Annotated in this window: 62 protein-coding genes (2 of these 62 only partly in view); 45 read left to right on the top strand and 17 right to left on the bottom strand. The window is 53.9% G+C overall.

The window, feature by feature from the left end; translation table 11 throughout:
• Both DU000_RS11060 and DU000_RS11055 read right to left on the bottom strand, forming a co-directional pair.
• A protein-coding gene (locus DU000_RS11060; RefSeq protein WP_114403469.1) for an efflux RND transporter permease subunit crosses the window boundary here: on the bottom strand, window positions 1-2563 show its 5' portion. 626 nt of this gene lie to the left of the window's left edge; 2563 of the gene's 3189 nt are visible here — the first part of the coding sequence; the start codon lies at window positions 2561-2563; the stop codon falls past the left edge of the window.
• Window positions 2564-2670: 107 nt separating this feature from the next.
• A complete protein-coding gene (locus tag DU000_RS11055) occupies window positions 2671-3903 on the bottom strand; it encodes an efflux RND transporter periplasmic adaptor subunit (protein ID WP_158529698.1) in 1233 nt (410 codons plus the stop codon).
• A gap of 151 nt (window positions 3904-4054) precedes the next feature.
• Here DU000_RS11055 and DU000_RS11050 point away from each other — a divergent pair, with 151 nt between their 5' ends.
• Window positions 4055-4693, top strand: a complete 639-nt coding sequence (locus tag DU000_RS11050; RefSeq protein WP_114403467.1) for a TetR family transcriptional regulator — start codon at window positions 4055-4057, stop codon at window positions 4691-4693.
• 61 nt (window positions 4694-4754) lie between these two features.
• Here the strand turns inward: DU000_RS11050 and rpoH are convergent, their stop codons facing one another.
• From rpoH to can, 5 genes are all read right to left on the bottom strand, one after another.
• Window positions 4755-5660: an RNA polymerase sigma factor RpoH gene (rpoH, locus tag DU000_RS11045; protein WP_114403466.1), complete on the bottom strand. Its 906-nt coding sequence runs from the start codon at window positions 5658-5660 to the stop codon at window positions 4755-4757.
• Window positions 5661-6493: 833 nt separating this feature from the next.
• Window positions 6494-6748 (bottom strand): Txe/YoeB family addiction module toxin, encoded by a 255-nt coding sequence (locus DU000_RS11035; RefSeq protein ID WP_114403464.1) that lies wholly within the window; start codon window positions 6746-6748, stop codon window positions 6494-6496.
• Entirely contained in the window at window positions 6745-6996 is a 252-nt protein-coding gene (locus DU000_RS11030) for a type II toxin-antitoxin system Phd/YefM family antitoxin (protein ID WP_114403463.1), read from the bottom strand. Before DU000_RS11030 ends, DU000_RS11035 begins: the two co-directional genes overlap by 4 nt.
• A 95-nt stretch (window positions 6997-7091) precedes the next feature.
• On the bottom strand, window positions 7092-7739 hold the full coding sequence (locus DU000_RS13090; protein WP_205074062.1) for an FKBP-type peptidyl-prolyl cis-trans isomerase: 648 nt from the start codon (window positions 7737-7739) through the stop codon (window positions 7092-7094).
• Window positions 7740-7875: 136 nt separating this feature from the next.
• Complete coding sequence (gene can, locus DU000_RS11020; protein WP_114403462.1) at window positions 7876-8523, bottom strand: carbonate dehydratase; 648 nt, start codon at window positions 8521-8523, stop codon at window positions 7876-7878.
• A 130-nt stretch (window positions 8524-8653) separates the two neighbouring features.
• Here can and htpX point away from each other — a divergent pair, with 130 nt between their 5' ends.
• The 13 genes from htpX (at window position 8654) to DU000_RS10955 (ending at window position 21620) form a co-directional block, all read left to right on the top strand.
• Window positions 8654-9511: a zinc metalloprotease HtpX gene (gene htpX, locus DU000_RS11015; protein ID WP_114403461.1), complete on the top strand. Its 858-nt coding sequence runs from the start codon at window positions 8654-8656 to the stop codon at window positions 9509-9511.
• 55 nt (window positions 9512-9566) lie between these two features.
• On the top strand, window positions 9567-10565 hold the full coding sequence (locus DU000_RS11010; RefSeq protein ID WP_158529697.1) for a MipA/OmpV family protein: 999 nt from the start codon (window positions 9567-9569) through the stop codon (window positions 10563-10565).
• Window positions 10566-10662: 97 nt separating this feature from the next.
• Window positions 10663-12039 (top strand): 16S rRNA (cytosine(967)-C(5))-methyltransferase RsmB, encoded by a 1377-nt coding sequence (rsmB, locus tag DU000_RS11005; protein WP_420812145.1) that lies wholly within the window; start codon window positions 10663-10665, stop codon window positions 12037-12039.
• Between the two features lie 55 nt (window positions 12040-12094).
• Window positions 12095-12784, top strand: coding sequence for a DUF4390 domain-containing protein (locus DU000_RS11000; protein WP_158529696.1), 690 nt, complete (start codon window positions 12095-12097; stop codon window positions 12782-12784).
• Window positions 12781-15186 carry a sensor histidine kinase gene (locus DU000_RS10995; RefSeq protein ID WP_114403457.1) on the top strand — a complete coding sequence of 802 codons (2406 nt, stop codon included), beginning with the start codon at window positions 12781-12783 and terminating at the stop codon, window positions 15184-15186. The genes DU000_RS11000 and DU000_RS10995 overlap by 4 nt, the downstream gene beginning before the upstream one ends.
• A 199-nt stretch (window positions 15187-15385) precedes the next feature.
• Entirely contained in the window at window positions 15386-16135 is a 750-nt protein-coding gene (locus tag DU000_RS10990) for a response regulator (RefSeq protein WP_114403456.1), read from the top strand.
• 217 nt (window positions 16136-16352) lie between these two features.
• Complete coding sequence (locus DU000_RS10985) at window positions 16353-16595, top strand: BTH_I0359 family protein (protein WP_114403455.1); 243 nt, start codon at window positions 16353-16355, stop codon at window positions 16593-16595.
• A 241-nt stretch (window positions 16596-16836) separates the two neighbouring features.
• The gene (coxB, locus tag DU000_RS10975) at window positions 16837-18024 is read left to right on the top strand and encodes a cytochrome c oxidase subunit II (protein WP_114403453.1); all 1188 of its coding nucleotides are present in this window, start codon (window positions 16837-16839) and stop codon (window positions 18022-18024) included.
• Window positions 18025-18043: 19 nt separating this feature from the next.
• Window positions 18044-19636 (top strand): cytochrome c oxidase subunit I, encoded by a 1593-nt coding sequence (gene ctaD, locus DU000_RS10970; RefSeq protein WP_114403452.1) that lies wholly within the window; start codon window positions 18044-18046, stop codon window positions 19634-19636.
• Window positions 19637-19652: 16 nt separating this feature from the next.
• Window positions 19653-19766, top strand: a complete 114-nt coding sequence (locus DU000_RS13000) for a cytochrome oxidase small assembly protein (protein WP_240001878.1) — start codon at window positions 19653-19655, stop codon at window positions 19764-19766.
• 30 nt (window positions 19767-19796) lie between these two features.
• Window positions 19797-20369, top strand: coding sequence for a cytochrome c oxidase assembly protein (locus tag DU000_RS10965; protein ID WP_114403451.1), 573 nt, complete (start codon window positions 19797-19799; stop codon window positions 20367-20369).
• A gap of 63 nt (window positions 20370-20432) precedes the next feature.
• Entirely contained in the window at window positions 20433-20660 is a 228-nt protein-coding gene (locus DU000_RS10960; RefSeq protein ID WP_114403491.1) for a DUF2970 domain-containing protein, read from the top strand.
• Between the two features lie 96 nt (window positions 20661-20756).
• The gene (locus DU000_RS10955; RefSeq protein WP_114403450.1) at window positions 20757-21620 is read left to right on the top strand and encodes a cytochrome c oxidase subunit 3; all 864 of its coding nucleotides are present in this window, start codon (window positions 20757-20759) and stop codon (window positions 21618-21620) included.
• Between the two features lie 56 nt (window positions 21621-21676).
• Here DU000_RS10955 and DU000_RS10950 read toward each other — a convergent pair whose 3' ends face one another.
• The gene (locus tag DU000_RS10950; RefSeq protein ID WP_114403449.1) at window positions 21677-21886 is read right to left on the bottom strand and encodes a twin transmembrane helix small protein; all 210 of its coding nucleotides are present in this window, start codon (window positions 21884-21886) and stop codon (window positions 21677-21679) included.
• 109 nt (window positions 21887-21995) lie between these two features.
• Between DU000_RS10950 and DU000_RS10945 the strand changes: the two genes are divergently transcribed.
• The 6 genes from DU000_RS10945 to DU000_RS10920 are packed head-to-tail and all read left to right on the top strand — an operon-like array spanning window position 21996 to window position 27177.
• Entirely contained in the window at window positions 21996-22820 is an 825-nt protein-coding gene (locus DU000_RS10945; RefSeq protein WP_158529695.1) for an SURF1 family protein, read from the top strand.
• Between the two features lie 20 nt (window positions 22821-22840).
• Window positions 22841-23461, top strand: coding sequence for an SCO family protein (locus tag DU000_RS10940; protein WP_192878480.1), 621 nt, complete (start codon window positions 22841-22843; stop codon window positions 23459-23461).
• Entirely contained in the window at window positions 23458-24591 is a 1134-nt protein-coding gene (locus DU000_RS10935; RefSeq protein WP_114403447.1) for a COX15/CtaA family protein, read from the top strand. The genes DU000_RS10940 and DU000_RS10935 overlap by 4 nt, the downstream gene beginning before the upstream one ends.
• A 6-nt stretch (window positions 24592-24597) precedes the next feature.
• Window positions 24598-25530, top strand: a complete 933-nt coding sequence (gene cyoE / locus DU000_RS10930) for a heme o synthase (protein ID WP_420812143.1) — start codon at window positions 24598-24600, stop codon at window positions 25528-25530.
• Window positions 25531-25582: 52 nt separating this feature from the next.
• Entirely contained in the window at window positions 25583-26197 is a 615-nt protein-coding gene (locus DU000_RS10925; RefSeq protein ID WP_114403445.1) for an SCO family protein, read from the top strand.
• Window positions 26194-27177, top strand: coding sequence for a 2-hydroxyacid dehydrogenase (locus DU000_RS10920; RefSeq protein ID WP_114403444.1), 984 nt, complete (start codon window positions 26194-26196; stop codon window positions 27175-27177). The genes DU000_RS10925 and DU000_RS10920 overlap by 4 nt, the downstream gene beginning before the upstream one ends.
• Before the next feature lie 88 nt (window positions 27178-27265).
• Here the strand turns inward: DU000_RS10920 and DU000_RS10915 are convergent, their stop codons facing one another.
• From DU000_RS10915 to DU000_RS10895, 5 genes are all read right to left on the bottom strand, one after another.
• Window positions 27266-28189, bottom strand: a complete 924-nt coding sequence (locus tag DU000_RS10915; protein WP_114403443.1) for a CsgG/HfaB family protein — start codon at window positions 28187-28189, stop codon at window positions 27266-27268.
• Between the two features lie 83 nt (window positions 28190-28272).
• Window positions 28273-28503 (bottom strand): DUF1289 domain-containing protein, encoded by a 231-nt coding sequence (locus DU000_RS10910; protein ID WP_114403442.1) that lies wholly within the window; start codon window positions 28501-28503, stop codon window positions 28273-28275.
• Between the two features lie 62 nt (window positions 28504-28565).
• Window positions 28566-29201: a cupin domain-containing protein gene (locus DU000_RS10905; protein WP_114403441.1), complete on the bottom strand. Its 636-nt coding sequence runs from the start codon at window positions 29199-29201 to the stop codon at window positions 28566-28568.
• Entirely contained in the window at window positions 29198-29812 is a 615-nt protein-coding gene (locus DU000_RS10900; protein WP_114403440.1) for an RNA polymerase sigma factor, read from the bottom strand. Before DU000_RS10900 ends, DU000_RS10905 begins: the two co-directional genes overlap by 4 nt.
• Window positions 29809-30159, bottom strand: a complete 351-nt coding sequence (locus DU000_RS10895; protein ID WP_114403439.1) for a cupin domain-containing protein — start codon at window positions 30157-30159, stop codon at window positions 29809-29811. The genes DU000_RS10900 and DU000_RS10895 overlap by 4 nt, the downstream gene beginning before the upstream one ends.
• A 133-nt stretch (window positions 30160-30292) precedes the next feature.
• Here DU000_RS10895 and DU000_RS10890 point away from each other — a divergent pair, with 133 nt between their 5' ends.
• Together DU000_RS10890 and DU000_RS10885 are read left to right on the top strand one after the other, a co-directional pair.
• Entirely contained in the window at window positions 30293-31057 is a 765-nt protein-coding gene (locus DU000_RS10890; protein WP_114403438.1) for a glutathione S-transferase N-terminal domain-containing protein, read from the top strand.
• A gap of 33 nt (window positions 31058-31090) precedes the next feature.
• Entirely contained in the window at window positions 31091-32254 is a 1164-nt protein-coding gene (locus DU000_RS10885) for a benzoate/H(+) symporter BenE family transporter (RefSeq protein WP_114403437.1), read from the top strand.
• Window positions 32255-32446: 192 nt separating this feature from the next.
• Here the strand turns inward: DU000_RS10885 and glmS are convergent, their stop codons facing one another.
• Window positions 32447-34291 carry a glutamine--fructose-6-phosphate transaminase (isomerizing) gene (glmS, locus tag DU000_RS10880; RefSeq protein WP_114403436.1) on the bottom strand — a complete coding sequence of 615 codons (1845 nt, stop codon included), beginning with the start codon at window positions 34289-34291 and terminating at the stop codon, window positions 32447-32449.
• A 9-nt stretch (window positions 34292-34300) separates the two neighbouring features.
• On the bottom strand, window positions 34301-35665 hold the full coding sequence (glmU, locus tag DU000_RS10875) for a bifunctional UDP-N-acetylglucosamine diphosphorylase/glucosamine-1-phosphate N-acetyltransferase GlmU (protein WP_114403435.1): 1365 nt from the start codon (window positions 35663-35665) through the stop codon (window positions 34301-34303).
• A gap of 209 nt (window positions 35666-35874) precedes the next feature.
• Between glmU and DU000_RS10870 the strand changes: the two genes are divergently transcribed.
• The 4 genes from DU000_RS10870 (at window position 35875) to DU000_RS10855 (ending at window position 39307) form a co-directional block, all read left to right on the top strand.
• Window positions 35875-36372 (top strand): copper chaperone PCu(A)C, encoded by a 498-nt coding sequence (locus tag DU000_RS10870; RefSeq protein ID WP_158529694.1) that lies wholly within the window; start codon window positions 35875-35877, stop codon window positions 36370-36372.
• 205 nt (window positions 36373-36577) lie between these two features.
• A complete protein-coding gene (locus DU000_RS10865) occupies window positions 36578-37729 on the top strand; it encodes an HD domain-containing phosphohydrolase (protein WP_114403433.1) in 1152 nt (383 codons plus the stop codon).
• A gap of 21 nt (window positions 37730-37750) precedes the next feature.
• Window positions 37751-38548 (top strand): PDC sensor domain-containing protein, encoded by a 798-nt coding sequence (locus DU000_RS10860; protein WP_147267010.1) that lies wholly within the window; start codon window positions 37751-37753, stop codon window positions 38546-38548.
• An 87-nt stretch (window positions 38549-38635) separates the two neighbouring features.
• The gene (locus tag DU000_RS10855) at window positions 38636-39307 is read left to right on the top strand and encodes a prepilin-type N-terminal cleavage/methylation domain-containing protein (RefSeq protein WP_114403431.1); all 672 of its coding nucleotides are present in this window, start codon (window positions 38636-38638) and stop codon (window positions 39305-39307) included.
• A gap of 97 nt (window positions 39308-39404) precedes the next feature.
• On the opposite strand, the gene DU000_RS10850 is transcribed toward DU000_RS10855, so the two are convergent.
• Window positions 39405-41402: a monovalent cation:proton antiporter family protein gene (locus DU000_RS10850; protein WP_114403430.1), complete on the bottom strand. Its 1998-nt coding sequence runs from the start codon at window positions 41400-41402 to the stop codon at window positions 39405-39407.
• Window positions 41403-41467: 65 nt separating this feature from the next.
• Between DU000_RS10850 and DU000_RS10845 the strand changes: the two genes are divergently transcribed.
• The 10 genes from DU000_RS10845 to DU000_RS10800 all read left to right on the top strand — a co-directional run bounded on the left by DU000_RS10845 (window position 41468) and on the right by DU000_RS10800 (window position 49248).
• Window positions 41468-42487: a KpsF/GutQ family sugar-phosphate isomerase gene (locus tag DU000_RS10845; RefSeq protein WP_114403429.1), complete on the top strand. Its 1020-nt coding sequence runs from the start codon at window positions 41468-41470 to the stop codon at window positions 42485-42487.
• Window positions 42487-43041, top strand: a complete 555-nt coding sequence (locus DU000_RS10840; RefSeq protein ID WP_114403428.1) for a KdsC family phosphatase — start codon at window positions 42487-42489, stop codon at window positions 43039-43041. The genes DU000_RS10845 and DU000_RS10840 overlap by 1 nt, the downstream gene beginning before the upstream one ends.
• A gap of 16 nt (window positions 43042-43057) precedes the next feature.
• Entirely contained in the window at window positions 43058-43651 is a 594-nt protein-coding gene (lptC, locus tag DU000_RS10835; RefSeq protein ID WP_158529693.1) for an LPS export ABC transporter periplasmic protein LptC, read from the top strand.
• Window positions 43652-43771: 120 nt separating this feature from the next.
• Window positions 43772-44452 carry a lipopolysaccharide transport periplasmic protein LptA gene (gene lptA / locus DU000_RS10830; RefSeq protein WP_114403426.1) on the top strand — a complete coding sequence of 227 codons (681 nt, stop codon included), beginning with the start codon at window positions 43772-43774 and terminating at the stop codon, window positions 44450-44452.
• Between the two features lie 37 nt (window positions 44453-44489).
• Window positions 44490-45251: an LPS export ABC transporter ATP-binding protein gene (lptB, locus tag DU000_RS10825; protein ID WP_114403425.1), complete on the top strand. Its 762-nt coding sequence runs from the start codon at window positions 44490-44492 to the stop codon at window positions 45249-45251.
• Window positions 45252-45284: 33 nt separating this feature from the next.
• Window positions 45285-46790 carry an RNA polymerase factor sigma-54 gene (locus DU000_RS10820; protein ID WP_114403424.1) on the top strand — a complete coding sequence of 502 codons (1506 nt, stop codon included), beginning with the start codon at window positions 45285-45287 and terminating at the stop codon, window positions 46788-46790.
• Between the two features lie 91 nt (window positions 46791-46881).
• Window positions 46882-47214: a ribosome hibernation-promoting factor, HPF/YfiA family gene (hpf, locus tag DU000_RS10815; RefSeq protein WP_114403423.1), complete on the top strand. Its 333-nt coding sequence runs from the start codon at window positions 46882-46884 to the stop codon at window positions 47212-47214.
• Window positions 47215-47379: 165 nt separating this feature from the next.
• The gene (ptsN, locus tag DU000_RS10810) at window positions 47380-47841 is read left to right on the top strand and encodes a PTS IIA-like nitrogen regulatory protein PtsN (protein ID WP_114403422.1); all 462 of its coding nucleotides are present in this window, start codon (window positions 47380-47382) and stop codon (window positions 47839-47841) included.
• A 9-nt stretch (window positions 47842-47850) separates the two neighbouring features.
• Window positions 47851-48798: an HPr(Ser) kinase/phosphatase gene (hprK, locus tag DU000_RS10805; RefSeq protein WP_114403421.1), complete on the top strand. Its 948-nt coding sequence runs from the start codon at window positions 47851-47853 to the stop codon at window positions 48796-48798.
• A 123-nt stretch (window positions 48799-48921) separates the two neighbouring features.
• On the top strand, window positions 48922-49248 hold the full coding sequence (locus DU000_RS10800; protein WP_114403420.1) for a PsiF family protein: 327 nt from the start codon (window positions 48922-48924) through the stop codon (window positions 49246-49248).
• A 61-nt stretch (window positions 49249-49309) separates the two neighbouring features.
• On the opposite strand, the gene DU000_RS10795 is transcribed toward DU000_RS10800, so the two are convergent.
• Window positions 49310-49771 (bottom strand): type II secretion system protein N, encoded by a 462-nt coding sequence (locus DU000_RS10795; protein WP_158529692.1) that lies wholly within the window; start codon window positions 49769-49771, stop codon window positions 49310-49312.
• A gap of 105 nt (window positions 49772-49876) precedes the next feature.
• Between DU000_RS10795 and gspG the strand changes: the two genes are divergently transcribed.
• The 9 genes in view from gspG to gspD are tightly spaced (at most 21 nt apart) and all read left to right on the top strand, a layout consistent with a single transcriptional unit that may run on beyond the window.
• Window positions 49877-50356 carry a type II secretion system major pseudopilin GspG gene (gspG, locus tag DU000_RS10790; RefSeq protein ID WP_114403418.1) on the top strand — a complete coding sequence of 160 codons (480 nt, stop codon included), beginning with the start codon at window positions 49877-49879 and terminating at the stop codon, window positions 50354-50356.
• Window positions 50357-50377: 21 nt separating this feature from the next.
• A complete protein-coding gene (locus tag DU000_RS10785) occupies window positions 50378-50968 on the top strand; it encodes a prepilin-type N-terminal cleavage/methylation domain-containing protein (RefSeq protein WP_114403417.1) in 591 nt (196 codons plus the stop codon).
• Window positions 50965-51351 (top strand): type II secretion system minor pseudopilin GspI, encoded by a 387-nt coding sequence (gene gspI / locus DU000_RS10780; protein ID WP_114403416.1) that lies wholly within the window; start codon window positions 50965-50967, stop codon window positions 51349-51351. The genes DU000_RS10785 and gspI overlap by 4 nt, the downstream gene beginning before the upstream one ends.
• Window positions 51351-52145, top strand: a complete 795-nt coding sequence (locus tag DU000_RS10775; RefSeq protein ID WP_114403415.1) for a PulJ/GspJ family protein — start codon at window positions 51351-51353, stop codon at window positions 52143-52145. Before gspI ends, DU000_RS10775 begins: the two co-directional genes overlap by 1 nt.
• Entirely contained in the window at window positions 52142-53128 is a 987-nt protein-coding gene (gene gspK / locus DU000_RS10770; protein WP_114403414.1) for a type II secretion system minor pseudopilin GspK, read from the top strand. The genes DU000_RS10775 and gspK overlap by 4 nt, the downstream gene beginning before the upstream one ends.
• Window positions 53125-54465, top strand: a complete 1341-nt coding sequence (gene gspL / locus DU000_RS10765; RefSeq protein ID WP_158529691.1) for a type II secretion system protein GspL — start codon at window positions 53125-53127, stop codon at window positions 54463-54465. The genes gspK and gspL overlap by 4 nt, the downstream gene beginning before the upstream one ends.
• Window positions 54462-55034 carry a type II secretion system protein GspM gene (gspM, locus tag DU000_RS10760; RefSeq protein WP_114403412.1) on the top strand — a complete coding sequence of 191 codons (573 nt, stop codon included), beginning with the start codon at window positions 54462-54464 and terminating at the stop codon, window positions 55032-55034. The genes gspL and gspM overlap by 4 nt, the downstream gene beginning before the upstream one ends.
• A gap of 4 nt (window positions 55035-55038) precedes the next feature.
• The gene (gene gspN, locus DU000_RS10755) at window positions 55039-55812 is read left to right on the top strand and encodes a type II secretion system protein N (RefSeq protein ID WP_158529690.1); all 774 of its coding nucleotides are present in this window, start codon (window positions 55039-55041) and stop codon (window positions 55810-55812) included.
• A 15-nt stretch (window positions 55813-55827) separates the two neighbouring features.
• A protein-coding gene (gene gspD, locus DU000_RS10750; protein ID WP_114403489.1) for a type II secretion system secretin GspD crosses the window boundary here: on the top strand, window positions 55828-56005 show its 5' end (the start). It continues 2114 nt past the right edge of the window; 178 of the gene's 2292 nt are visible here — the first part of the coding sequence; its start codon is at window positions 55828-55830; the stop codon falls past the right edge of the window.

The following is a 56005-nucleotide window of genomic DNA, read 5'->3' as shown; positions in this document are numbered from 1 at the left end:
AGCCTACATCGCTCGGCAACGCGGTTTTGGCCACACGTTCCATCGCCGCAATCGCTTGCCCCGAGCTATAGCCGGGCTTGGCTTCGCCGAGGAGTTTGATGGCGGGCAGGGCGTTAAAGCGCGGTACCGAATCCGGCCCGGTCACAAAGCGTACATCGGCGAGGGCGCGGATCGGAATCATCTTGCCCGCATTGCTGCCCGCAGTCGCACGCACAAAGAGATTGCCAATGTCTTCCGGCTTGGAGCGGAACTCGCCTTCGGCCTGCATTTGCACGGTGTAGATGCGGCCATTTTTGTTGAAGTCGTTCACATAGTAGCTGCCCAGTGTGGCGGCGAGCGTATTGTAAATGTCGGCCAAGGGCACGCCCATCGAGCGGGCTTTTTCGTTATCCACATCCACAAACAGCTGCGGGGAATTGGCTTGGAATAGTGTTTTCACACCGGCCAGTTCCGGCTGTTTGTTGGCCTCTTCCAAAAACGCGGGGAGGATTTGCGCCAAACGCTTCACACCGCCTTCACCTTTGTTTTGCAGATAAAACTCAAAGCCACCGGTTTGCCCCAAGCCTTGAATGGCGGGCGGGCTAAAGAACAGCGGTAAGCCTTCGCGGATGTTGCCGGTTTTGAAGAAACTTTCACCGACCAATTCCTTCGCTGACTGGGCGCGCTCTTCCCACGGCTTGAGCGGGAAGAACATGGTGGCGGAAGACGATTTCAAACCGCCGCCACCTAAGAAGTCCAAGCCAACCAGCGCAAAGGTGGTGTCGATGTTGGGGTTGCTGCTCACCGCATCTTCCATCTTTTTCACCATTGCATCGGTGCGGGCGAGCGAGCTGCCTTCCGGCAAAATCGCTGCGCCAATAAAGTAGCCCTGATCTTCATCGGGCACCAAGCCACGCGGCACCATTTTCCACAGCAGGCCGGTGGCGAGAATCATCGCCGCAAAGAGGCTGACGCCCAGCCCGGCGCGCTTGAGGAAGAAGGTGACGCCATTGGTATAGCCTTTGGTCATGCGGCTAAACACCCCATTAAACCAAGTAAAAAAGCGGTTGTGTTCTTCGGCACCGGGTTTGAGAAAGAGCGCACACAGTGCGGGCGTGAGCGTCAGCGCGACCAAACCGGAGAGCACCACCGCAATCGAAATCGTCACGGCAAATTGGCGGTAGAGTTCACCCGCCAGCCCGCCCAAGAAACCAATCGGTCCAAACGCGGCGACCAACACCAGCACAATCGCGACCACCGGCCCCGTCACTTCCTGCATGGCCTTAATCGCCGCATCATGGGTGTTCAGCCCTTCTTCATTGATCAGACGCTCCACGTTTTCCAGCACCACAATCGCGTCGTCCACCACAATCCCAATCGCCAGCACCATGCCAAACAGGGTGAGCGTATTGAGGCTGTAGCCGAGCAAATGCAAGCCCGCCATCGTGCCGATGAGCGAGACAGGCACGGCTAAGGTGGGGATGATGGTGGCGCGCCAGCTTTGCAGAAACACGTACACCACAATAAACACCAGCACCATCGCCTCGGCCAATGTTTTTAATACTTCGCGAATCGATTCTTTTACGAAGGGGGTGGTGTCGTACGGCGTGCTGTAGGTCATGCCTTCGGGAAAGCGCGAGGCGAGATCCTTGAGCGTTTGCTCAACGGCCGCACGCACTTCCAGCGCGTTTGCCCCGCTTTGCAAGAACACCCCAATCGCGGCGGAGGGATGGCCATTCGCCCGTGCGTTTAAGTTGTAATCTTTCGAGCCCAGTTCAACCCGCGCCACATCTTTTACTCGAATCGTGCCGCCGCCGGGCGTGGCTTTGACGATGATATTGGCGAACTGTTCTGGTTCGAGCAAGCGCCCGCGTGCGGTGACGGTGAGCGTCAACTCCTCGCTATTGTTAGGCGGCGCACCAATCTTACCGGCGGCATATTGGGCATTCTGCTCCCCAATCGCATTCGCCACGTCCGTTACGGTCACACCGAGCTGTGCCATGCGGTCGGGCCGCAGCCAAATCCGCATCGCGTAATCTTTGGCCCCAAAAATCTGCACGTTGGTGGTGCCGGTAATCCGTTTGAGCGGGTCTAAGATGTTTTGTGTCGCGTAGTTAGAAAGGTAGAGCGCGTCGTAACGATTGTCGGTGGAGTACAGTGCGGCTACCACTAAGAAATTGGACGACCCTTTAGAAACCGTGACCCCTTGCCGGCGTACTTCTTGCGGTAGCTTGGCATCGGCTTGGCGCACGCGGTTGTTCACGTTCACTGTCGCAATATCCAGATCCGTACCCACTTCAAAGGTGACGTTAATCGAGACGCGGCCATCCGCAGAAGAAGTGGATTCCATATACAGCATGTTTTCCACGCCGTTAATCTGCTCTTCAATCGGCGCCGCGACGGTGCGCTCTACCACCTCGGCAGAGGCACCGGGGTAAAAGGTGGTGACGTTGACCACGGGCGGCGAAATTTCGGGGTAACGTGAAATCGGCAGCACGCGCAGCGAGGCCAAGCCCGCCAGCACTAGCAGCATCGAGAGTACGCTCGCAAAAATCGGGCGTTCTATAAAAAATTTTGAAAACATAACGATTCCTTGATGGCGCGCTTAGTTGCTTGTTGCCTAGTTGCTTAGTTGTCCACTTAGCTGTGCATGCGTTGGTGTCTATGCGCGCGCATGACGAGCAATCAAATTTATTCAGGCTTTTTAGGGGCAGCGGGCGCTTTATTGGCTTCTGCACCAGGCCCTTTGGCTGGCGCATTCGGATCAAAATCCACGGGCTTGACGACCATACCGGGGTTGTGTGCCTTAATCACGCCTTCCACCATCACACGGTCACCGGCTTGTAAACCTTGGGTGACGACCCACTCACCATTGCCCCAGCCATCCAGCTTGACGGGGCGAGGCGCGAGTTTGTTGTCTTGATCGACGATAAACACCATTTTGCCCATGGGGCCATCAATCACCGCACGCTGCGGAATCGCCAGCGCTTGCTTACGCGCTGCACCACGTAGTATCACGCGCACAAACTGCCCAGGGCGCAGGCGGTTTTCTGAATTAGCCAGCTGTGCCCGTGCATCGAAACCTCCATTGTTGGGATTGACCTTGGCGCTCACAAATGTCAGCTTGCCCTGGCCGGGGTAGAGTGATCCATCGGCCAGTTTGATGTCGATCTCAAAGCCTAACCCGGCATTACCTTTACTGTTGTTGCTGGGAATGCTCACTTGCCCTTGCTGTTGCGCTTGGGTAATACGCAGGTAGTCGGCCTCAGGCAAGCTGAAATTCACATACATGGGATCAGTTTGTACCAGCGTGGTGAGCAGGTTATCGCTCGCGCTCACCAAGCTGCCATTGGCTTTGGCGGCAACGCCGGTCACGCCGTCAATTGGCGCAACCACACGGGTATAGCTCAAATTTAATTTGGCTTCATTCACTTGCGCGCGGGCTTGTTTCAAACTCGCCTCGGCGCTTTCAAAGGCAGACCTGCTGTCGTCGAACTCTTTTTGACTAATCGCTTTTTCCGCCACCAAGGGCGCGAGCCGCGCTAACTCACGCTTGGTCTGGTTGTATTTGGCCTCTGCCACCCCCGCAGCGGCTTCGGCAGCATTGAGTTGGGTTTGATACGGCACCGGGTCAATCTGAAATAGAATGGTTCCCGCTTTCACTTTGCTGCCTTCTTCAAACAGGCGTTGTTCCAAAATGCCATTCACACGCGCTCGCACTTCGGTTTCGCGGTAACCCGCTGTCTGCCCGGCATATTCAAAACTAAAGGCAATGTCTTTGGGGGCCAGCGTTACCACGCTGACTTCGGGCGGCGGCATACCCCCTTTGCCTGCCCCGCCTGCCGTATTTTTTTCTGCCGAAGGTTGGCAGCCGGAAAGGGCTAAGCCAGCCAGCGATATCAGCGCAAGCGCAAGACGGGGCATTGAATATGGACGTGTCAGACTAAAGCGAGCGAAAAGGGAAGTCATTATTAGGGTCGATTAAAGTGAGCAGGTGACTGATTATATACATACATGCTTGTATGTATATTTCATTTTTTTGGCATAATCTATTTCTTTGATTTGATTCCCTCCTATGGCGAGAAAAACCAAAGCCGAAGCAGAAGTGACCTATCATAAGTTGCTAGATGCTGCAGAGCAGTTGTTTTGTGCGCAAGGGGTTGCGCGCACCACGCTGGCACAGGTTGCGCAGCACGCTGGCGTCACGCGGGGCGCACTGTATTGGCATTTCACTGATAAAAAAGCCTTACTGCATGGCTTATGTGATCGTGCTTTTTTGCCGATGGAGCTGCTGTTGGCTGAAATGGATCAGCGTTCTGGCCTTGATCCTCTGGCGCAAATTCGGGAAATATCACTGCACATTTTGACGATCATCACCCAAGATTCGCGTCAGCGCCGGGTGTTTGAAATCATTTACCATCATTGTGAAAAAAATGATGAGTTTGCTTTTTTTGTCACCGAGCGCGAGAGTCGGCGCAAATGTCTCAACCAGCTAGAAAAAATCTTTAAAGCAGCAGTAGCCAGTGCGCAGCTACCCCCAGAGACCGATACGCAATTAGCGATGCAAGCGCATCACGCGTATTTGGTCGGGTTGATGCACCAGTGGTTACTCGAGCCCAAAGGTTTTTCACTGCGGCAGCATGCGCCCGCGATGATTGATCTTTTTTTGGCCGGTTTGCGCTTAGCCCCACCCATTAAAGCCAAGGCCAAATAAAGCAGCCATAAAAAACGCCGCTGCGGCGGCGTGGGTGAAAGTAATTGGGGAGCGAGCCTACTTACTGATAAGCCAGCAGGGCCTGTTTCATTTTTTGCATGGCTTTGACTTCAATTTGGCGAATGCGCTCAGCCGACACCCCAAACTCCGCTGCCAGATCATGCAAAGTCGCGTTAGCCTGTGCATCATCTTGCAACCAGCGTGCCTCAACGATACGGCGGCTGCGCTCATCCAATGTCTCCAGCGCAGCCAGGAGGCCTTCACCGTGGAGTTTGTCTTGTTCCCGCGCGATTAAAATTTCGGTGGGTTGGTGGGTGTCATTGGTTAACCAATGACTTGGGCCATAGCTTTCTTCATCATCGTGGCTGGGTTCAAGCGTCACGTCATGGTTGGCCATGCGCCGTTCCATCTCAACCACTTCTTCTGGCTTAACGTTTAATTCTTGCGCAATATGCGCGACCTGCTGCGGTGTGAGGGTGTTTTCCTGGGCTAAGGCCTGTTTCATCGAACGCAGATTAAAGAAAAGCTTACGCTGTGCCTTGGTGGTGGCAACCTTGGCGAGCCGCCAGTTTTTCAAGATGTATTCATGGATTTCAGCCTTGATCCAATGCAAGGCAAACGACACCAAGCGCACCCCTCGCGTTGGGTCAAAGCGCTTGACGGCCTTCATCAGGCCCACATTGCCCTCTTGAATCAGGTCCCCATGCGGTAGGCCGTAACCCAGATACTGGCGGGCTACCGACACCACCAGTCGTAGGTGCGAGAGCACCAGTTGGCGGGCGGCATCCAGGTCTTGATGATCGTGCAGGCGAGTGGCTAAATCCAGCTCTTCCTCGGCGCTTAGCAGCGGAAAACGATTAATAGCGCTGATATACGCCTCAATGCTCCCCATTGAACCTGGTTGCGGAAACGCCAAGCTATGGCTAGGCGCCAAGACTAAAGCATGACCAGCAGTGGCAACGGACATAACTCGCTCTCCTGAAGGGTTCCGAAGGGGTTAAAAACAAGAATAGGATTATATTAGCACTCTCTTGGAAGGAGTGCTAATGGCTTGTGTTAATGAATGTAATAGGATCGGGCTGCTTAATTTGCGTGCGATAGTGGCTTGAGATATTATTACGATGCTGTATGCCAATCAACAAAACAAATATGCGCCTAAAAAAGTGCGTATCGCGCCTTACAATTTCGGAAGTTTCAATTGAACGAGATAATTACAGAGCTATCTAAGCCGGTCTGGTGGGTAAGTGTCGTAGTTGCGGGAATATTAATAAATCTCCTGTCTGCCTACATCAAGTCTAAATTAGACACCATAGCGGCTAGGACATTTTCATGGTGGCGTGACAAATCCCAAGCAAGCAAGGCCGCATGGGAAACTCGCATTGAAGGTATTAGCGAGAATGACCGAATTAGAGATATTGAACTCGCCCGAGAGATTAGATTTCGCCTTCAATCAATAAATTTTTTATTGATGGCAATTTTTCTACTGGTACTTTTATCCTTTGTAATGGCATCAGGGGTGTTTCTCCCGAAACTATTTCAGCTAGCCGTCTTTGGAAGTTCGTCAATTTTATCTTTTGCATCATTTCTTGCGCTTCAAAATGCCGCTAATACTGCAAACGCGTTATGTATAGCCGACATAAAATCTCAGTCCTCAGTCAAGCAGACTGTTGAAGGTGCAGCTAACCGCTAAAGGGACCAATTTCGCATTATTTGCATGCATCACAGGTCACCAGACCATCGTGCCATCTACTTGGCGCGCCGCATATTAAGCCGCTAAGCTAATTGCGCTTATTAGGCAATTCAATAATGAAACCGCAACTGCGCAATCAGCAAATCATCACCTTCCACGCGGTACACCATGCGGTGTTCATCGGTAATGCGGCGTGACCAAAAGCCGCTTAGGGCATGCTTCAAGGCTTCGGGTTTGCCAATCCCGGCGTAGGGGTCGCGCTGGGTTTCCTGAATCAGTTTGTTGATTCGCTCGACCAAACTTTTATCTTGCTTTTGCCAGTACAGATAATCTTCCCATGCTTCATCGGCAAAAATGAGCCTCATTCGGTCAATTTCCGTTCAATGCCTTTTCCAGCGTTCAGTTGCGCGGTGGCAGAGAGCAGGCGCTTAGCGTTGGCAGGGGTGCGCAGCAGGTAGGCGGTTTCTTCTAGCGCTTTATAGTCTTCAAGCGAGAGCATCACCACGGCTTGATCGCCGTTGCGGGTAATAATCAAAGGTTCATGATCGTTACAAACTCTGTCCATCGTACTGGCGAGGTTGGCGCGCACCGCAGTGTAGGTCATTGCATCCATGTTAGCACTCCATATATGTACAGATTAATGTACATAATGTGTTGCTAATTGTCCAGAAAAATGTAACGCGGGGATAGGGCAGCAGTGGCCCCCGCCTATTTCTTCGGTGCGCGGATCACACCTAGCAATTCGACTTCAAAATTCAGCGTTGCGCCGCCGGGAATGTTGGGGGTTCCGCGTTCACCATACGCTAACTTAGCGGGGCAGACCAAGCGGGTTTTGCCGCCAACTTTCATCGTTTGTACGCCTTCAGTCCAGCAGGGAATCACCTGATTGAGCGGAAACTCGGCGGCTTCGCCACGCTTGTAGGAGCTATCGAACTCGGTACCGTCAATCAAGGTGCCGCGGTAGTGAACCTTGACGGTATCGCTGGCGTTGGGTTGATCGCCTTTACCCACGACGATCGGGATATAAACCAACCCTGATGCCGTTTTAACGGCACCCCGCTCGGCAGCTGCTTTGTCTGCGAAAGCTTTGCCATGCTCCGCATTTTTCGCTGCGCGTGCGGTTTGCCTGCTTTGTGCGAGGATTTGTACTTTGGGGCCATAGCTTTCTACCGATACTGCTGGGGGGTTACCCAGGGCGCCATCTTTAATGCCAGCGCTGAGCACCGTTAGCTCTGCTGGGCTGAGATTAAAGACAGAAATTGAGCGTGCAATCTGTAAACCCAGTGCGTAGATGGTTTTTTCTTCTTCGCTTGCGAGGGTTGGGCTGTTGGCTTGTGCGACGGTGTGGGGCGCCATAGCCAGTAAATTCAGCGCCACGAAGAGACACGGCATGAGCGTGCGGCGCAGGCAACGCACAGCAGCACGAAAGGGGGTTGGCAAGCGTGGGGTGGCGATTGTCATCATCAGAGTTCAGTACAGAAGGTTGACGAGATTAACTCAATTGCAGGGCGGCAAAGGCGGCTTCTTGGCGTTGCAGTTCATCAGCATTGGCAAACGTGAGACCGAGGTCTTTGATCAAGCCGTCAGAAATACCATAAATCCAGGCATGCACTTCGAGCGGTTGTGCGCGCCGCCAGGCATCTTGCACGATGGTGGTTTGCCCGACGTTCAACGCTTGTCGCATTACATTTAGCTCGCACAGACGGTCCACTTTGTGTTCATGTTGGCAAATGGGGCTGAGTTGTTTATGGTGTGAGCGGCGGATTTCTTGAATATGGCGCAGCCAATTATCGATCAGCCCGTGAGATTGGTTGTCGATTGCAGCACGAACGCCGCCACAGCCGTAATGGCCGCAGACAATAATATGTTTGATCTTGAGGATATCGACAGCATATTGAATGACGGAGAGACAGTTGATATCGGTGTGGACAACGACATTGGCCACATTCCGGTGGACAAACAGCTCACCAGGCAGCAGGCCCACAATTTCATTAGCTGGCACACGGCTGTCTGAGCAGCCGATCCAGAGGTATTCAGGGTGTTGCTGTTCGGCCAGGGCATTGAAGAAACCGGGCATGTTGTCTTCCACATGCTCTGCCCAGTCACGGTTTTTATTAAAGAGGTGAGGTAAGGTACGCATAGGGTGCAGGATACCGGAAATTTAGGATAGATTATCGGCTTTACCGCTGCCCCTTGTGATGAGATGGTGGGGCGATTGAATTTTTTCAGTTAAGCCTTATCTAAGAGGCTTCTGGATTGTAGGGGGACTTATGTTCAACTGGACAAAAACCTTTTTGTTGATGGCGGCCATTACCGCTTTATTTGCGGTGATCGGGGGCATGCTGGGCGGCCAGCAGGGGATGCTACTTGCTTTGTTGTTTGCCGGGGGCATGAATTTCTTCTCCTACTGGTTTTCCGACAAAATGGTACTCAAGATGTATAACGCGCAGGAAGTCGATGAGCACAGTGCGCCGCAGTTTTATGGCATGGTGCGTGAGCTGGCGCAGCGTGCGGGCCTGCCAATGCCCAAAGTTTATGTGATTAACGAAGATGCCCCTAACGCCTTTGCGACAGGGCGTAATCCTGAAAATGCCGCAGTAGCGGCAACCACGGGGATCATGCAGGTATTGAGTGAGCGTGAACTGCGGGGTGTCATGGCCCATGAGTTAGCCCATGTGCAGCATCGGGATATTTTGATTTCGACCATCTCGGCCACGATGGCCGGTGCTATTTCGGCGTTGGCCAATTTTGCGGTCATGTTTGGCGGGCGCGATAGTGATGGCCGGCCCGTGAATCCCATTGCTTCGATTGCCGTCATGATTTTGGCGCCATTGGCGGCTACCTTGATTCAAATGGCGATTTCCCGTGCGCGTGAGTTTGAAGCAGACCGTGGGGGCGCAGAAATCTGCGGTGATCCTGAGGCATTGGCACAGGCGCTGGCCAAAATTGAACGTTATGCCCAAGGTTTGCCGTTAACCCCGGCAGAAGCGCACCCAGAAACAGCGCAAATGATGATCATTAACCCCCTGCATGGCGGTGGCCTTAGTGGCTTGTTTCGCACCCACCCTGCCACCGAAGAGCGGATTCAACGGCTACTGGCGATGACCGGTCGTTATCGGGCGGGTTGAGCAGCCTTAAGCCTAGCGAAATTCAGGTAGCATGTGGGCTGTAAAAAGGAACCCCATGCGCCACTTATTCATCACTATTGTTGGCTTGGCTGGCACGCATACGCAGTGTGCTCTTGCCCAGGCTGAGCCAGGCTTACAACTCAGTCCATCACTGACGCTGAGCCGGGAGCAAACGGCAACCCAGGCTAACCCAGCTGCCCCTGTCGCGCGCCCCCTGCTCGTTACGGCTACTCCTGGTACGGTGCCGATTAGTGCGCCGGTGCCAGCGCAGCCTAAGGCAACGCCACCAGTGCCCAAATGGGAATTGGGGTTGGGTGCGGGGGCGCTGTCATTTCCCCATTATCGCGGGGCAGACCAGCAGCAAACCACGCTGTTGCCGATCCCTTATATTGTGTATCGTGGCGATAAAATTCGCGCTGATCGTGGTGGTATTCGCGGGCATGTGGTTGATACCGGCACCTGGGATCTCGATTTGAGCCTGGCGGCGGGCTTGCCAGTGAATAGCGATAAGAATGAAGCAAGGCGGGGCATGCCTGGTTTAAAGACTACACTTGAGTTGGGGCCTCAGTTGGTTCTGAATGTGATGGGCCGCCCACGCGATAACAATTATCTTTCGGTGCGCCTGCCGGTGCGCAAAGTATTTGCATTAAGTAGTGAGCAGTTTACTGACCCGGGCTGGGCGATCACGCCGAATGTCAATTTGAATCTGCGCAACAGCGTGTTACCCAAATGGAATGTTGGCCTTAATGCAGGGCTGTTTTTTGGCGATAGTGCTAATCATCGTTATTACTATGGGGTGGCACCGCAATACGCCGCGCCCAACCGACCGGCTTATGAGGCCAAGGCCGGTTTTGGGGGCACGCAGCTCACGGCCAGCCTGAGTCGCCGCATCGATCGGTGGTGGATTGGTGGCTTCGCGCGGATGAGTAGTGTGGCCGGGGCGGTCTTTGCCGATAGCCCCTTGGTCAAACAGCAGACCAATTATTACCTTGGCGTGGGGGTTAGCTATATCTTTGCCCAATCGCAAGAATCAGGCGTGCGTTTTGATGAGTGATAAACCCGTTGTTAGCGCGCGCCCGACACTGCGCCGTGTGCCGAGTCAGCGCAAGCCTGAGACCGCCCATGGGCGAGCCCGGCGACCGAGTAACCTCATGCAACCCTCTCCGTTGGCTGCCGATAGCTTGGCGCACCGTTTATATTGGGCCACGCCGCTGGTTGCGCAGATTCAGCAAGGCGTGGCGCTAGATGTGGTTTTGGCAGACCCCCGTTGTCAGAGCTTGACCCCAGCAACCCGGGCGACGTTACAGGATTTCTGCTATGGCGTCGCACGTTGGCGTGGCAGCGCGAGTTTTTTGCTGCAGCAATTGTGCGCCCGTCCGCCGCAGGAACCGATTGCCAGCCTGTTGTTACTGGCCTTAACCCTGCTGCTACAGCGTAAATATGAGCCGCATACCCTGGTAGACCAAGCGGTGCAGGCGGCTGCACATTGGCAGCCGGGTGCGAAAGGGCTGGTAAATGGTGTTTTGCGAGAATATGGTCGTTCGCAGGCAGACTTGCTGGCAGCGATGCAAGCAGACCTTGCCGCCGTTTTTAATTTTCCGCCGTGGTGGCTTCGTAAGGTACAAAAGACCTATCCAACCCAGTGGAAGTCACTCTTAAAAAGTGCGCAAGACCATCCCCCCTTAACCTTGCGGGTGAATACGCAGCGGCAGCCAGTCGCTGCGTATTTAGCCAAGCTGAATCAGGCTGGGATTGAGGCTCAGCAAGTGGGGCCGCAAGCGATAGTGTTGTCGCAGGCGCTGCCTGTGTCACAGATTCCTGGGTTTAGTGACGGCTTGGTCTCTGTTCAGGATGCTGGCGCGCAGCTAGCGGCTCCCTTGTTAGCGGTGCAGCCTGGGCAGCGGGTGTTAGATGCTTGCGCAGCACCCGGAGGCAAAAGTGGACATATCTTGGAGTTGGTCGATTGTGCGCTAACAGCGCTGGATATTGATGCGTCGCGTTTAAGGCGCGTCGAGGAAAACTTGCAGCGCTTGCAACTCACATCAGCAATGCCACCGCGGGTGGTGCTGGGTGATGCGGGCCAAGCCGCAACTTGGTGGGATGGCGTGCCTTTTGATCGTATTTTGGCCGATGTGCCCTGTTCCGCCTCCGGGATTGTCCGTCGCCAGCCAGATATTCGCTGGCGACGGCGGGCGGGGGATTTGCGCCAATTACAAGCTCAGCAACTGGCGCTATTGCAGGCTTTGTGGCCTTTATTGGCGGCAGGCGGGAAGTTGCTGTATGCAACTTGTTCATTGTTCCCGGATGAGGGGGAGACGGTTATCGCCCACTTTTTGCAGGCAGAACCGACTGCCGCGCGCGATGCGTTACAGGTGCCGACAGCGCAGGGGGCGGCGTTAGTGCCAGCTGCCACATCCGGGACCGGTGGCCTACAGGTATTACCCAATCAGCCGCTGGCTTGGCCTGGTTATGGGGAAGTCACAACGCATGATGGCTTCTTTTATGCGTTATTGCATAAAGCTGTATGAGCCTGCGCAGGCCAGCGGCATAATCAGCATCGGGAAATTGCTATTTGATTGCGCTATGGCTTTGTTTCACCATGACCATTATTCACTTAGGCAGGGGCTGCGGCACCCCAGATTCTGGGTTTGCTGCGCTTTCTGCCTATGGCTTCTTGCTGGCGTTAGCGCCCGTGCGGAGGTCATTGAGCTGCGTGATGTTCGGATTGAAGCCAATCTTGAGCAAGAAGCCTATGTGCTGCAAGCGGATGCAGCTTTCAGCTTAGCCCCGGTGGTTGAAGAGGCCTTAACCCGTGGCGTACCACTCTATTTTTCCTTGGAACTGCAGATGCGGCGTCCGCGTTGGTATTGGTTTGATGAAAAAACCCTGCAGTTTGAACAAACGTACCGTTTGGCCTACTCAAGCTTAACCCGGCAGTATCGTCTCACGATCAGTCAGGCGCAGACGAGTAATTTGCAATTACGTTTCAATACCTTGAACGAGGCTTTGAATACGATTCGCCGTATCCGTAATGTGCGACTCGCTGATCGGCAGCAACTAAGTACGGGCACCAATTATCAGGTGCAACTGCGTTTACGCTTGGACTTGAATCAATTGCCAAAGCCGTTTCAGGTCGCCGCCTTGACCGCTCGTGAATGGAACCTGACTTCGGACGCAAAAGCCTTCAGCTTTGTGCCGAATGCCGCAGATTGGGCGGAGGCGGGAAGCGTGGGGGCAAGTAGCGCTACCGGGCAAACGGGCAGCAAACCATGAAAACAGTGGGCTCGCGGACCTTGCGAATTACCCTGGTGGTGTTACTCGGCATTTCGGGTGCCTTGTTATTCCTATTAGCCTCAGCTTCGGCCAATACCTCGCTCTTTGAGCGCCACTATACGTGGCTACTTGGCTTGAATCTGCTGTTAGCGGGCGGCATGTTCGCGCTGGTGATGATTTTGAGTCGGCGGTTATGGAAGCGTTACCGTGCCGGTGTGTTTGGAACCCGGCTGATGTTTCGCCTGGTCTTGTTTTTTACGCTAGTTGGAGTGTTGCCAGGTGCGTTGATCTATGTGGTATCGGCCCAATTTTTGTCGAAAAGTATTGAAACATGGTTTAACGTGCGGGTCGATACGGCGTTGGAGTCTGGGCTGCATTTAGGCCGCAGTGCGATGGATTCGATGCTGTCGGATCTGACGCAGAAGGCAGAAATCATGGCCCGCGAATTAGGCCAGCAACCGCGCAGCAATTATTCCTCGACCTTACATCGCTTACGTCGGCAGGCCGGCGTCGAGGAAACGGTGATCGTGACCAGCGGCGGCACTTTGTTAGCCAGTGCCGCTGATAGCTATAGCCTAAGCCTGCCAGAGCTGCCCAGTCCGAGTATGCTGCGCCAGGTCAAAAATACGCGCTTATATGCTCAAATCGAAGGGCAGGAATCCAGTGACAAAACGCCAGCGCCGGAGGCAGAAACCCAGATACTCCGAATGCGCGTGGTTGTCCCGGTTCAGCAAACGGCTGCCTTACTTTGGTCCAGTGAGGCAGACGCAATCTATTTGCAGGTGTTGCAGACCGTGCCTCGTGCATTAGCCAGTAATGCCTTGGCGGTGGAGGGGGTCTATCGAGACTATGAGTCGCTCTCCTTGTCGCGTGCGGGCCTCCGCAAAATCTATTTGGCGACATTGACCCTGACTTGGCTGCTAACCATTGCAGGCGCCTTGGCGGTGGCTTTTGTCCTGAGCAATTGGTTTGCCGCGCCCTTGTTGCTGCTGGCCGAAGGAACAAAAGCGATTGCGGCTGGGGATTTTGCGCGTGTCGGTGAATTAGCAGATCGTGGCGGGCACGATGAGCTTGGGGTCTTAACCCAGCAGTTTCGCGCGATGACACGCCAACTGGATGAAGCGCAAGCGGGGGTGGCACGCAATCAATTGGCGCTAGAAAAGGCAAAAGCGTTTCTAGAGAGTATTTTGGCAAATCTCTCTGCTGGGGTGTTGGTATTTGATGCCAGTTTTCGGCTGACAACCTTTAATGCCAGCGCTCAAAATATGATTGGCGAGGTGTTGACACAACTGCAACAACAGCAACTTTCTCCAACAGAGATGCAGCAACATGCTGAGCTTGCAGAAGGCGGCGTGGCGATGTTTTTCACCTGGCTGCAGCAAGTTTTCTCAGAAAAACAGATTGATCAACAAGAAGAAGGTGGCGTGGATTTGCTGGCCTTACCCGCTTGGCAGCGCGAAATTGATCTGGGGCAGCTCACTCAGCCGCAGACAGAACCGCAGATGAATCTTACCCCAGAGCAGCCCCGCGTGCTGCTGGTGCGTGGATCGCGCTTACCCGTTGGCGCGTCGATTGGCTATGTAGTGGTGTTCGATGACATCTCACAGGTGATTTCTGGTCAGCGCGCCTTGGCATGGGGTGAAGTGGCCCGGCGCTTGGCCCATGAAATTAAAAATCCTCTAACGCCCATTCAGCTCGCGGCTGAACGACTGCAAATGAAATTGAGTCAACGGGTTGAACCAGAGCTTGCAGAAATGGTAGAAAAGACGACGCGAACGATCGTTAACCAAGTCAGCGCCCTGAAGCACATGGTCGATGATTTTCGTGAATATGCACGGACCCCGCCGGCGGTCATGCAGCCACTCGATTTGAATGCGTTGATCCTTGATATTCTGCAGTTGTACGCTGGGCCCGGCGCCAGTCCTGCTGCGTCTAGCCCGTCGATCACCACGGACGAGCTGTTAACTTTCCGTGCCGGGCCGATTCAGGCTGAACTCGCACGCGCGCTACCGCTGATCGCCGGCGACGCAACCCAACTTCGGCAGGTTATTCATAACCTGTTACAGAATGCCTTAGATGCGATTGATGGTCGTACTGAGACTGCCGCTGATACGCCCCTGATTGGCGTCCGAACGCGCCTACGCGAAACCGGCGAAGACCCGATTGGACGGGTGCGGCGCTTGCAATTGGTGATTTTTGATCATGGCCCTGGCTTCACCCCCGCTTTGTTAAGCCGAGCCTTTGAACCCTATGTCACCACCAAAGCCCGCGGCACGGGATTGGGGCTGGCTATTGTGAAAAAAATTCTAGATGAGCACGGGGCCCAAGTTGAATTACAAAACCGCCATGACGATACCGGGCAAGTGATTGGCGCTAGAGTCATCATTAATTTCAAGGTTTAAGCGCTAAATGGGCGGTTAGCACCGCGTAAACGCGATAATTTTTTCGCGCAGGCCTTGGTTTGTGTTGCGGAAAGTGTACAATCGTGCTGTATTACAAACTGTTACGCCATCTCGGTGCCAGGCGATATCGGCATCAGCAGACATAAGGCGTTGGCGTTTGGTTAAAAACTTCCTATTGGGTTAAGGGGATAAGGTCAGTATGGCAAATATTCTGGTTGTCGATGATGAAATTGGTATTCGTGAGCTGTTGTCTGAGATTTTGAATGACGAAGGACACACCGTTCTGCTAGCTGAAAACGCGCAGCAAGCACGGCAGGTAAGAGCAAATGAAACGTTGGATCTCGTCTTGCTGGATATTTGGATGCCCGATACGGATGGTGTGACTCTATTGAAAGAGTGGGCGGCAAACAGTTTACTGACAATGCCTGTGATCATGATGTCAGGTCATGCAACCATTGATACCGCCGTGCAAGCCACCCGCATCGGCGCGATGGATTTCTTGGAAAAACCCATCGCTTTGCAAAAATTGCTCAAAGCGGTCCAGGCCGGCCTAAATCGCAACAAGCCCGCCCCCTTGTCAACGGTACTGGGAAGCGGCCTGACGCTGGCGGCAAGCAATCCGAGCCACCATGCGCCTACAATTTCCCAAATGATGGCGAGCCCAGCGCCTGCTGCCGCGCCAACAGTTGACAGCAGCCATACCGTGACCCAGCTGGTGACCAATTTGGTTCAAGTGGGCAGCCAAAACGTCCCACTGGATCAGCCCTTGCGTGAAGCCAGGGACGAATTCGAGCGCGTTTATTTTGAATACCATCTTGCGCGTGAAAATTACAGTATGACTCGGGTGGCGGAGCGTACTGGTCTGGAGCGCACCCACCTTTACCGCAAACTAAAACAACTGGGGATTGAACTGGGTAAGTCAGCCCGCCGCGCTCAGAATGCCGCTTAAGCTCTTTAACTGAACAGAATCTGCTCAATATCATTCAGCCTAGAGGGTTTCCTCTAGGCTGAATTGTTTTTCAGCCAAGCATTCCTAAAGTGTAAGTGCATGCTAACTGAGATATTGAAACGCCAGTTTCTAAACGCATATTAAGAAAACTAGGACGTGGCCGTTAATGAGATACGGCTTCAATATTTTCGAATGACTAACGTTTTGGGAGCGTGCCATGCAGATGATCTATAACAGTCCCAACTATTGTGTTGTCGAGTTCCCCAATATGGGTAACGTCAGTGGCTACGAAATTGTCGACAAGCACACCCGCCGCGAAATCTTTATTGAAGGCTTGCTGGCCCAGCGATTTCGGACCAGCGTTGAAGATTTAATCGCCTCGGAACCCAGTACGGAAGAAATCGAAGACTTCCTGGCTCAGTTCGAGGGCCTGATGCAGCAGCCCGTTGTGCTGCATTAACCCCGCTTTCCCCCGATTGCCGAGTGTTGACCCACTCGGCTTTTTTATTTTTGGGCCAAGGGCATTCAACTTTTGATCTCGCGCAAACCACGATTTCAATGGAATCACATGAATTTGACTTGAATCAAGGCCTTGCCAAGCCCTATAATGCGAGGGTTTTCGCCGTAAATTGGCGTTGCCTTGTAGCAAAAAAAGGCAAGTCATTCGGCACCTACCGATTTTCAGTCTTATTGGGGATAACATGAAGCGTTACCACGCCTTCGCCGCTCAATTCGGCGGTGCTCTTTTGGCCAGCATGGCCGGCGCCGCCTCTGCGGTAGAAAATAGCCCTGGCGGCCCAGCCGTCAATCAACTCAATTTACATCCTCCCGTTACCCAGATTGCGGCTGACATTCATGGCTTGCACTGGATGATGCTGATTATCTGTACCGTGATTTTTGTACTGGTTTTTGGCGTGATGTTTTACTCGATTTTCAAGCACCGCCGTTCCAAAGGCGCGCAATCAGCGAATTTCCACGAGAGTGTAACCGTGGAAATTATTTGGACCGTGATCCCCTTCCTCATCGTGATTGGTATGGCAATCCCGGCGACCAAGACCGTGGTGGCGATGAAAGATACCAGCAATGCGGATCTCACCATCAAGGCGACCGGGTATCAATGGAAATGGGGTTATGACTACCTAAAGGGCGAGGGTGAAGGCATTGGGTTCTTATCTGCCCTGGCTACCCCCCGTAACCAGATCGATGCTCAGAGTGCTGAAGATGTTAAAGCGCGCCAAGAAAACACCAATTACTTGATTGAAGTGGACAACCCCTTGGTGGTTCCAGTTGGCAAAAAAATTCGTATCGTGACGACCGCCAACGATGTGATCCATGCCTGGATGGTGCCGGCCTTTGGTGTTAAGCAAGATGCGATTCCTGGCTTCGTGCGGGATACTTGGTTTAAGGCCGAGAAAGTGGGTGAATATCGTGGTCAGTGTGCCGAATTGTGCGGGAAAGATCACGCCTTCATGCCGATTGTGGTAAAGGTGGTAAGCGCTGAAGACTATACCAAGTGGGTTGACGCCAAGAAAAAGGAACTCGCCGCGCAAGCGGATGATCCAAGTAAAACCTATACCGTGGACGAGCTGAAGGCCCGCGGGGAAAAGGTTTACAACGCAAACTGCGCCGCGTGCCACCAAGCAACGGGCAAGGGTGTAGCCGGTGCCTTTCCTGCACTCGATGGTGATGCCGTTGTGTTAGGCGAGAAGGCCAAGCAGATTGATGTCTTACTGAATGGGCAGGGCAATGGCAAGATGCCAGCCTGGAAGCAGCTAAATGACGTTGAATTGGCCGCAGTGGCAACCTATACCCGCCAAGCATGGGGCAACGCTGGCAAAGGGAAAGACCCTGTCGTTCAACCCGCCGACTTTACGGCGGCACGCAAGTAATTCAGATTAGGAGAGAATGATGACAACGACAGCAATGGGTCACGATGATCATGGGCACGACCACGCACATGATCATCCACATGGTCTGAAGCGCTGGCTTACTGCGACCAACCACAAAGATATTGGTACGCTCTACCTCTGGTTTAGTTTTGTGATGTTACTCGTAGGCGGCACCCTGGCATTATTGATTCGCGCTGAATTATTTCAGCCAGGGTTACAAATTGTTCGCCCCGAGGTATTTAACCAACTCACCACAATGCATGGCCTCATCATGGTGTTTGGGGCAATCATGCCTGCGTTTGTGGGGTTTGCGAACTGGATGATTCCCTTGCAAATCGGCGCGTCAGACATGGCTTTTGCGCGGATGAATAACTTCAGTTTCTGGCTATTGCCACCGGCGGCCTCATTATTGGTTATTTCCTTCTTTGTGCCCGGTGGGGCCACGGCTGCCGGCTGGACTTTGTACGCCCCTTTGTCGGTCCAGATGGGCATGGGCATGGACCTGGGTATTTTCGCCATGCACATCATGGGGGCAAGTTCAATCATGGGGTCGATCAATATTATCGTCACCATTTTGAATATGCGCGCTCCCGGCATGACCCTGATGAAAATGCCGATGTTCTGCTGGACTTGGCTGATCACCGCCTACCTGTTGATCGCAGTGATGCCGGTGTTGGCGGGTGCGATTACCATGGTGTTGACTGACCGTCACTTTGGCACCAGCTTTTTCAATGCCGCTGGTGGCGGCGACCCCGTGATGTATCAGCACATCTTCTGGTTCTTTGGTCACCCAGAGGTCTACATCATGATTCTGCCGGCTTTTGGCATCGTTTCGCATGTAGTGCCGGCCTTTGCCCGTAAACAACTGTTCGGTTATAGCTCAATGGTGTACGCGACAGCATCGATTGCGATTTTGTCCTTTATTGTTTGGGCTCACCATATGTTTACTACCGGCATGCCAGTGACAGGCCAGCTGTTCTTTATGTATGCCACCATGTTAATTGCCGTGCCAACCGCAGTAAAAATCTTTAACTGGTTGGCGACCATGTGGCGTGGTTCCATGACCTTTGAGACCCCCATGCTATTCGCCGTCGGCTTCATTTTCGTGTTTACCATGGGTGGTTTTACAGGTTTGATCTGTGCAATGGCGCCGATTGATATCCAGATTCAGGATACCTACTATGTGGTGGCGCACTTCCATTATGTCTTGGTTGCGGGTTCCTTATTCGCCCTCTATTGCGGTGCATATTTCTGGTTGCCAAAATGGACTGGCTTTATGTACAACGAAACCCGCGGCAAGATTCACTTCTGGGGTTCATTAATCAGCTTTAATATCACCTTCTTCCCGATGCACTTTTTAGGACTGGCGGGGATGCCACGGCGCTATGCAGATTACCCCATGCAGTTTGCTGACTTTAATATGCTTGCTTCTATCGGTGCGTTTGGTTTTGGTTTGATGCAAGTGTACTTCCTTTTCTGTGTCGTGTTGCCCGCAATTAAGGGCGGTGAGAAAGCCCCCGCAAAACCTTGGGATGGGGCAGAGGGCCTGGAATGGGAAGTGCCTTCTCCTGCCCCATTCCATACCTGGGAAACGCCGCCTACTGTAAAGTAATGCGAGGGAGCAACATATGACGCAAGCAGAACAGAAAAAAGCCAATTCACGCTTGGGACTTATCTTGGGGTCAATCGCGGTGGCTTTTTTCGTGGGCGTCATTGTGAAGTTCCTTTTGCTCGGGCGTTAGCGCCCCTTCACCAGAGATTTACAGAGGATCATGCCACTGCCAACTTTCTCACCCCGCAGTCACAACCGGCAAATGCTACGTAAGCTGTTGGTCGTGGTTGTCGTGATGTTTGCATTTGGTTGGTCGTTGATCCCCTTGTATGAAAAGATTTGCGAAGTCACGGGGATCAATGTGCTCGCGCGACTGGATGAAAATCTTAAAGGCACGACGGCTTTGCCGCAGAACACGCAAGTCGATAAGTCACGCCTGATCACGGTTGAGTTCGATGCGAATAGCCAGGGTGCATGGCGGTTCCGACCTGTGAAGAACAGTATCCAGGTTCACCCGGGTGAGCTGACAACGATAACTTATGAAGTGGCGAATCAGCAAAATCGGACGGTCGCGGGACAAGCTATCCCAGGGTACTTACCCCTTAAATCGGCAGAGTATTTCAGAAAGCTCACCTGTTTCTGTTTCCAACAGCAAACCCTAGGGCCGAATGAAGCCAGACAGTTCCCGGTTGTGTTTGTCGTTGACCCAAAGCTCCCAAAAGATGTACAGCGCATCACCTTGACCTATACCTTTTTTGAGGTGGCGGGGGCAACGCCGAAACAAGCTGGCTAAGAAATTGAATGATGTTGAATGATAAGGATGCAGGGCGTGTCTGACTTAAACCCGATTGACCCGATGCAATCTGAATCATCAAGCTTACGTGCAGCGGTACAACGAAAAGCCAGTTTTTTACAAACCCTGCGTGCAGTTTTGTGGTCTTTTTTAGGGATTCGTAAAGGCAAAGACCATGACGCAGACATGGCGAGTTTGAATCCGCTGCATGTCATTTTGGCGGGGGTGCTTGCGGCAATTTTATTGATTGCCATGCTGCTGGCGATTGTGCGGCAGGTCGTGGCAAGTTGAAATGCGGGTCTGCGTTTGAGTGGACCTAGATATTATGTTGCAAGTTTGGCAACAAGGTAAATTGAATAGATTAATGCGTTTAACAGGGAGAAACCCATGAGTGCGAATACATCAACAGCACCTTACTACTTTGTGCCTGGCCCATCGAAATACCCCTTGCTGGCAGGGGGAGCCTTGTTCTTGTTCGGTCTAGGGATGTCGACCTGGGTGAACGGCTATGCCCCTGGTCCCTTGGCGGTGCTGGCGGGTGTGGTGAGTTTTCTTGCTGTATTGTATTTCTGGTTTGGTGAGGCGATTGCTGAGTCTGAGGGCGGCTTGTATGGACAGCGCGTCGATTACTCCTTTCGCTGGAGCATGGGTTGGTTCATCTTCTCGGAGGTGATGTTCTTTGCGGCATTCTTCGGGGCGCTGTTCTATGCCCGAGCTATCGCAATGCCATGGTTGGCCGATATTGATCACAAATCTGTATTGTGGCCCGACTTCCTCCCCCAGTGGCCACACGCTGGCCCGGGCAATGGCGTTGAAGCATTTGAGAAAATGGGTCCCTTCCCAATCCCCACCATCAACACCTTGTTGCTGTTGACGTCTGGCGTAACCCTCACCATCTCTCACCATGCCCTGATTGCAAATGACCGTGCTAAAACCATTTTCTGGTTGGCCGCAACGATCGTGTTGGGCGCAGTCTTTATGGGCTTCCAAGTCTATGAATACATGCATGCCTACCAAGAGTTGAATCTCAAATTATCTTCCGGTATTTATGGCTCGACCTTCTTCTTGTTGACTGGCTTCCACGGTTTCCACGTGACGATGGGCGCGATTATGCTGACCGTCGTGTTGGTGCGCTTAATGAAGGGACACTTTACGGCTAAACAACATTTCGCCTTTGAAGGCGCAGCCTGGTACTGGCACTTCGTCGATGTGGTCTGGCTTGGGCTGTACGTGGTTGTTTACTGGATGTAATGTAAGCTATCTGAACCCGCTTAGCTAAATAGGCTAGGCGGGTTTTTTATTGGTGTTTAGCGAAGACCTGTCGGCTGCACGTAACCTAGGTAATGCAGCACCAAGATCAAGAGCAGTAATGAAATCGAAAAAGCGACACGAAAGCCTAAGGCCCGTGCCATCTTTTTCGGATCACTGCCGCTGCGTTGGTGCCTGAGCATATAAAATAGCGCGGAACCTAAACTGCCGATAATCAATAAAAAGCCAGCGAGAACGATGTATTTCATAGCGAATGGGCGAGCCAATGAGAGCGAAACCGCATCCTACCCGATCCACGGACAGTCTGGCGCTCTCAGTAAACTTTTCTTGATGTGATCGCAACCGCAAATGAATAACATGTTAAGCCGATTGTCCCGCCAACGTGGCTGGATTTTGTTGTTGGGGTTCTTGCTCACGACAGTAACCGCAAACCTGGCGGCATGGCAATGGCGGCGGGCCCAAGAAAAAGCGGCCCTTCAGGCGCAATATCTCGATTTGCAACAGCGCCCAGCGCTAACGGCATGGCCCCCCGCGATTGCCTCCCTGCCTGAAGCAACACCGATGCGCCTGACAGGCCATTGGCTGAGCGATAAAACAATTTACTTGGATAACCGACCTCGCCCTGCCGGGGTTCTGACCGTGGCTGACAACCCCCCAGCTACCCTAAACTATGCGGCCGTTGGTTATTACGTCCTGACCCCGCTCCGTTTGGCGGGGAGTAAGCAAACGGTGCTGGTGTTACGTGGCTGGTTACCGCGCGCGCAAGATGCCCGCACCACGCTGCCAGCCATCGCACCAGACGATACTGAAGCCACCGTGACAGTGGTCGGCCATATAACACGCTATAGCCATCAGCTCTTGAACCTGGCGCCGGGCGCAGCAGTGGCTGGCGAGCAGCATGGCAAATTATGGCAAAACCTGGATTGGGCCGCATATCAACGCTGGAGCGGGCTACAATTACCCCCAGTGTTATTAAGGCAAATACAGGCAACACAGACAGAGGGTCAAATCTGGCGCGATAATCTCTCGCGCAATTGGTCGCCCCCCAATTTTGGAATAGAAAAGCACTACGGCTACTGCGCCCAGTGGGCAGCATTAAGTTTGGCAAGCCTTGTATTTGCGCTTGTGCTCTGGCGACGGGCAGCTACAGAGGCCACGCCCAGCGGATCCGAAACCGAATGATGAATGATAGAAATCACGTTATGACGCAAGCGAAACGATCAACTTTGAAGCTGTGGTTAATTTTACTGGTATGTCTGGCCCCAGTTTTGGCGTCTTACATCGCTTACTATGGTCTGTTTGGCTGGCGCCCCCTGGGTGGGCAAACCAACTATGGCACGTTGATTGAGCCTCAACGGCCACTCCAGGGCAGCGGCTTACAATGGGAGAAGTTGGGTGGCGGCGAACTGGATTGGCGGCACTGGCAGGGCAAATGGATTATGGTGGCGATAGATAGTGGCGAGTGCCTGGAGGCATGTGCGGAAAAGCTGTATGCCATGCGGCAAATACGGCTAACAACTAACCAGGAACAGGAGCGCATCGAACGCCTTTGGCTGGTCAATGATGCCAAACCAATCAGCACGGAGATACTACGCGCTTACGATGGCATGCATGTCGCGCGTGCTCAGGCGAGTCAACTTGCCACATTTTTTCCGGTTGATGCTGGCGGCCAAGTGAGCGATGGCATTTATCTGATTGACCCCTTGGGTAACTTAATGATGCGTTTCCCCAAACAAGCCAACTTGAACCGCATGAAGAAAGACGTGAATAAACTGCTCAAGGTCACAAGCGGTTGGCATAACCTGAAATCAGAACGCCCATGAATCCAATTTGGCAATTTTCTCTCGATTACGGTCCGGCACTCATCTGGCTCGGTTCGTTATTGTTGGCCCTGTGGTGGGGGAGTCGTTTTCCAAGCGCCCGCCAGCTGGTGACCACAACGCTGGTGCTTACCTTTGTTTTGATTGTGTTGGGCGCTTACGTTCGTCTGAGCGATGCGGGACTCGGCTGCCCAGACTGGCCTGGCTGTTATGGCCAGCTCACCCCCAAGCAAGCAGCGGCAGACATTCAAAAAGCTTACGCTGAAGCGCCACAGGGTCCGGTGAGTATGCCAAAAGCCTGGAAAGAAATGGTGCATCGTTACTTGGCGTCGCTCGTTGGCGCTTTGATTGTGGCTATTTTGTGGCAAGGGATTCGCCACAGTCGTCAGCGCCAATACTTTGCCAGTGCCCAGCCTCGGCTCGGCTGGCGCTTACCTGCGGTGCTATTGGCTGTGGTGATCCTGCAAGGGCTATTTGGTAAATGGACCGTGACCCTATTGCTCAAGCCCGCAATCGTGACCGGGCACTTATTAGGCGGCATGAGCGTATTGGGGTTACTGGCCTGGCAACTCCAACGTTTGCAGCCACACAGTGAGGCGCAGGCAGCCAATCGCTTGGCTGGTTACCGCTTGTGGGCGGTGATCGCACTCGCTACCCTTGGCGTACAAATTGCGCTGGGTGGCTGGGTCAGTACTAACTATGCTGCCGCCGTCTGTGGCGAGCTACCCACCTGCCAAGGTCAATGGTGGCCAGAAACGGATATGCAGCAAGGCTTCCACGTTGTGCGAGAACTCGGTAAAACGGCGGATGGGCAGCATCTCAGCCTAGCTGCGTTAACCGCGATTCATTGGACCCATCGCCTGTTTGCGTTAATCGTCCTGATTATCGTCGGGGGCCTGGCCTGGCGCTTGTACCGCCAGCGCATAGAACAACCGCTGGCGCTTGGTTTACTGGCGGTCTTGGCGGGGCAAATCACGCTGGGGCTTTCCGTCGTTTATAGTATGGCAAGCGAGCACTTACATTTAACTTGGCAGCTGCCACTGGCAGCCGCCCACAATGGCGGCGCTGCGCTGCTGTTGATATTATTGATTCGACTCAACTGCCGTTGTCACACACAACGACAACACGCTTAGGTGAGCATGATGGAAAGACCGACGCCCGCTGCGCCAAAAATCCACGCCTACCCAGCGACTGACCGCAGCCGCTGGCTGTCGTTGGCGCAAGATTATGCGGCTCTGACCAAACCGCGCGTGACCCAATTGGCGGTTTTTTGTGCGGTTATCGGGATGTTTTTGGCTACACCAACGCTACCTGACTGGCAGATTGTGATCGCGGCCACGATTGGGATCTGGTTACTGGCTGCGGCGGCGTTTGCCGTCAATTGTGTTATTGAGCAGCAGGTGGATGCGAAAATGGCGCGCACACGGGCCAGACCGCTCGTGCGTGGCGCCCTAACCATCACACAAGCGCTGGTTTTTTCTGCCCTGTTGGGCGCATTGGGTATGGCCTGCTTGTACTGGTGGGTTAACCCTCTCACCATGTGGCTAACCTTGGCAACGTTTGTGGGTTATGCCTTGATTTATACCCTATTGCTCAAACCCCGCACGCCGCAAAATATTGTGATCGGCGGCTTGTCCGGGGCCATGCCCCCCGCACTTGGCTGGGCCGCCGTGACGAATGCCGTTCCGGCACAAGCTTGGGTATTGGTATTGATTATTTTTGTGTGGACGCCGCCGCATTTTTGGGCCTTGGCACTGTATCGTCAAAAAGAGTACGAACAATCTGGCTTGCCCATGTTACCCGTTACGCACAGCCCTGAGCTGACACGCTTTCATGTCTGGCTCTACACAGTCGTGCTGGTGGCGACAACCCTATTACCGTTTGTGATCAAAATGAGTGGCTGGTTGTATTTGGTCAGTGCAGTTCTACTCGGTGCCGGGTTTCTTTATTATGCTTGGCAGGTCTATCGCCACTACAGCGATGGGGTGGCAAAACGTACCTTTTACTTTTCCATTCTCTATCTGGCCTTACTTTTTAGCGCCTTATTGATCGATCACTACTTGGTGCGCTGACCTGTGCGTTGTGCTATCTCAACGCGAACCGACATTGAAAGGATTTTCTATCATGCAACGCAGTGAGCGTAACCCTCGACTCGAATGGCGCTATGCCCTGCTGGCACTCATCAGCTTAATCGTTGCTTGCCAGCCCGCCCCGAGTTTTCACAACACCGACGTTACAGGTGGCAATATCCACGCAAAATTCACCCTGACTGACCACACTGGACAGCCACGTCAAATGGCTGATTTCAAGGGCAAGATTGTGGCACTCTTTTTTGGTTTTACCCATTGCCCCGATGCATGTCCTACCGCGCTCTCGGAGTGGGCGCAAGTCATGCAGTCATTAGAGGCCGCTAAACCGGGCAGCAGCGCGCAACTGCAAGTGCTCTTTGTGACGGTTGATCCCGAACGCGATACCCAAGCGCTGCTTGCTGAGTATGTGCCGAAATTTGACCCCCGTTTTCTTGGTCTGCGGGGTGATGCGGTTGCCACGGCCAAACTGGCGCAAGAGATGAAAGTGTTCTACCAAAAAGTCCCTGGAACACGCCCGGATACCTACACCATTGACCACACTGCAGGCAGTTATATTTTTGATCGCCAAGGACAAGTCCGTTTGTTTGCCAAACATGGTAACCCCACTGCGTTATTGGCGGATGTTCAGACCTTGTTACAAACCCCGTGAATCGGCCACAGGTTCTGATTACCCGGCGCATTGCGCCGCTCGTTTCGCCGGCACTCTGGCAACAGCTCGAACAGCAGGCAACCCTGATCACTAACCCCACCGATGCTGTGTGGTCGCCCTCCACCCTTCAAGCACGGGCAGCGCCGTGCCACGCGCTGATTAGCTGCATTACAGAAAAAATCGATGCCTCTTTGCTTGCTGCAGCCCCGTATTTGGCCTTCATTGCCAATGTTGCGGTTGGCTATAACAATATTGATATTGCCGCCTGCCAAGCGCGCGGCATTCAAGTCAGCAACACGCCCAACGTATTGACCGAGGCGACGGCTGATCATGCCTGGGCATTACTGTTGGCCGCGGCACGGCGGCTGACTGAGGCAGATCGGTTTATTCGTCGTGGCCAGTGGCAGCCGAGCCAGCCTTGGGCGCTGGACATGTTTCTTGGGGCAGATATTCATCACCGGACGCTGGGCATTTATGGCATGGGTCGAATCGGTGCGGCTATCGCGCAGCGTGCTCAAGGATTCGCCATGCGCGTGCAATACCATAACCGACAGCCAAGTAAGCACGCGCCGGTTGGGGTTGAGTATGTCTCCCGAGAAAAGCTATTGGCGCACAGTGATTTTGTCGTTGTAGCTGTACCGTATACCCGTGAAAGCCACCACCTCCTGGGCCATGCTGAGTTTCTGCAGATGCCTCGGCATGCGGTACTGGTTAACATTGCCCGCGGTGGCGTGATTGATGACGCGGCTCTCGCCCATGCTCTGCAAACCCAACAAATTGCTGCTGCAGGGCTAGATGTGTTTGAAGGTGAACCGACCATCAATCCAGATTTAGTCGCGCTGGAAAATGTCGTGCTCACCCCCCATATTGGCAGTGCTACCCGCACGGCACGCCAAGCCATGGCCGAACTGGCGATTCACAACGTGTTGGATTGGTTGGCGGGCCAGACTCCTCGCACTGTCGTGATACATCAAGCGTAATAAAATAAATTATTTAAACAAACACTACCCAACTGCGATTAGGCGCCCACAGGAAAAGGTGCATTACCGACTGTGAGCGCGTAATCGATTATTTGGTTTTGTTTGAGGGTGTCGCTGGCGGTGTTGGGGCAACACGAGTGCGGTTAGCGCGACGCTCTTGGTCAACTTTCTGAGAAGCTGGCGTGCTACCACCCTGAACGCCGAGTGCGCCACCTGTACCCAAGCCACCTTCAACTGTTTGGGCTTTATAGTTCTTGACTGCCTTAACCACTTGGTTATATGAGTCTAAAAATGCGGCTACTAGGACTTTACCTTCCGGTGTCTTCGTGTACCCGCCCATGCTACCCGCTGCACTGCCGCCAAATAGGCCACCAAATAGACCTAAATCCCATTTTTTCGCACTGCCCTCAGCGGCAGCCAATTGAACGCCTGAGCGGTTATCAATTAGGGTGAGCAAAGTGGATGCCTCACGAGATTTTACTGATCCCGCTACCGCAGCGACAGCCGACAGGCCTGGGATAAAACTGGCGACATTGGCGCCCATACCACCGGTATCGTTGGCGCTAAAGGTAATACTGGGATTTAAGGTGTAATCAGCCGACACCATTTGGCCCTTGCCGAAATTGCTATTGCCACGTAACTCACCGGTCTGCTCAAGCGCTCGTTCGCCCATTACATTCCGCATTGCTGCGCCACGCTCAACGACGACAAAGCAATTTGATTGCTGTATCAGGAGCTTGAGGACTTGAGAAGTTGGCCCTAACTTGTAGTTCGTGGTGAGGATACGATACCAATCTGCACCCTGGTCTTCTACCAGTGCAATAGTACCCAGCGTTTTTTCACACTTTTCAAGTTGCGGATTAGCCCCTTGCGCATTTTCACCGCCCGCAGAACCGGTAGCCACTGTTTTGGCGCTACTGTCGCCAACTTGCATGGGCGTTGTTGAGCCACAGCCTGTTAATTGCGTCGAGCATAGCGCAATCAAACCGAGTGTAAATCCCATAAATTTCATTATTTTCTCCCTATGTAGATATTGAGCAATACAAGTACTATTTTGATTCGTCATCAAGCCTTACTGCCACCGAGCTTGGGGTCTTATCCGCCTATGTCTTTTTCTGAGGTGACATGGGTGAAGCGCGGAAACCGCTCAAAGCAGGGCCAGTGACCTTCTTGGCTGATGCGTTGCCAAACCCGCTCTTTTTCTTCCGCATCAAAGAATACCCAGTTGGCCACTTCCATGACATGACGACCACAACCTCGACAAACATCATCGTATAAGGTTGAGCAGACACCAATACAGGGTGAATCAGGACGGGTTGAAGACATAGCGTTTCTACTGTGAAACGCTATTATCGCATTACTCGATCCCAGTTTAGGGATCGATTTTTTCACGCTTTGTGAAGCGCGCCGCCGCGCCACTGCCTAAAAAGCGACAGTAATAGGCCAAGCATACCGCTGGCTTGCCAGCGTAAGTCTTTACGGCTCGGAATGCCACCACGAAGGTAAAGCAGGGCACCTGTTGGTGACGTAACTGCATCGTGGGCGACACTCGCGGGTGCGCGGTGATAGCCGCCCTCTTTGACATGAAGGTTTGCCATTCGGACTTCCCCTTGTAAGACAATGCATTCTTCCGTATGGGTGTGGCGATGCGCGGGGACAACGGCACCGGGCGCCAGCCGTAATAGATAGGATTGCGTGTTGGCATGGCGTTGTAAAACCTTCATGGCTACACCAGGCAGTAACGTCTCCCAACTACCTTCGCCCGCCCGAATTGTTGTCACGGCGTGCTGTTGCTGTTGAATGCGCGCTTGTAGACGTGCGCTCACACGTTCTAGCGCTGGTTGAAACGCTAACGTAGGGGAGGATGCATCGGCGTGTTGCGCAAGATTTAACATAGTCACGATATCGGCAGGTAACAGGTTGTTTTCCTGCAAAGAACTACGCATCCAGGTGGGCGATTGGATGTCACGCGATAAGGTGGAAACGGCGGTGTCGGCTGCTGTGGGTGCGGGGCGATTAGTCATAACGGCCTCATTTCTTCTGATACGGGGACAAGTTCGGCGCGCAATTTGAGCACGGCGCGGTGTAAAACAGTTTTAACGGAGCCAATTGGCATCTGGCAATGCTGCGCAATTTCACTGTGTGACATATCTTTAAAATAGGCACAGGCAATCAGTTGACGTTCCTTGCTATCCAGCGCTTGCAAGGCTTTCTGGATTAAGGTTTGCTGTTGCGTTGTTTCAATGACGTCAGGCGGCGTGCTAAAGAGCGTATCTGGCTGGTGATTGTGTTGTTCATCAAGGGCCACAAACTGTTCTTGTCGGCGCAACCAATCCAAGGCGCGCGAGCGGCAAATCATCAATAACCAGGCCATGGGTGAGCCACGGCTCGCGCTGTAACGGGCGGCGTCCCGCCAGATCTGCCAGTAAGCTTCTTCCAGCACATCTTCCGCTGCATCGTCACCAACAATTCGCCGAATCAAGGCGTGAGCGCGCGCACTGGTGCGCTGATAAAACGCAAGAAAAGCCTGATTGGCTAGCTGCTGCTCGGCTGCCGATGCCGTCGTGCTGCGCGCCGCAATCGTGCTGACCCAATCTGTGAGCTGGGTTGTTTCCTGATCAACGGGAGTCATCATGGGGCAATAGCCGATACGGCATCAAAATGATAGTGATCACGTGATACGGCGTAGCGAATAAAGAACAGCGCGCCGTGTGGGGCGAGCAGTTCGCCATGGGCGCTGCCTGCTTGTGCCAAGTGAAAATCCCCCGCTTTCAAAACAACCCCATCCGCGATCAACTCACCTTGGATGACCAGGGTTTCTTCTTCGGCTGGGTGTGGGTGTGAAGGCCAGGAAGCGCCGGGCTGCATCCAAATCAAACATGATTCTGCCCCGTTTTCTTCCGCCAGCAATTTACCCTCAACCCCCGGGCCCCAGGTGTGCCACTCTCCTTGATCCAGGTTGAGGGTTAGCAATGTGTCCATAGCGTCAGGTTCCAGGAAAAAGATAAGACCAATAGTCGGTGTACGTCAGGCATGTGCAAACGGTTTTTGCTGCGGATACTCGAACCGGTGCAACACGCTATACTGCCAACCTGACTTTCTATTTCGACCCATTATGCTAGATCTCTACTACTGGACCACCCCTAACGGGCATAAAATTACACTCTTACTCGAAGAGCTAGGGCTGCCGTACCGTTTATTGCCAGTGAATATCAGTCAGGGCGAACAGTTTCAGCCGGAGTTCTTGCGTATTGCCCCGAATAATCGCATTCCAGCCTTGGTTGACCATGCACCGGCTGATGGCGGCCCACCACTCAGCCTATTCGAGTCTGGCGCAATTCTTCAATATTTAGCCGAAAAAACGGGCCGGTTTTTGCCACAAGACCTACGCGGCCGGCAGCAAACGCTGCAATGGCTCTACTGGCAGATGGCTGGGCTGGGCCCAATGGCTGGGCAAAACCACCACTTTACGCAATATGCCCCGGAGCGTATCGCTTATGCGATTGACCGCTACGTCAAAGAAACCGCCCGACTCTATGCGGTCCTAAACAAGCAACTTACTAAGCGTGACTTTATTGCAGGCAGTGGACGAGGGGAATACACGATCGCGGATATCGCTTGTTACCCTTGGATCGTGCCACACGCAAGACAGCAACAAAATTTGGCGGACTTTCCCAGCTTGCAGCGCTGGTTTCAGCAAATTGCGGCCCGGCCCGCCACCCAGGCTGCTTACGCAAAAGCTCAGCAAATCAATACCCAGCCGACAGTGACCGCTGAGGCACGGGCAATTTTATTCGGGCAGGATGCAAATACCATTGTTGCCCCGCCCTCAACCTCTGCACCCCCTTCAAATAAGGCTAACGGTAACAGCGAGGGTTAAGCTCGCTGCCAATGTAAACAGCAGCCCAACAATATGCAAAAAATCTGGCAAGACCTTTCTCTATCAGCGCTGGTAGCCGGCTTCGTGACTGTCTTGGTGGGCTTCACCAGCTCGGTTGCCATCATTTTTCAAGCGGCACAAACACTGGGTGCTGATGCGGCGCAATTAAGCTCATGGATGTGGGCACTCGGATTAGGCATGGGCCTGACCAGCATCGGCTTATCCTTATATTACAAAACACCGATTGCGACGGCTTGGTCAACACCGGGTGCCGCGATGCTGATTGTGAGTGGCGCAGGGGTGGCGATGCCTGCGGCGATCGGTGCTTTTATGGTGGCGGGTTTACTGATTGCGCTGGTAGGGTTTACCGGGTGGTTTGACCGCTTGCTGCAGCATCTGCCGCCGTCTTTAGCGGCTGCCATGTTGGCGGGTATTTTGTTGCAGTTTGGTTTACAGGCCTTCAGCACATTGCAAGCGCATCTTTTGTTGGGCAGCCTGATGTTGCTCGCTTATATTTTGGTGCGGCCTTGGGCGCCACGGACTGCGGTGCCCCTGGCTTTGGTGATGGGCATGCTCGTCGCTAATGCGGAAGGATTATTATCCTGGCAGCAAATATCGTTGCATTGGGCCAAGCCGGTATGGATAACGCCGATCTTTGATGTGGCCGCTGTGCTGAACCTGGCTTTACCCTTGTTTGTGGTCACGATGACATCACAAAATGCCCCAGGTGCGGCGACATTGCGTGCCGCAGGCTATCAACCGCCTATTTCTAACTTGATTGGTTGGACCGGTATCGCCACCGTTTTGCTGGCCCCTTTTGGCTGTTTTGCCCTCAACCTCGCGGCCATCACTGCAGCGATTTGTTTGGGCCGCGATGCGCATCCTGACCCTGAAAAACGCTACATAGCAGCGGTATTTGCCGGTGTGTTTTATTGCTTGGTCGGCTTGGCGGGCGCGTCGGTGATCAGTTTATTTTCGGCCATGCCTGGCGCCTTAATTGCGCTTATTGCTGGGTTGGCCCTGTTAAGCACGATTGGTCAAAGTTTGGCCAATGCATTACAAGAAACGCGTGAGCGGGATGCCGCTTTGTTGACCTTTCTTGTCACCGCCTCCGGTATATCGCTATTGGGTATCAGCGCTGCCTGTTGGGGGCTGTTGCTAGGGGTGGCGGCAAGGGCTTATTGGAGCCGTAAGTAACTGGCCCAATGAAGCGAGTTCCTGGCTTGTGGTCTCCCCATCACATCGCGACGCGATATGAGGGTCGCCCTAAACCGGAAATTTGCCAGCGTATTTATAGCCCAAATTTAGCTGCGTTTGTGGCTACGGCCGCTACGCTTAACGTTCGCTTTGCTCACGTTAGCCTGCGCCGCAAGCCGCGTGCGAAATCTGTCACTCAACTGTGACAGATTTCGCAAGATTGCGCGGCTTGTCCACATCCGTGCCTTTGACGAGCGCGGCGTGATACGACAACAATTGCAATGGCAATACATGCAGGATTGGCGAGAGCAGGCCGGCGTGATCAACGAGGTTAATCACATGCACGCCATCTTCTTCGCTGATGTGCGTGTCGCGGTCGGCAAAGACAAACAGCTCGCCCCCCCGGGCACGCACTTCTTGCAGATTAGATTTGAGTTTGTCGATGAGCGCATCGTTCGGTGCGACCACTACGACGGGCATGTCGGCGTCCACCAGCGCGAGCGGGCCATGCTTGAGTTCACCCGCAGCATAAGCTTCAGCATGAATGTAGGTGATTTCTTTGAGCTTGAGTGCGCCTTCTTGAGCGATGGGGTAATGCACACCGCGTCCGAGGAAGAGGGTGTGGCGCTTATCGGCAAATGCTTTGGCCCAAGTTTGAATTTGCGGTTCAATCTCCAGCACGTGTTGCATGGCGGCGGGCAAGTGGCGCAGCGCGGCGAGCAGCTCTTGCTCTTGTGCTGGGGCGAGTTGCCCGCGTTGTTTCGCTAACACCAAGACCAGTACAAACAAGGCGGCGAGCTGGGTGGTAAAGGCTTTGGTCGACGCCACGCCAATCTCTGGGCCTGCGCGGGTAAGGAAGCGCAGCTTGCTTTGGCGAATTAGCGCAGATTCGGGTACGTTGCAAATGGTGAGGGTGTCGTTCATGCCGAGTGACTTGGCATGTTGAAGCGCGGCGATGGTATCGGCGGTTTCACCGGATTGCGAAATGGTCATCACCAAGGTGTTGGGTAAGGCCACGCTGGTGCGGTAGCGGTATTCGCTGGCAATTTCGACGGTAGTCGGCAGGCCCGCCACGCTTTCTAACCAATAGCGGGCGACGCACGCGGCGTGGTAGCTGGTGCCACAAGCCAGAATCAAGATTTGTTGGGTGCGGGCAAAAATATCAACGGCTTCTGCACCAAACAAATTGGGCGAAAGCGCGCTGGCATTGCTGACCATTTCGAGCGTATTGGCGAGAGCACCAGGTTGCTCAAAAATTTCTTTTTGCATGTAGTGGTCGTAGGGGCCGAGCTCGACGGCGTCGGCACTAAGCTTACTTTCAACGACGGGACGCTGTACGGTTTGACCTTGGGTATCGACGATGGTGTAGCCATCTAAGCGCAAATCAACCATATCGCCTTCTTCCAAGTACACCATATTGCGGGTGACTTGCAGGAGCGCGGAGGCATCGGAGGCGATAAAGTTCTCACCCTCACCAACCCCGACTAAGAGTGGCGCGCCTTTGCGGGCGGCAATCACACGGTGCGGCTGGGCGGGGTTAAGCACGCCAATCGCAAACAGCCCTTCAAGTTCACGTACGGCGCTTTGTACCGCCGCAAAAAATTCCAACCCTTGGCTGAGGTTGTAGTGCACCAAGTGCGCAATGACTTCGGTGTCGGTATCGGACAAAAAGGTATAACCCAAACCTTGCAAGCGCTGGCGCATGGGTTCGTGATTTTCAATAATGCCGTTATGAACAACGGCCACTTGATGTGCGCCACCCACGCTCGCGTGCGGGTGGGCATTGCGTTCACTGGGTACGCCGTGCGTGGCCCAACGGGTATGGGCGATGCCGGTTTGTCCTTGCGCATGGTGGGCCGTCACTTGGTTTTCTAGTTCGACTACGCGCCCCACGGCACGCAAACGTTGCAAGTTATTTTCAGCATCCAGGTAGGCTAAACCGGCTGAATCGTAGCCACGATATTCAAGCTTGCGTAAGCCCTCTAATAAAATTGGCACCACATCCCGTTGAGCGACTGCACCGACAATTCCACACATAGTCTGTCCTTACTTTTTGATCTTGACGGGCCGTTGCCAGCCTTCAATCGAAATTTGTTTGCTACGGCTCACCGTCAGCTGCCCGGCGGGCGCGTCTTTGGTAAGCGTGGTGCCCGCGCCAAGAGTGGCCCCTGCGCCCACACGCACGGGGGCGACCAATTGCGAGTCGGAGCCGATAAACACATCGTCTTCGATAATGGTGCGGAACTTGTTGGCGCCATCGTAATTGCAGGTGATAGTGCCTGCGCCAATATTGACGCGGCTACCGACATCGGCATCGCCGACATAAGCGAGATGGTTGGCTTTGGAATGTGCGGCAATCTGGCTGTTTTTAACTTCGACAAAATTACCGATATGCACGTCTTCGGCCAATTGGGTGCCGGGACGCAAACGGGCAAACGGGCCAATCACACTGGCGCTGCCGACCGTGGCGTCTTCAATATGGGTGTAGGCGGCGAGCTTAACCCCCGCACCAATGGTAGCGTTTTTAATCACGCAGTAAGGGCCAATCTGCGCCCCTTCGTCCACGCTGACCGTGCCTTCAAATACGCAGCCCACATCAATGAATACTTCGCGTGCGCAGTTGAGCTGCCCGCGAATATCAATGCGGGCCGGGTCGGCTAAGGTGACGCCTTGTTCAAGTAGTGCCCGGGCGAGATTTTGCTGATGCAAGCGCTCTAATTCGGCCAACTGGACTTTGCTGTTCACACCGAGGGTTTCCCATTCGGCATTCGGATGGCTGGCGACGACAGGCACACCGTCCGCAACGGCAGCAGACACGATGTCCGTGAGGTAGTACTCGCCTTGGGCATTTTGATTCGATAACCCTGCCAACCAGCGCTTGAGCGCGGGTGTGGGTGCGACAAGAATCCCGGTATTGGTTTCGGTGATCGCTTTCTCGGTATCGGTGGCATCTTTTTGTTCAACGATGCGCTGAATGTTCCCCGTACTAGAGTCACGCACAATCCGACCATAGCCAGTAGGGTCGGCCAGAACTTGGGTGAGCAGCGCGAGTTTGTCGTTACCGGCGGTGGCGACAAGTGTTTGTAGGGTCGCGGCCTTAGTAAGAGGCACATCGCCATAGAGCACCAGCGTGGGCACGGCGTCGTTCAGTTGTGGCACAGCTTGCTGTACCGCATGCCCGGTCCCTAATTGTGGTTCTTGCTTGGCCCACTGTAAATCAGTCTCTGGCAGGCGTTCACGGACGATATTGCCACCATGCCCATAAACAATCGTGAGGGTAGTGGGGTGAAGTTGGCGGGCAGCATCAACCACGTGCGCAAGCAAGGGTTTTCCGGCAATCGGATGTAAGACCTTAGGCAGCGCCGACTGCATGCGTTTACCCATGCCGGCCGCCAAAATGACGATGTTCATAATAGGTGAGTAGGCTAAACAGCTTAATCTCTAATTATCCCTGATATCTGTCTGTGCTCAGAGAAAGCGAATAAGTTTGCCTAGATTTTCATCTGTAATGCAATAGGTAAGATTGTACACCTTACCTTAAGCTGCTCATGGTTTGCCCTAGTTAACAGCAAGTCTGCCTCACGGCATATTGTTAGCCTCTTTTGCTGCAAGCGATGTCGATGAAATTCGTTTTTTTTCGCAGTCGTGGGCCCTGGTCCGCAACGATTGTTGGGTGTTTATTGTTCTTATTCAGTGCCGGAATAGGTCGGGCAGAGGGGCGCTCGGCTACTATCCAGGCGATTGTCATTAAGCAGGCATGGACGCGCGCGACGATCGAAGGGCAGCGGCATGCTGCAATCTTTCTCACGCTGTTAAGCGATACCCGAGCGACTTTGATTGCCGCCAGCAGTCCGATGGCCAGACGAGTGGCCTTACAGGAGGTTACCGTGCAGGAGGGGGTGATGCGTAGCCGTTTAATCCCTTCTCTGGAGTTATTGGCGGGGCGCGAATTGATCCTTAAAGCAGGAGGACCCCACTTAGTTTTAACGGACTTGCTGCATAATTTACGAGCAGGCGAGGGGGTGCCACTGACATTGGTCTTTCTCAGCGCAGGCAAAACCCAAACCATCACGACCGAGGTTCCTGTGTATTCTGCAGCGACCCTAAGCGCCCCTTAGTCTTATCGATTCGATGTCACTGCCTTAGTCCAACCTATATCCTCACTGATTGTTCATTTTCTATCTCAGGTTCTGAGCGTGATCGCCGTAAAGAGAGTAAATGCGCCCTATTAATGGGGGCGTTGTTGTCGGCAACACTTAACCGGCCGCAAGCAGATAGAACTGATCCAAAAGTGAGTGATATCCTGAACAGGGAGGATGACACATGGGCTACGACGTAGAGCTAAACCAACAGTTAGCAGAACAGCGCGAGCAGCAGTTAGAGGATTTACAAGAATACCTCGATGTTTTTCCAATGAGCATGCAGGAAGTCGAGGAGCACTTACAGAACCTATCCCGAAATCCGCAAGACCGGGCTGAATTGAACGCCTTATTCCGCGCGCTACATACCGTTAAAAGCAACGCAGCAATGTGTAATCTGGAGGGTATCGTCACGATCGCCCACCCACTAGAAGATCTCGTTGGCGCGATACGGGCGGGCGCGCTGCGTTTTACGCCCTTGGTCGGCGAAGTCATTTTGCTGGTATTGGACCGGATTCGCTTAACCGCACAATATATGTCAGCCGGGCAATCCTTAGCCAGCTTGCATTTGCCAGAAATGTTGCAAGCGATGCGCGATCTTTACATGGCAAACCGTGATGAAGTGGATGATATGGCACGGGCTGCGGTGCAGAAGATTACCGGCGGCGAGGTGGTGCAGCCACACATCACAGAAGTGTCTTTGCCACAACCTGAGGCCAAAGCGGATATTTACAACGAAACGGCCGCAGAAGAGCAAAAAGAGGATTTGCGGTTTTTCCGGCAGATGAGTTTGCAGCTGGAAAAGCGTTCGGGGTACTGGGAGGGGCGAACAGACCGACTATTACAGTTAGCGATGCAGACGAATGCCGCAGCCGGGCATCCCGTGGATCCCGTCCAATTGGAAGCGGCAATCTATATCCACGATATAGGCATGGCGATGCTACCCGAAAGTATCTGGACCAAAGAGGGACGCTTGGATGATGTCGAACTTGCCCAAGTTCGTCAGCACACAGTATTAGGCGCAGGCTTGTTAGAGCGTATGGCCGGCTGGTCGGATGCGGCTGAAATGGTTTTGCAGCATCATGAGCGTCTGGATGGAACGGGCTACCCGCTTGCACTGAACGCACAACAAATTCATCCGGGCGCTAAATTGATTGCTATATTAGATGCGTTTGAGGCCATGACACATCCGCGCGCTGACCGTCAATTCAAAAAGTCGGCCATGCGCGCCATTACGGAGTTAAATGCCTGTGCAGATCAATTTACCCAAGACTGGGTCAGAGTGTTCAATCCAATTGTACGCAAATTGCTGGCCGGTAATGCCGCAAATGGTTGATGTCGATGTTTGGAGGGCGAGTTGTTGATATCTCATACTCGCCAGTATGTTAGGCAGAGCCTGCTCGTCGGAATACTGGCTTTCCTAGGGGCTAATGCCTGGCTTTCGCAATCTATCCGGCAACAACGCCAAGAGATGACAGCGATAGAGCCCCCACCAACACGATTACAGTGGCAATTACAATCATTCAATGACCCGTTGTTAGCCGGCTATGCCGCTGTCTTATGGGCGCAAACGGCAGAGAGTGGGTTGCGCTCAGCATCGACCTTGCCGCATCCAGCACTGCAACAGCCAGTGCGCTGGCATGACCTAGACTACGCCGTGCTACAACAATGGTTGGCCTTGGCGTTAAGCCAACCACTACAAGCAGTTGGCAGCCTACCAGGCCGCTATGCGATGATGCTGGCAACCCGAATCTACGGGGAGAGCGGTTCGGCGAGTCAGCAGCAAACCATGCTGGATTTTGCTGCAACGCATTTCTCAGCAAATCCAGCTGCCTATTGGCCCTGGTTGGTACATGCTGTTTATGTTGCGCAGCATCAGTTTGGAAAAACGTCAATGGAGCGCGCGACAGGGAAAGGGTTAGCGAGGCAATATGCGAATCAACTCCGGCATGCGCCGGCTGAGGCCAAGCTTCCCCACTGGGCAAGGCAGTTAGAAGTGTTTATTTTGGAAGACTTGGGTGAGATTGAGACCGCTAAAGTCTTATTAGGCGGCATGCTGGCTGCAGGCGAATGGATGGACCAACGCGATTTTCTGTTAATGAGCCAGCGCCTACGTGAGCTAGAAAACCACAAACCGATGCCAGCAGGGCATTAAGTTATCAATTGTTTGCGCTTTTGAGTTTGCATTTTTGCCGATTTCTGGTTAGATGTAACGTGAAGATTGCCATTAAAGGAGTGTTTCATGCGAGTCATTAATCATACACAGCAACGTGGCTTTACCTTGGTTGAAATCGCCATTGTCTTGGTCATCATTGGCCTGTTATTGGGCGGTGTATTGAAAGGCCAAGAGCTGATTGAGAACAGCAAGATTAAAAACGTGATCAATGACATGCGTGGTGTCTCGGCAGCATACTACGCCTACCAGGATCGCTACCGAGCGGTGCCTGGGGATGATGCGCAGGCCGCTAACCGTTTTAATGGTGCCAATAACGGTACTGGTAATGGAGTCTACAATAGCTTGTATAACGTTGCCCCTGCCGTCGGTAATGAATCCTCTCTATTTTGGCAACACACGCGTTTGGCAGGTTTTATGACGGGTGGTGGCGTGGGGATCGCCCAGCAAGGTCTGCAACCTTCTCATGCGGCTGGTGGTTTGTTGGGTATTCAAGCGGGTACCGCCGCAACGCTAACTGGGCCAACTGGGGCATTATCAGGCGTGGTGGTATGTGCGGGCAGCTTGCCGGCACGTTATGCGCAGGCCATAGATGCGCAAGTTGACGATAGCGTTGGCAATACCGGGTCCTTCCGTGCTACGGCAGTGAATGCCGCTGCAAATGCAACCGCACAAGTTGCCGCTGCGGTCTACAACGTTGCCACGATAGATCAGAATCTAACGGCCTGTCTGCGTTTCTAAACAAGGATTGACCGTACCGTAGTTCCAGTATTACGAAGCAAAGTAAAAAAAGCCTCTCTTGTGAGAGGTTTTTTTTATGAGGTTGTTCAGCGCCGCGCTATTTTTCCAGCAAGCGCGCTTCGGCCAGGGTTAGCGCTTCGGGTTTGCCACGGGCGACAACAACATCATGAATCTGAATGACGGTCTGCTGATCGGGGTTATTAGCACGGACATCGCGGCGCCGAATTGCCATGACTTCCACGCCGATCGCAGCCAATCCGAGTTGCGCGAGGGTCTGACCAATACAGGCTGCGCCCGCCGTGATCGGGATTGAATGTAGCCGAACAGATTCACTGTCGCTGGTAATGTCATCCGCCGCATCGCTTTGTCCACCGAAATAACCGCGCAACATGCTGTAGCGTTCATCCCGGGCTTGCTGAACTCGGCGCACAACACGGTGTAACGGGACCCCCAGCAATACCAGTGCATGCGAGGCTAACATCAAACTACCTTCAAGTATCTCAGGGACAACCTCGGCCGCGCCTGCTTGCTGTAGTTTATTGATTTCTCGGTCATCGAGCGTACGTACAATGACCGGCACCTGCGCCGCCAACTCATGGCTATGGTGGAGTACTTTCAGTGCTGAAGCGGTATCCGTATAGGTCACCACAATAGCAGCAGCACGTTGAATCCCGGCGGCACTTAGCGCCTCACGCCGTCCCGCATCGCCATAGACCACCGAATCACCCGCTGCAGCTGCCTCACGCACCCGATCAGGATCTAAATCGAGCGCCACATAGGGGATCTGTTCTTGCTCTAAAAACCGCGCTAAATGCTGGCCGCTGCGGCCAAAGCCACAGATGACAACATGTTTTTTCGTGACGATGCTGCGGGCCGCAATTTTGTGTAATTCGAGTGATCGTTGCATCCATTCAGTACTGGAAACCCGCAATACAATCCGATCTGCGTGCTGGATCATAAATGGGGCCAACAACATCGAGAGCAACATCGCTGCCAGAATACTTTGCAGCAAAACCGGATCTAATAAATTCAAACCTGCGATCTGATTGATCAACACCAAGCCAAACTCCCCCGCAGAGGCTAGATAAAGCCCGGTGCGTAACGCGGTGCCGCTCGGCGCACCAAACCAGCGGGTTAAGCCGGTAATGACCACCAGTTTCAAGAGGACCGGTAAAAGCATTAGTAGCGCCACGATCGGAAACTGGTGCTGGACGACCCGCAGATCCAGTTGCATGCCAATCGTCACAAAAAAGAGTCCCAATAAGACATCGCGAAACGGCTTGATATCTTCTTCCACCTGATGACGATATTCTGTTTCCGCAATCAACATGCCGGCAACAAATGCACCTAACGCCAATGAGAGGCCGCTGACCTCGGTGATATAGGCTAGCCCGAGCGTGATTAAGAGCAGGTTGAGCATAAACAGCTCTTGAGAGCGCCGGCTGGCAACGAAGTGCAGCCAGCTACGCATCAATTTTTGGCCGACAAACAGCAAAATAAACAGAACCAAGGCCGCTTTACACAGCGCTAACCCGAGACGAAACGGTAAATCTTCGCTGGGTGCTGCCAGTGCCGGAACCAGAATCAGCAATGGGACCACGGCGATATCCTGAAATAACAGAATGCCGGTCACTTCACGTCCATGTGGCGATTCGAGTTCCAGCCGTTCGGCCATGACCTTCATCACAATCGCTGTGGATGACATGGCTAGCGCCCCGCCCAACGCGAATGCGCCTTGCCAACTGACTTGCCAGTATTGCGGTAACACGTAAGCCAGCACAGCCGCCCCTGACAAGGTTAGGGCAATGGTTAGAAAGACTTGCGCCAAACCGAGACCAAAGACCGTTCTGCGCATCGCTTTCAGTTTTGGCAGGCTGAATTCCAGGCCAATTGAAAACATCAAGAAAACCACGCCAAATTCAGCCAGATGTTGGGCGCCCGGGGTATTGCTGGCCATGCCCAGAGAGTGAGGCCCCAACACAATCCCAACCACCAAATAACCTAGCAGCGGGGGCAAATTGAATTTACGGAATAAGGCCACCACGCAAACCGCCGCCCCAAGCAGCAATAGGGTAAGTTGCAGCACAGAGTCCATACGTTATACTGCCTCACTGAATTATTGTTTCCACTAGTGTAGCGCCAACTGCCTGTTGCCAAACTATGAATGTCGTAAAAAATTTAATCTCTTCTGCGTCGTTAGAAGACGCGCCACTGATTGCGCTGGGTCGTGAGGTGTTACAGATAGAGGCCGCTGCAATTGATAATTTGCAGCGCAATCTTGATGCTCAGTTTGCGCAAGCGGTGCGCACGATACTCGCTTGTCAAGGTCGTGTCGTGGTCTCGGGGATTGGCAAATCCGGCCATATCGGCCGTAAGTTGGCGGCCACACTGGCCAGTACCGGTACCCCAGCTTTTTTTGTGCATCCGGCAGAAGCGAGTCATGGTGATTTAGGTATGGTCACCGCCCAAGACGTTTTTATTGCGATTTCCAATTCGGGCGAGAGTGCTGAGTTGATGGCGATCATGCCATTGATTAAACGGATGGGGGCGACGCTGATCGCGATGACCGGAAAACCCCAATCGAGCATGGCGCAACTGGCGACGGTACACTTGAATGCTGCGGTTGAAAAAGAAGCTTGCCCGCTCAATCTTGCCCCTACTGCCAGCACCACGGCAGCGTTGGCCCTTGGCGATGCCTTGGCGGTGGCATTGCTGTCGGCGCGTGGCTTCCGCGAAGAAGACTTTGCACGGTCTCATCCTGGTGGTGCATTAGGGCGTCGCCTCTTAACGCATGTGCGGGATGTCATGCGAACTGGCGAAGCCATGCCTGTGGTCAGTCAGTCAGCAAGTTTGGCCGACGCCTTGCTCGAAATGTCTCGCAAGCGCATGGGGATGACCGCTGTGGTTGATGCTGAGCAACGGGTAATCGGCATTTTTACTGATGGCGATCTGCGACGTGTGTTGGCAACCCCGGTGACAACCGCGAGCGAGTTTCACCAACTGACGATTGCAGCCGTCATGTCGGCCAACCCCCGCACCATTGGCCCTGATCTGTTGGCCGACAGTGCGGCGCAACTGATGGAACAACATCATATTACCCAGCTTTTAGTGGTGAATCCGCAAGGTGTATTGGTGGGGGCCTTGAATATTCATGACCTATTTCATGCGAAGGTGGTCTGATGACAGATTTTCTGATTGGCTCAACCTTGGTCGCTGATGCGGTAAGCCGTGCGGCAAACGTGCAGGTCATGATTTTTGATGTCGATGGGGTGCTCACCGATGGCCGCCTTTATTATGGCCCGGACGGAGAAATGCTCAAAGCCTTCCACACTCTGGATGGACACGGCCTCAAACTGTTGCAGCAAGCGGGTATTCGTACGGCGATTATCACGGGCCGCCGTTCTCCGATGGTCGCGCAGCGCGCCCAGGAACTCGGCTTGACCTGGGTTCAGCAAGGGATTCACGATAAAGCCGCCGCTTTTTCGCAATTGCAACAGGACTTAGGGGTAGGCCCCGCCGTCTGCGGTTACATGGGCGATGATGTGGTCGATCTACCTGTAATGACGCGTGCCATTTTTGCAGCAGGGGTTCCTTCAACGCCGGCGGTCATGCAGCCCTACTTGCACTGGCAAAGTCAGGCGCCTGCTGGGGCAGGGGCAGTGCGTGAAGCGTGTGATTTTATTTTACAAGCCCAGGGCAAACTCGCTGGACTGGTGGCAAGCTATGTGGCGTGAACGGCTTTGGGGGCTCGTGGTTTTATTATTGTTGGCTGGATTGGCGCTAGCGACAGGCTGGTTCGCGCAACGCTTGCAACAAAGCAATGATGCTCCACGTCGCCCGACCCCACGTGATAAACCCGATTTTATCATTGAGCAAGTGGTCTTGACCCGCTTTGACCGCGATGGCCTTGCTTCCTATCGCTTACAAGCGCAAGAGCTGCGCCATTTTCCAGGCGATGGTAGCGCTTGGTTACGGCAGCCTATCGTAGCGACAGAGGAAAACCCTGCGATGCGTCGAGGTGCCCGCGCCATTCGCGCTGAAGAGGCATGGCTGACTACCGAAGCCGACACGCAGAAACAGCAGATTGACTTATCACGTGGGGTTGTGCTGACGCAGGCGGCTTTCGCAGAGACCCCGGCCTTAACGGTAGAGAGTGACCTACTCACGCTACTGCCCGATGATGACTTAATCAAAACGGATGCGCTGGTCACGATCCAGCGCGGCGCGAGTGTGCTGCAGGGAGAAGGGTTGATATTAGACAACACAGCCCGTACCTTGACCTTAGAAAGGCGAGTTCAAGCCACCCTTTTTCCGCTAGCCCGCACCTCCAGCCGCACCCGCTGAGTTTGCAGAAGCTGTGCTTGACGTGATTTTTAAGTGGCTGACAAGCAATTTCTATTCCAATGCTGCAAAGCCCCTAAAAATAGCGCACAATAAGCCTTTGTTTGCTGAAATAGATGGAGCATGATGGGCCGCATAAGCATTATTTCGCCACGACGCTTGACCGGTGAACTCCGATTCGCATGCTTGGCTAATCGATCACGAAAGCTGCTGGGCGTATTGTTGATCGCCGTGGGGTGGCCACTGACAGTCTGGCCTGAGGCTGCCGATAAAAGTAAACCGATCAATATCGATGCGGGGCGGATGGTTTACGATGACCTAAAACAACGCAATATTTTTAGCGGTAACGTCGTGATCACGCAAGGCACGATGGTGATCAAGGGCGAAACCATTACGCTCTGGCAAGATCCAGAAGGCTACCAATATGCGATTAGCCAAGCGGCACCTGGCAAGCTCGCGAGCTTTCGTCAAAAGCGCGAAGGTCTAGACCAATACTACGAGGGCTATGCAGAACGCATTGAGTATGACGGCAAATCTGAAAAGGTAATTTTGCGTCAACGGGCCCTAGTTCAGCGCCTCGAAGGGGTTATTGTTGGCGATGAAGCCCGCGGTAACGTGATTACTTACGATCAACGCAGTGAGACCTACAGCATAGAGGGGGGAAAGCCTAGCGCAAACCCGGTGGCGGGCACCCCAACAACCGATGGCCGCGTTCGCGTCATATTGCAACCGGCTAAACCTGCTACCCCCACATCCGGCGCATCTTTACAGCCAAGCCTCAACTTGCGGTCACCGCGAGAATGAAGGCTTTATTATTTTTTAGCGCATTCGTTTGGACCCTATGACGACACGCAGCCGCTTGGTAGCCCAGCACCTTAAAAAAAGTTACTTAACCCGGACGGTTGTCCAAGATGTATCGCTAACTGTCGAAAGTGGCGAAGTGGTCGGTCTATTAGGCCCCAACGGCGCGGGTAAAACCACCTGTTTTTACATGCTGGTTGGACTGATCAAAACCGATGCGGGACAGATATTTCTTGACGATCAATCGATTGGGCGCCTACCCATCCACCAGCGGGCGCGGCTTGGTTTGTCTTATCTACCCCAAGAAGCCTCTGTTTTTCGCAAAATGACGGTTGAAAATAACATCCGTGCGGTGCTCGAATTGCAGCGTCAACCTGCTGCGCGCGGCGTAGGCAAGCCCTATACCCAAGCGCAAATTGACGATCAGTTGGAAGCGCTGCTAACCGATTTACAAATTACCCATATTCGGACCAATCCTGCCTTGTCTTTGTCTGGCGGTGAACGCCGGCGCGTTGAAATTGCGCGTGCGCTGGCGACGAAACCCCGCTTCGTTTTGTTAGATGAGCCCTTTGCAGGGGTTGACCCGATCGCGGTCATTGAAATCCAACGCATCGTGCGTTTTTTGAAAGAACGCGGGATTGGTGTACTGATTACAGATCACAATGTGCGGGAGACGCTCGGTATTTGCGACCATGCTTACATCATCAATGCCGGTACGGTTCTGGCTGCTGGGGTACCCGCCGAAATTGTTGAAAATGAGAATGTCCGGCGGGTCTATCTTGGCGAACATTTCCGCATGTAAATGCGATTAACTTGACCCGATTGGTTTTATCTGATGAAAGTCGGTTTACAGCTTCGCACCTCACAGCATCTGGCGTTAACCCCGCAGTTGCAGCAGTCGATCCGTCTGCTACAAATGTCTACGCTTGAGCTGCAGGCTGAATTAGAGCAAGTGGTGTTAACCAACCCTTTTTTAGAGCGTGAGGATGATTTTCTCGATCAAGCCTTACGCTTAAATGCAAGTGGTGCAGTACAAAATAACCTGGCCAGCCCCGATGTGGTCACCGACAACCAAGGCGAACTTGCGGCCCCGTCTGATTTTGCCACACCAGCAGCGTCGCCGACAGAAATGGATAACAGGGATGCCGGAGAGATAGGGGCTGAGGCCACATGGAGTATCGAAGATGGCTACCGGCAGACCAACCAGGATGATGACTATGCGCCACCACAGGTAGCGGCGACCACCGATTTACGTCACCATTTGTTGGAGCAACTCGCGCCATTGAATTTGACGCAACGCGATAAAGCCTTGGTCAGAATCCTGATTGAGGAACTGGATGACAATGGCTATCTCAGCCTTGAGCTAGCCGAGATACAGGCCTATCTGCCAGCTGAACTGGATATCGAGCAGGAAGAACTCCAGGCCGCGTTGCATTGGCTGCAGCACATGGAACCTGCTGGCATTGGTGCGCGCAATATAACGGAGTGCCTCTTGTTGCAGTTGCAGCAATATCGCCGTGAGCATGCGGCGCTTGATCCCGCACTGCATCAGCTTGCTGAAATATTAATTCGCCATCACCTTGACCTTCTTGCAGCGCGCGACTACAACAAAATCAAACGGCAATTAAATTGTACCGATGCTTTATTGCGCGACGCACAATCATTAATTCAGTCGTTTGACCCTCACCCAGGTAGCCAGTTTTCACAAGAAGTCGCCAGTTACGTGGTACCTGATGTGATCGTTAAAAAAACGCGTGCGGGGTGGCAGGCCAGCTTAAATACGGCAGTCATGCCTCGCTTGCGAGTGAATCAGCTATATGCACAGATTCTTAAACGACATCGTTTGCAGTCACCGCAGCAAGAAATTGGGGGGCAATTACAAGAAGCGAAATGGTTGATTAAAAATGTCCAACAACGGTTTGACACAATCCTGCGTGTTGCACAAGCGATCGTAGAGCGGCAGCGAGCCTTCTTTACTCATGGCGAAATGGCGATGCGACCCTTGGTTTTGCGTGAAATCGCTGATACGCTGGGGTTGCATGAATCAACAATCTCGCGGGTTACAACGCAAAAGTACATGCACACCCCGATGGGGATCTTTGAGCTTAAATATTTTTTTGGTAGCCATGTGGCTACGGATGCTGGGGGAGCCGCGTCGTCTACCGCGATTCGCGCTCTAATTAAACAACTTGTTGCTACGGAGGAACCCAAAAAACCGTTATCAGATAGCCAACTGGCCGACATGTTGGCGGAGCAAGGATTCATGGTCGCACGGCGCACCGTCGCCAAATACCGTGAATTACTGAAAATTCCGCCGGTTGCATTGCGCAAGGTGCTGTAATACCTTGTATGTGCATCGTTATTCGCAATAGAGACTGTGTTTATCCCGCGATCCGTTATCTTTTTTACGGCTCGCTCAATAAGGAGTGGTTATGAATCTCACCATTAGTGGTCATCATGTTGACGTTACCCCTGCTTTACGCGAATTCATTACCAATAAGTTAGAGCGCATTACGCGCCATTTTGATAACGTCATTGATGCGACGGTGATCCTCTCGGTAGAAAAGCTCCGTCAAAAGGCCGAAATCAATCTACATCTGCGCGGCAAAGACATTCATGTTGAACAAATCGATGACAATATGTATGCCGCCATTGACGGCTTGATTGATCGGCTTGATCGCCAGGTGATTAAACACAAAGACAAAATCCAAGATCATTCGCAACCGGGTTTGAAACGAACCGGCCTGGAGCAACCCAGCGTCTAACTCTTTTGACGTCGAACCAAGAACGCCGCTCGCCATGAGCGGCGTTGTTATTTGTGCAGTCCGAAGCAGGGGACATACAGAAAACCCCCTGCATTGCAGCAAGCTGGCTATAATCATTGCTCAATTTGCTGCGCTTGTGAATGTTTTGTCAGCCCGGATCTGCTCATGTCACTGATTGCCAAGTTATTGCCCGCTAACAATGTGCTATTAAATTTACAAGGCTCGAGTAAAAAGCGGGTGTTTGAACACGCGGGCCTGTTATTTGAAAACAATCATGGTATCGCTCGTGCGAAAGTCTTTGACAGCCTGTTTGCCCGTGAGCGCCTGGGTTCTACCGGTTTAGGCGAAGGGGTGGCTGTTCCCCATGGACGGATTAAAGGTATTAAAGAACCCTTGGCCGCCTTTATGCGGCTCAGCGAGCCGATTCCCTTCGATTCGCCCGATGCCCAACCGGTTTCTCTCTTGTTTTTTTTATTGGTGCCTGAACAGGCTACCCAACTACACCTAGAAATGCTATCGGAAATTGCCCAAATGCTGTCTGATGCTGACTTTCGCCAGCAGCTGCAAACAGAGCCCGATGCTAGCGTGCTACATCAGGCGCTGATTAGCTGGCAACTTGCCACATGAAGGATAAGCATGCTGGATCGGCAACTTACCGTAGAGCGGTTTTTTACAGATAACGAACTGTCACTCAAATTAAATTGGGTTGGCGGCTTGCAGGGCGGCAAAATTGAATTCGCGGCAGAAGGGACCGCCCCCGCTGACTTAGTCGGTCACTTAAACCTGATTCACCCGACCCGGGTTCAGGTATTGGGTCACCAGGAAATTTATTATTTTGAGAAACTTGATGCCGAGCGTCGCCTCGGCCTGACAGAAGAATTGATTGGCGGCAACCCCCCGGCCCTGATTGTGGCGGAGGGTTTCGTGCCACCGCCTGAGCTGCTTGAGTTATGTAACCGTAAACAGGTAGCCCTCTTCACCTCGCCGATGGATGCGGGCGCGGTCATTGATATGCTGCGGCACTACTTGTCTAAAACCTTGGCGGAGCGCGTTCTCATGCACGGGGTTTTCTTGGATGTGCTGGGGGTTGGGGTATTAATTTCCGGCGAATCTGGCCTCGGTAAAAGTGAATTGGGCCTGGAATTGATCAGTCGTGGCAGTGGCTTGGTGGCCGATGATGCCGTCGAATTTTCGCGGATTGCACCGGATGCGATCGAGGGGCGTTGCCCCCCCTTGCTGCAAAACTTGCTCGAAGTCCGTGGGTTAGGCTTGCTCGACATCAAAGCGATTTTTGGCGAAACGGCTGTGCGGCGTAAGATGCGCTTAAGGCTGATTTGCCATTTGATTCGCAAAGCAGCGATGGATCAGGAAAACTTCGAGCGACTGCCGCTCGACCATCATGCACAAGAGGTATTGGGATTGCAAATTCATAAAGTCATTTTGCCGGTCGCTGCAGGCCGCAACTTGGCTGTTTTGATCGAGGCTGCGGTCCGCAATTATGTCTTGCACCTGCGTGGCATTGACACCATGAAATCCTTTCAACAACGCCAACGCGCGCTGATGCTCGCCGATGAAAATAATTAATCCCGCATTGACCGTGTTGTTGTTCTAGCTGACCACAATTTAACGATTTTTTGCTAGTCGCCGCCCCCCATTTCGCTCTAGACTAAGCGTGCGCATGTGCGCAATGGACAGAGAGGAGCGGTGATGAAACGATTACGACAGGCAATCTATGTGGCTACCATTTGCTGTGCAGGGTTGATCGTGCAGCCCAGTGAAGCGAAAGAACCAACGGCCCAGCAGCAAAAAATGGCGGATTGTAATGCGGAGGCAAAGACCAAAGCCCTCAAAGGCGATGACCGCAAGGCCTTTATGTCGAGCTGTTTAAGCAATAAGCCGGCAGACAGCAAACCCGCAGATGGCAAGACCGCTCAACAGCAAAAAATGACCGATTGCAATGCCGAAGCAAAGACCAAAGCCCTGAAAGGCGATGACCGCAAGGCATTCATGTCGCAGTGCCTGAAAAAAGACTAACCCCTGGTCTTGCTGGCGATGTATTGATTTGGAATGCCCCCACAAGCTTGTGGGGGCAATTTTATTGGGTGCTACCGGCAGGAATGACCAGGGCGCCGGGATCAGGCAACTGCGGCACAGGGTAACTGACATTTTGCCCGCCTTGGCTAAGCTCAATAGCGGTTGGCGCGACCCGCGCTAATTGAGCCTGGTCGGTGACAATATCTCCAACGAGAAAAATTTCTGCGGGCCGATTATCCACACTGATAATGGCACTGCCGCCGCCCGCTACGCCGGCTACAACACCAAGTACCTTGAGATTGAGTTGCAAGGTTTGTTCGCTCGGTGCGGGGCCAAATAAGCTGCCAGGCTTAGGCGCTGGCGGTGCCGTCAGAGCCATTGTTGGCGCACTGGCTGCCAGGGGGGCGGGGGCGTCGAGCAGCCGCAGCAGCCAAAAAGTCAGGCAGGCCGCCAACCCCAACCATAACAAAGCCTCAGTCAAGCGACTGGCGCGGGCAACGGAAAAGGTCAGTGGGCTCGGCATAGGGAATCTCAACAAGGGCATAAATCGACGCAAACAACGCACAGCAGGTGATCCTACATAGTAACATTCTGCTCGTTCATATTGTCCATCGCAAGGGGAAGCAACATGGCTCTTCGTTTTACCGCTCAAGAAAAAAAGTATCATTGCCCGCGACTATCCCAAAGTCGGCAAAGTCGGGGTTTTACCCTGATTGAAGTATTGGTTGTGATTGTCATTTTGGGTATTTTGGCCGCATTGGTGGTGCCGAAGGTATTAAGTCGGCCTGATGAAGCCCGCATCGTTGCGGCAAAGCAAGACATCAGCGCCATTTTGCAGGCCCTTAAAATTTATCGTCTCGATAATCAGCGGTACCCGACAACGGAACAAGGTTTAGCTGCCTTAGTCAGCAAACCGACAGCCGGGCCCCAACCCCTTAATTGGAAAGCCGGGGGATATTTGGACAAAGTGCCGAAAGACCCGTGGGGCAATCCTTATCTGTATTTAAATCCCGGGGTAAAAGGCGAGATTGATATTGTCAGCTACGGCGCAGATGGCCAACCTGGTGGTGAAGGTATTGATGCCGATATCGGCTCATGGCAGTTATAGACCGCCTCGGCTATTGCGCTCATGCGTACATGTAAGTCTCTCCCGATAGCACGGCAGGCGGCTTTTACACTGATTGAGTTGCTGGTGGTCCTGATTATCCTCGGGATTGCAGTGAGCATGGCCGCGCTCTCTGCACAACCTAATCCCGTGACCCAAGTGCAACTGGAAGGGGAGCGTTTGGCGGCCCTGCTGTCCTTGTGTCAAGAAGAGGCACAGCTGCGGGGGCGCTCACTCGCTTGGCAAGCAGACTCAACGGGTTATCGTTTTGTGGTCGATCCGCGGCGCCTCGAGGCCTTAGCGCGGGCCTTGAATCAGCCGAACGGGGGCGCCTCCTCGGGCGCAACACGCGAATGGCAAGCGCTGGAGAGCTGGGCGCCAGACATGCGTTACCTGCGCCCACGCCCTTGGCCCCTGCAGGGGGCTGATACCCCAATCCAAGTGTTGGCCTGGCAAGATGGCTTACCGACAACCCGGATTGTGTTCCCCACCCAGGGCGCAGCACAACCTTTTGTGATTCGGCTCGGTATCCAACGCACGCCAGACCAAGTGCAATGGCTGGGAACGGTGAGCGGTGATGGCGTCGCTGCCGTACGTTGGCAGGCCGCATCATGACATCCCGCTTGCGAACCAGCGGCTTTACGCTGATCGAAGTATTGGTTGCGCTGCTCCTTGTGGGCACCGTCTTAACCGTGGCGATGCAATCGAGTGGCGCGCTGATCAATAACATGAGCGACTTGCGCTTGCGTCAATATGCCCTGTGGAGCGCGCAAAACCGTCTCGTCGAATGGCAAATACAGCGTCTCTGGCCGCCCCTGGGCGTGCGCCAGCAAGCCTGCCCACAAGCAGGGGTTGCGCTTCTGTGCGAGGAAGAAGTCAGCGCAACGCCGAACCCCTATTTTCGCCGACTGGAAATCCGGGTCTATGCCGTGGATGGTCCGCAGGGTGAGACAAGCGCAACGCGCTTGGCAACCTTGATTGCCTATCTGGACCGATAATGCGTCGCCAAACCGGCTTCACCTTACTCGAATTGCTAGTGGCACTCGCCATTCTCGCCATTTTGGCCGTGTTGTCCTTTCGTGGTTTGAGCAGCGTGCTACAGGCGCGTGACGCCCTCCAACGACAGCAAAGTCAATTGCGTGAACAAACGCGCTTCATGCAAATCTTGCAGCAAGACCTGGAAAACCTGGTCACCCCTGACAAACATGGGTTGGCTTTTACGCCGCTCTGGATTGATCGCCTTAATCAGCAAGGGCGCTTGATTTTGTTACGAGAAGTCTCCCGCCCTGAGGAAGGTTTACGATTAGAGCGAGTGGAATATTATTGGCAACAACAACAAGTGATTCGTTATCGATTACCTTGGTCTTTCAGTCAGTTAGGACGTATCCTCGATGCGGCGACACCAACGCAAACCGCCCCGCCTGAAACCTTGGCACAAGCACGCAGCGTGCTCCTAAACGACATACAAAAGTTTGAATTCGGCTTGTTCATGGCAAATACCGGCTGGATCGAGGCATATCAAGGGGATGCCAGTGAGGTATTGCGCCAGCAACAAGCCGCCTTAACGGCCGGTGCCGGCACGCGAGCCGGCATTACCGGTAATGCCGCGGGCCTGGCAGGCGGCGCGTTAGCGCAAAACCTGGCGAATCCCAGCCCCCTGTATGCCATCGCAGTCCGCTTTTGGCCCTCGACCAATAACAGCCCCATCGCCGCTGGCGCCCCCCTGGGGCAGCCCGCTACACTACCCGCCACTGCGCCAGTGCAGCGATTATTTTCATTGGGGCGGCCATGAGCGCATGTCCAAGCCATCCAGGCGCTGTACGCGGTGCCGCCCTCATTAGTGCCATGTTGATCGTGGCGCTGGCGGTCATCTTGATTGATTATTTGCTGAGTCAACAAGCGACGCTGATTCGCTTGGTTGAAATGCAGCGAACCCAGACGCAGACCCGACTGGTTTTAGATGCCGGCATTAATTGGGGGCGACGCATTTTGCAGGAAGATGCCCGTAACAGTAGCGCCGACCACTGGGGGGAAACGTGGGCGGTGGCCTTAGCCCCGACCCCGGTTAATGACATGTTGGCGCGCGGCCAAAATGCCGCTGAGCGTACAGACGTGGCCGCAGACTCAGACACCGCTTGGCTCAGCGGAAAAATTACCGATAGCCAGGCCCGCTACAACTTGCGTAATTTGTATATGGTCAATACGGGTAACAGCACGACTCCCTCAGGCGTCGCATTGAACCCAACCGAGCTGGCCGCATTAACCCGCCTCTGGCGAGTTTTGGGACTCAATGCCAGCTTAACGGACAGCCTGGCGCGTGCGCTGCGGGGCCAAGCCAACGCCGAGAGTGGCGGGGGCGAAACAGCACAGCCCTTGATCTTGACCGATATTGATGATTTACGACAAATTTCTGGGTTCGACGCCGCCACCATGCGTAAAATCGAGCCTTACTTGGTCGTTTTGCCGGGCCCCAGCCCTCTCAACCTAAATACCGCACCGCCAGCATTAATCGCAGCGCGTATTCCCGAGTTAGAGATGGCTGGCGCGGAACGCCTGGTGCAAGAACGCCAACGTGCCGCCTTGCGTGATCTGGCCGACTTGATCAGTCGCTTCCCTGATCGCCCTTTACAACTTAATCCCAGTGAAGTTAGTGTGAGCAGCCAATATTTTGAGATTATCGGACAGGTACAGTGGCGCGAACTAACGCTTGCGCGGCAGGCATTAGTCTGGCGTGACGCGGGCAATACCCGCTTGCTATGGGAGCGCGCACGATGAACCTAAAAGCATTGACGGCTGGGCGGCCAGGTAACACATCGGGGCGCTTGGCGACCACGCGCCGCTGCTGGCTACAACTTCCTCCCAGCCGCCAGTGGGGTGATCTGACCCCGTCAGCAGCAGCACGTTTTTACTTACAAGAGGGTAATCAAATCGGTGCGCCGCAGCCCGTTGGCTTACATGAGCTCGGACGCTTGCCACAAGATTACCCGCTTTACTGCTGCCTGCACCCGCTCGATACCGTGTGTCAGCAGCTTGAGCTACCGACTGCGGTGAGTGACAGACAAACCTTGGTCAGACAGCAACAGGCCGCCCCATGGTTGCTCGAACCTTATTTGCTTAGCGACCCCGAACAGTGGCAGGTGAACGTCATTCGTGGATTACCGGTAGCGGGGATCAATACCCTCGCCACGCCGAAGGGTGTGTTGAATAATTTGCTGGAACGCTTGCAACAGGTCGGGCGACAGGCCGCCTGGGTTGGCCCTTGGGCGCTGTTGCTACACAGCCAAGCACCCTGCCAATGGCAAGATACGCTCTACCGGGTCGAGTGCCAGCCGCAGACTCTGCCGATTTGCGTGGCGCATGCCTTCACGCCTGAAGCCTTCTTTTCATCGGCCTCCGCGCCGGAGCGCGAGCCGTTGCCTGCATTTTCGCTGGCCCAATGGCTGAGCCAGCATGACACCGCAAGTATCCTACCCACTTGGCTGCGCGCTGCAAATTTTCTGCGTGGCCGCTATAGCCAGTCTGGCACAAGCGCCACCTGGTTTACCTACGCCGTGTGGCGTCGCCCCCTATGGCTCGCCGCGAGTCTGGTCGCCAGTTATTTGCTTGGCTTGCATGCCTACGCTTGGCAGCTTGAGCGCACCTCGCGTCAACTGACGCAGCAGGTGCAACAGGCGGTGCAGGGTGTTTTTCCGCAACTCACCGTCTTATATGAGCCTGTAGAGCAAGTTAAAAAAGCGGTACTAAGCTTGCAGGCAAGCCGCAGCGCTACGCCACTCGCGGCGACCGATCTGATCAGTTTTCTCAGCGCCGCGCAAGCCGCCTTACAGACCTTACCGGCAGACAGCTTACGGGCTGTGCAATATACGGACGCGCAACTCCAGTTGAAACTGGTCGCCACGCAAGTAGAGCCCTCGCAGCGCCAAGTGCTACAGCAACAGTGGCAGTCCCAAGGGCTACAAGTGACTTGGGGGGCGCAGACGGGGAGTGAAATTATCGTGACCTTACGCCACCTGACTGCCTCCGCCTCCGCCGAGAGCGCAGCGACAGCCCGCAATCTGAATGACGCGTCCAACCCATCCTCCTTGACGCCAGCAATAGGGGCTACACGATGACGTCCACAACCTCTCTCGCCGTGCGCTTGGAGCCGTTGCGCCAAGCTCTGTATCAACGCTGGCAAGCACTCGATCAACGTAACCAGCGTGCTTTGTCTGTTTTGGCTGGCGCACTGTTATTAACGATCGTGTGGCTTGTTTTCTGGCAGCCGGTGCAACAGCGGGTACAGAAACTCACCCAGCGCGTGCAAATGCAACGTAGCAATGGGGAACAGGTACTCGGTTTGTTGGAGCAGGCTAAAACCCTGCAAGGACAGGCAACACCTGTCTCAGTACCGGCAGCGGCCACTGCGCGTTCGCCAGAATGGCAAAACCTAAGCGCTGCCAGTTTAGGTCAGCTCTTAAAAGCTGGGCAGCTCCGCGGGGCTGAGGTGCGTGCGTTGACGCAAGGCGCGCAGCGCGGCTGGCAGATCGATCTGCCACAAGCCAGTTTTAATCAATTATTCAGTTGGCTCCAACTGGCGGCCGCCAATGGCTGGCAGGCAACGCTGCTGGAGGCCGAGCGCATTGGCACAGGCGATCAAGTCCGGGTCCGCTTGCAACTCGGGCAAACCCCAGCGGCAAGGTAAGCTGATGCAGCCAGGCCTCTCTCTTCGGATGATTGTGGCTGCCCTGGTGGTGGGGTGCCTGTTGGTGCTGGTGCCGCGATTCCCGGCGCGCTGGATTATTCCCTGCCTCCCCTTAGAGCGCGTGGGGCTGACGCTGGGTGAGGTACGCGGAACCCTCTGGCAGGGCAGTGCCGTCCTGGGGTGGCGACCGGTGGCGGGACAGTCATGGGCTTATTGGCCAGGGCGCATCACCTGGGAATGGCAGAGCCTGTGGCCGCCATGGCAAGTCGCATTCCACAATGCGCAGTGGCAAGGGGCAATTCCCCTAACCTGGCGTTATGGGCAGTCCCCCCAACTCGGGGCTGGGCGTGCGGCTTTGCCGGCGCAGTGGCTCAACCAGCTTGGCGCACCGTGGAATACGATTCAACCCGCCGGTGAATTGCTGTTACAGTGGGCCACGCTCACGTTACCTGTAACGCCAAGCGCGGCGCCTGCGCCAAGCGTGCCCGCAACTTGGCGTTTGGAATGGCAACAGGCGCAGGCAGGCATGGTAAATGTCGGGGTGCTGGGGAGCTATGTTTGCCAGGGCGAGTGGCCCCGCCCCGCCTTTAGTTGCGCGGGAGTAACCCCACTGCAACCCTTGCAATTGCAGCTCAGTGTTCAGCATGACGGAACACGCTGGCGCTGGCAGGGTCAGGCAACCGTGGCCGCATCACAGGCGGCGATGATGCAGGGCATGTTAAATTTTATGGGACGGCGTCATCCCGATGACCCGAATCAAGTTGTGATCGGTAATTAAATGAGTGATAACACGATGAGCCAACGCAAACAACCACAGCGATTATCAGGGCTAACGCCGCAACCTCGGCGCCCGCGCGGATTGCACTGGCTATTACTGCTTTCTTTGGTGGGCAGTAACGGCCTGATTCCGGGGGTAGTGGCAAAGCCGGCCACACGCCAAACCAGCGGCCAGGCGGTGAAAAACGCAAGCC

It is taken from the genome of Parvibium lacunae, from assembly GCF_003335215.1.
GTDB classification, from domain to species: Bacteria; Pseudomonadota; Gammaproteobacteria; order Burkholderiales; family Burkholderiaceae_D; genus Parvibium; species Parvibium lacunae.
The sequence above is the reverse complement of the archived record's forward strand: the minus strand, read 5'-3'. Positions and strand labels throughout refer to the sequence as shown.

Bases quoted from the DNA above. Each gene is read 5' to 3' on its own strand.
- DU000_RS13000 (WP_240001878.1), top strand. From the start codon at position 19,653: ATGACGCAAGCAGAACAGAAAAAAGCCAATTCACGCTTGGGACTTATC.
- DU000_RS10935 (WP_114403447.1), top strand. From the start codon at position 23,458: ATGAATCCAATTTGGCAATTTTCTCTCGATTACGGTCCGGCACTCATC.
- DU000_RS10840 (WP_114403428.1), top strand. From the start codon at position 42,487: ATGACAGATTTTCTGATTGGCTCAACCTTGGTCGCTGATGCGGTAAGC.
- DU000_RS10800 (WP_114403420.1), top strand. From the start codon at position 48,922: ATGAAACGATTACGACAGGCAATCTATGTGGCTACCATTTGCTGTGCA.
- DU000_RS10905 (WP_114403441.1), bottom strand. From the start codon at position 29,201: ATGACTAATCGCCCCGCACCCACAGCAGCCGACACCGCCGTTTCCACC.
- gspL (WP_158529691.1), top strand. From the start codon at position 53,125: ATGAACCTAAAAGCATTGACGGCTGGGCGGCCAGGTAACACATCGGGG.
- DU000_RS11055 (WP_158529698.1), bottom strand. From the start codon at position 3,903: ATGCCCCGTCTTGCGCTTGCGCTGATATCGCTGGCTGGCTTAGCCCTT.
- lptB (WP_114403425.1), top strand. From the start codon at position 44,490: ATGACGACACGCAGCCGCTTGGTAGCCCAGCACCTTAAAAAAAGTTAC.
- DU000_RS11010 (WP_158529697.1), top strand. From the start codon at position 9,567: ATGCGCCACTTATTCATCACTATTGTTGGCTTGGCTGGCACGCATACG.
- glmU (WP_114403435.1), bottom strand. From the start codon at position 35,665: ATGAACATCGTCATTTTGGCGGCCGGCATGGGTAAACGCATGCAGTCG.
- DU000_RS10820 (WP_114403424.1), top strand. From the start codon at position 45,285: ATGAAAGTCGGTTTACAGCTTCGCACCTCACAGCATCTGGCGTTAACC.
- DU000_RS10890 (WP_114403438.1), top strand. From the start codon at position 30,293: ATGCTAGATCTCTACTACTGGACCACCCCTAACGGGCATAAAATTACA.
- DU000_RS10850 (WP_114403430.1), bottom strand. From the start codon at position 41,402: ATGGACTCTGTGCTGCAACTTACCCTATTGCTGCTTGGGGCGGCGGTT.
- DU000_RS11030 (WP_114403463.1), bottom strand. From the start codon at position 6,996: ATGGATGCAATGACCTACACTGCGGTGCGCGCCAACCTCGCCAGTACG.
- can (WP_114403462.1), bottom strand. From the start codon at position 8,523: ATGCGTACCTTACCTCACCTCTTTAATAAAAACCGTGACTGGGCAGAG.
- glmS (WP_114403436.1), bottom strand. From the start codon at position 34,291: ATGTGTGGAATTGTCGGTGCAGTCGCTCAACGGGATGTGGTGCCAATT.
- DU000_RS11050 (WP_114403467.1), top strand. From the start codon at position 4,055: ATGGCGAGAAAAACCAAAGCCGAAGCAGAAGTGACCTATCATAAGTTG.
- DU000_RS10985 (WP_114403455.1), top strand. From the start codon at position 16,353: ATGCAGATGATCTATAACAGTCCCAACTATTGTGTTGTCGAGTTCCCC.
- DU000_RS10915 (WP_114403443.1), bottom strand. From the start codon at position 28,189: ATGAAATTTATGGGATTTACACTCGGTTTGATTGCGCTATGCTCGACG.
- gspI (WP_114403416.1), top strand. From the start codon at position 50,965: ATGACATCCCGCTTGCGAACCAGCGGCTTTACGCTGATCGAAGTATTG.
- cyoE (WP_420812143.1), top strand. From the start codon at position 24,598: ATGATGGAAAGACCGACGCCCGCTGCGCCAAAAATCCACGCCTACCCA.
- gspK (WP_114403414.1), top strand. From the start codon at position 52,142: ATGAGCGCATGTCCAAGCCATCCAGGCGCTGTACGCGGTGCCGCCCTC.
- DU000_RS10950 (WP_114403449.1), bottom strand. From the start codon at position 21,886: ATGAAATACATCGTTCTCGCTGGCTTTTTATTGATTATCGGCAGTTTA.
- DU000_RS10995 (WP_114403457.1), top strand. From the start codon at position 12,781: ATGAAAACAGTGGGCTCGCGGACCTTGCGAATTACCCTGGTGGTGTTA.
- DU000_RS10845 (WP_114403429.1), top strand. From the start codon at position 41,468: ATGAATGTCGTAAAAAATTTAATCTCTTCTGCGTCGTTAGAAGACGCG.
- DU000_RS13090 (WP_205074062.1), bottom strand. From the start codon at position 7,739: ATGGCGCCCCACACCGTCGCACAAGCCAACAGCCCAACCCTCGCAAGC.
- DU000_RS10955 (WP_114403450.1), top strand. From the start codon at position 20,757: ATGAGTGCGAATACATCAACAGCACCTTACTACTTTGTGCCTGGCCCA.
- DU000_RS10785 (WP_114403417.1), top strand. From the start codon at position 50,378: ATGCGTACATGTAAGTCTCTCCCGATAGCACGGCAGGCGGCTTTTACA.
- DU000_RS10895 (WP_114403439.1), bottom strand. From the start codon at position 30,159: ATGGACACATTGCTAACCCTCAACCTGGATCAAGGAGAGTGGCACACC.
- DU000_RS10965 (WP_114403451.1), top strand. From the start codon at position 19,797: ATGCCACTGCCAACTTTCTCACCCCGCAGTCACAACCGGCAAATGCTA.
- DU000_RS10960 (WP_114403491.1), top strand. From the start codon at position 20,433: ATGCAATCTGAATCATCAAGCTTACGTGCAGCGGTACAACGAAAAGCC.
- ctaD (WP_114403452.1), top strand. From the start codon at position 18,044: ATGACAACGACAGCAATGGGTCACGATGATCATGGGCACGACCACGCA.
- DU000_RS10855 (WP_114403431.1), top strand. From the start codon at position 38,636: ATGCGAGTCATTAATCATACACAGCAACGTGGCTTTACCTTGGTTGAA.
- gspG (WP_114403418.1), top strand. From the start codon at position 49,877: ATGGCTCTTCGTTTTACCGCTCAAGAAAAAAAGTATCATTGCCCGCGA.
- gspM (WP_114403412.1), top strand. From the start codon at position 54,462: ATGACGTCCACAACCTCTCTCGCCGTGCGCTTGGAGCCGTTGCGCCAA.
- hpf (WP_114403423.1), top strand. From the start codon at position 46,882: ATGAATCTCACCATTAGTGGTCATCATGTTGACGTTACCCCTGCTTTA.
- DU000_RS10870 (WP_158529694.1), top strand. From the start codon at position 35,875: ATGAAATTCGTTTTTTTTCGCAGTCGTGGGCCCTGGTCCGCAACGATT.
- hprK (WP_114403421.1), top strand. From the start codon at position 47,851: ATGCTGGATCGGCAACTTACCGTAGAGCGGTTTTTTACAGATAACGAA.
- DU000_RS11000 (WP_158529696.1), top strand. From the start codon at position 12,095: ATGGCTTTGTTTCACCATGACCATTATTCACTTAGGCAGGGGCTGCGG.
- DU000_RS10865 (WP_114403433.1), top strand. From the start codon at position 36,578: ATGGGCTACGACGTAGAGCTAAACCAACAGTTAGCAGAACAGCGCGAG.
- DU000_RS10910 (WP_114403442.1), bottom strand. From the start codon at position 28,503: ATGTCTTCAACCCGTCCTGATTCACCCTGTATTGGTGTCTGCTCAACC.
- rsmB (WP_420812145.1), top strand. From the start codon at position 10,663: ATGCAACCCTCTCCGTTGGCTGCCGATAGCTTGGCGCACCGTTTATAT.
- DU000_RS10925 (WP_114403445.1), top strand. From the start codon at position 25,583: ATGCAACGCAGTGAGCGTAACCCTCGACTCGAATGGCGCTATGCCCTG.
- DU000_RS10900 (WP_114403440.1), bottom strand. From the start codon at position 29,812: ATGATGACTCCCGTTGATCAGGAAACAACCCAGCTCACAGATTGGGTC.
- DU000_RS10945 (WP_158529695.1), top strand. From the start codon at position 21,996: ATGTTAAGCCGATTGTCCCGCCAACGTGGCTGGATTTTGTTGTTGGGG.
- gspN (WP_158529690.1), top strand. From the start codon at position 55,039: ATGCAGCCAGGCCTCTCTCTTCGGATGATTGTGGCTGCCCTGGTGGTG.
- DU000_RS11035 (WP_114403464.1), bottom strand. From the start codon at position 6,748: ATGAGGCTCATTTTTGCCGATGAAGCATGGGAAGATTATCTGTACTGG.
- DU000_RS10795 (WP_158529692.1), bottom strand. From the start codon at position 49,771: ATGCCGAGCCCACTGACCTTTTCCGTTGCCCGCGCCAGTCGCTTGACT.
- coxB (WP_114403453.1), top strand. From the start codon at position 16,837: ATGAAGCGTTACCACGCCTTCGCCGCTCAATTCGGCGGTGCTCTTTTG.
- rpoH (WP_114403466.1), bottom strand. From the start codon at position 5,660: ATGTCCGTTGCCACTGCTGGTCATGCTTTAGTCTTGGCGCCTAGCCAT.
- DU000_RS10885 (WP_114403437.1), top strand. From the start codon at position 31,091: ATGCAAAAAATCTGGCAAGACCTTTCTCTATCAGCGCTGGTAGCCGGC.
- htpX (WP_114403461.1), top strand. From the start codon at position 8,654: ATGTTCAACTGGACAAAAACCTTTTTGTTGATGGCGGCCATTACCGCT.
- DU000_RS10940 (WP_192878480.1), top strand. From the start codon at position 22,841: ATGACGCAAGCGAAACGATCAACTTTGAAGCTGTGGTTAATTTTACTG.
- ptsN (WP_114403422.1), top strand. From the start codon at position 47,380: ATGTCACTGATTGCCAAGTTATTGCCCGCTAACAATGTGCTATTAAAT.
- lptA (WP_114403426.1), top strand. From the start codon at position 43,772: ATGATGGGCCGCATAAGCATTATTTCGCCACGACGCTTGACCGGTGAA.
- DU000_RS10775 (WP_114403415.1), top strand. From the start codon at position 51,351: ATGCGTCGCCAAACCGGCTTCACCTTACTCGAATTGCTAGTGGCACTC.
- DU000_RS10990 (WP_114403456.1), top strand. From the start codon at position 15,386: ATGGCAAATATTCTGGTTGTCGATGATGAAATTGGTATTCGTGAGCTG.